The organism is Streptomyces sp. WZ.A104, from assembly GCF_002382885.1.
Classification (GTDB): Bacteria; Actinomycetota; Actinomycetes; order Streptomycetales; family Streptomycetaceae; genus Streptomyces.
Map to the genome: position 1 here is coordinate 1 of NZ_NWVL01000062.1, position 48,850 is coordinate 48,850.

The 48,850-nt window shown below is 71.2% G+C and carries 40 protein-coding genes, 1 tRNA gene and 3 pseudogenes; 23 read left to right on the top strand and 21 right to left on the bottom strand.

The window, feature by feature from the left end:
- The 3 genes from CIB93_RS27580 to CIB93_RS27590 all read right to left on the bottom strand — a co-directional run.
- On the bottom strand, positions 1-951 hold a 951-nt coding region (locus tag CIB93_RS27580), incomplete at its 3' end, for a serine/threonine-protein kinase (RefSeq protein WP_143660096.1).
- On the bottom strand, positions 948-1,505 hold the full coding sequence (locus tag CIB93_RS27585) for a hypothetical protein (protein ID WP_096630747.1): 558 nt from the start codon (positions 1,503-1,505) through the stop codon (positions 948-950). The genes CIB93_RS27585 and CIB93_RS27580, both read right to left, overlap by 4 nt.
- Positions 1,506-1,705: 200 nt before the next feature.
- The gene (locus tag CIB93_RS27590) at positions 1,706-3,949 is read right to left on the bottom strand and encodes an N-6 DNA methylase (protein WP_096630749.1); all 2,244 of its coding nucleotides are present in this window, start codon (positions 3,947-3,949) and stop codon (positions 1,706-1,708) included.
- A 221-nt stretch (positions 3,950-4,170) separates the two neighbouring features.
- Here CIB93_RS27590 and CIB93_RS27595 point away from each other — a divergent pair, with 221 nt between their 5' ends.
- A complete protein-coding gene (locus CIB93_RS27595) occupies positions 4,171-4,902 on the top strand; it encodes a hypothetical protein (RefSeq protein ID WP_096630751.1) in 732 nt (243 codons plus the stop codon).
- A 337-nt stretch (positions 4,903-5,239) separates the two neighbouring features.
- Entirely contained in the window at positions 5,240-5,731 is a 492-nt protein-coding gene (locus CIB93_RS27600; protein WP_096630752.1) for a GNAT family N-acetyltransferase, read from the top strand.
- Between the two features lie 149 nt (positions 5,732-5,880).
- Here the strand turns inward: CIB93_RS27600 and CIB93_RS27605 are convergent, their stop codons facing one another.
- Positions 5,881-6,627 carry an N-acetyltransferase gene (locus CIB93_RS27605; RefSeq protein ID WP_096630754.1) on the bottom strand — a complete coding sequence of 249 codons (747 nt, stop codon included), beginning with the start codon at positions 6,625-6,627 and terminating at the stop codon, positions 5,881-5,883.
- 165 nt (positions 6,628-6,792) lie between these two features.
- On the opposite strand from CIB93_RS27605, the gene CIB93_RS27610 reads away from it, so the two are divergent.
- A complete protein-coding gene (locus CIB93_RS27610) occupies positions 6,793-7,449 on the top strand; it encodes a hypothetical protein (RefSeq protein ID WP_096630756.1) in 657 nt (218 codons plus the stop codon).
- Between the two features lie 65 nt (positions 7,450-7,514).
- On the opposite strand, the gene CIB93_RS27615 is transcribed toward CIB93_RS27610, so the two are convergent.
- From CIB93_RS27615 to CIB93_RS27635, 5 genes and pseudogenes are all read right to left on the bottom strand, one after another.
- Complete coding sequence (locus CIB93_RS27615; RefSeq protein WP_096630758.1) at positions 7,515-8,282, bottom strand: HNH endonuclease family protein; 768 nt, start codon at positions 8,280-8,282, stop codon at positions 7,515-7,517.
- Between the two features lie 131 nt (positions 8,283-8,413).
- A pseudogene (locus tag CIB93_RS27620) lies at positions 8,414-8,654 on the bottom strand (UTRA domain-containing protein); the annotation flags it as partial.
- Between the two features lie 252 nt (positions 8,655-8,906).
- Positions 8,907-12,440, bottom strand: a complete 3,534-nt coding sequence (mfd, locus tag CIB93_RS27625) for a transcription-repair coupling factor (RefSeq protein ID WP_096630760.1) — start codon at positions 12,438-12,440, stop codon at positions 8,907-8,909.
- Between the two features lie 477 nt (positions 12,441-12,917).
- Positions 12,918-15,503, bottom strand: coding sequence for an ABC transporter permease (locus tag CIB93_RS27630; RefSeq protein ID WP_096630762.1), 2,586 nt, complete (start codon positions 15,501-15,503; stop codon positions 12,918-12,920).
- Positions 15,500-16,288 (bottom strand): ABC transporter ATP-binding protein, encoded by a 789-nt coding sequence (locus tag CIB93_RS27635; protein WP_096630763.1) that lies wholly within the window; start codon positions 16,286-16,288, stop codon positions 15,500-15,502. The genes CIB93_RS27630 and CIB93_RS27635 overlap by 4 nt, the downstream gene beginning before the upstream one ends.
- An 875-nt stretch (positions 16,289-17,163) precedes the next feature.
- On the opposite strand from CIB93_RS27635, the gene CIB93_RS27640 reads away from it, so the two are divergent.
- Genes CIB93_RS27640 through CIB93_RS27650 form a run of 3 tightly spaced genes read left to right on the top strand, consistent with a single transcriptional unit; the run spans position 17,164 to position 19,442 of the window.
- Positions 17,164-18,729 carry an MFS transporter gene (locus tag CIB93_RS27640; protein WP_257002410.1) on the top strand — a complete coding sequence of 522 codons (1,566 nt, stop codon included), beginning with the start codon at positions 17,164-17,166 and terminating at the stop codon, positions 18,727-18,729.
- 33 nt (positions 18,730-18,762) lie between these two features.
- A complete protein-coding gene (locus tag CIB93_RS27645) occupies positions 18,763-19,056 on the top strand; it encodes a helix-turn-helix transcriptional regulator (RefSeq protein WP_096630804.1) in 294 nt (97 codons plus the stop codon).
- Positions 19,053-19,442 carry a VOC family protein gene (locus CIB93_RS27650; protein WP_096630767.1) on the top strand — a complete coding sequence of 130 codons (390 nt, stop codon included), beginning with the start codon at positions 19,053-19,055 and terminating at the stop codon, positions 19,440-19,442. The genes CIB93_RS27645 and CIB93_RS27650 overlap by 4 nt, the downstream gene beginning before the upstream one ends.
- Before the next feature lie 40 nt (positions 19,443-19,482).
- Here the strand turns inward: CIB93_RS27650 and CIB93_RS37280 are convergent.
- Positions 19,483-19,692: pseudogene (locus tag CIB93_RS37280) on the bottom strand (hypothetical protein); the annotation flags it as partial.
- Between the two features lie 21 nt (positions 19,693-19,713).
- A complete protein-coding gene (locus CIB93_RS27655; protein ID WP_096630769.1) occupies positions 19,714-20,754 on the bottom strand; it encodes a terpene cyclase in 1,041 nt (346 codons plus the stop codon).
- A 247-nt stretch (positions 20,755-21,001) separates the two neighbouring features.
- On the opposite strand from CIB93_RS27655, the gene CIB93_RS27660 reads away from it, so the two are divergent.
- The 3 genes from CIB93_RS27660 to CIB93_RS27670 all read left to right on the top strand — a co-directional run bounded on the left by CIB93_RS27660 (position 21,002) and on the right by CIB93_RS27670 (position 24,411).
- The gene (locus CIB93_RS27660) at positions 21,002-21,949 is read left to right on the top strand and encodes a peptidoglycan DD-metalloendopeptidase family protein (protein ID WP_179500271.1); all 948 of its coding nucleotides are present in this window, start codon (positions 21,002-21,004) and stop codon (positions 21,947-21,949) included.
- A gap of 153 nt (positions 21,950-22,102) precedes the next feature.
- Positions 22,103-22,879 (top strand): hypothetical protein, encoded by a 777-nt coding sequence (locus CIB93_RS27665; RefSeq protein ID WP_096630772.1) that lies wholly within the window; start codon positions 22,103-22,105, stop codon positions 22,877-22,879.
- A 59-nt stretch (positions 22,880-22,938) separates the two neighbouring features.
- Positions 22,939-24,411, top strand: coding sequence for a serine/threonine-protein kinase (locus CIB93_RS27670; RefSeq protein WP_257002411.1), 1,473 nt, complete (start codon positions 22,939-22,941; stop codon positions 24,409-24,411).
- Positions 24,412-24,540: 129 nt separating this feature from the next.
- Here the strand turns inward: CIB93_RS27670 and CIB93_RS27675 are convergent, their stop codons facing one another.
- The 3 genes from CIB93_RS27675 to CIB93_RS27685 form a co-directional block, all read right to left on the bottom strand.
- On the bottom strand, positions 24,541-25,458 hold the full coding sequence (locus CIB93_RS27675) for a cellulose-binding protein (RefSeq protein WP_107470985.1): 918 nt from the start codon (positions 25,456-25,458) through the stop codon (positions 24,541-24,543).
- Positions 25,459-25,676: 218 nt separating this feature from the next.
- Positions 25,677-28,235: an SUKH-4 family immunity protein gene (locus CIB93_RS27680; RefSeq protein ID WP_096630777.1), complete on the bottom strand. Its 2,559-nt coding sequence runs from the start codon at positions 28,233-28,235 to the stop codon at positions 25,677-25,679.
- Complete coding sequence (locus tag CIB93_RS27685) at positions 28,232-29,209, bottom strand: SMI1/KNR4 family protein (RefSeq protein WP_096630778.1); 978 nt, start codon at positions 29,207-29,209, stop codon at positions 28,232-28,234. The genes CIB93_RS27680 and CIB93_RS27685 overlap by 4 nt, the downstream gene beginning before the upstream one ends.
- A gap of 235 nt (positions 29,210-29,444) precedes the next feature.
- Here CIB93_RS27685 and CIB93_RS27690 point away from each other — a divergent pair, with 235 nt between their 5' ends.
- Positions 29,445-29,969, top strand: a complete 525-nt coding sequence (locus tag CIB93_RS27690; RefSeq protein WP_096630780.1) for a YwqJ-related putative deaminase — start codon at positions 29,445-29,447, stop codon at positions 29,967-29,969.
- A gap of 10 nt (positions 29,970-29,979) precedes the next feature.
- Positions 29,980-30,510 (top strand): SUKH-3 domain-containing protein, encoded by a 531-nt coding sequence (locus tag CIB93_RS27695; RefSeq protein ID WP_096630781.1) that lies wholly within the window; start codon positions 29,980-29,982, stop codon positions 30,508-30,510.
- Positions 30,511-30,708: 198 nt separating this feature from the next.
- Here the strand turns inward: CIB93_RS27695 and CIB93_RS27700 are convergent, their stop codons facing one another.
- Positions 30,709-32,034 (bottom strand): sensor histidine kinase, encoded by a 1,326-nt coding sequence (locus CIB93_RS27700; protein WP_096630783.1) that lies wholly within the window; start codon positions 32,032-32,034, stop codon positions 30,709-30,711.
- A 156-nt stretch (positions 32,035-32,190) separates the two neighbouring features.
- Here CIB93_RS27700 and CIB93_RS27705 point away from each other — a divergent pair, with 156 nt between their 5' ends.
- The 7 genes from CIB93_RS27705 (at position 32,191) to CIB93_RS27735 (ending at position 37,993) form a co-directional block, all read left to right on the top strand.
- Positions 32,191-33,063, top strand: a complete 873-nt coding sequence (locus CIB93_RS27705; RefSeq protein ID WP_096630784.1) for a hypothetical protein — start codon at positions 32,191-32,193, stop codon at positions 33,061-33,063.
- Positions 33,064-33,069: 6 nt separating this feature from the next.
- Positions 33,070-33,140: transfer RNA gene (locus CIB93_RS27710), tRNA-Gln, on the top strand.
- Positions 33,141-33,248: 108 nt separating this feature from the next.
- Positions 33,249-34,697, top strand: coding sequence for a bifunctional UDP-N-acetylglucosamine diphosphorylase/glucosamine-1-phosphate N-acetyltransferase GlmU (gene glmU / locus CIB93_RS27715; RefSeq protein ID WP_096630786.1), 1,449 nt, complete (start codon positions 33,249-33,251; stop codon positions 34,695-34,697).
- A gap of 119 nt (positions 34,698-34,816) precedes the next feature.
- The gene (locus CIB93_RS27720) at positions 34,817-35,794 is read left to right on the top strand and encodes a ribose-phosphate diphosphokinase (RefSeq protein ID WP_096630787.1); all 978 of its coding nucleotides are present in this window, start codon (positions 34,817-34,819) and stop codon (positions 35,792-35,794) included.
- A gap of 225 nt (positions 35,795-36,019) precedes the next feature.
- Positions 36,020-36,610, top strand: coding sequence for a 50S ribosomal protein L25/general stress protein Ctc (locus CIB93_RS27725; protein ID WP_096630789.1), 591 nt, complete (start codon positions 36,020-36,022; stop codon positions 36,608-36,610).
- A gap of 112 nt (positions 36,611-36,722) precedes the next feature.
- On the top strand, positions 36,723-37,316 hold the full coding sequence (gene pth / locus CIB93_RS27730) for an aminoacyl-tRNA hydrolase (RefSeq protein ID WP_096630790.1): 594 nt from the start codon (positions 36,723-36,725) through the stop codon (positions 37,314-37,316).
- Between the two features lie 206 nt (positions 37,317-37,522).
- Entirely contained in the window at positions 37,523-37,993 is a 471-nt protein-coding gene (locus tag CIB93_RS27735) for a hypothetical protein (protein WP_096630792.1), read from the top strand.
- A gap of 42 nt (positions 37,994-38,035) precedes the next feature.
- Here CIB93_RS27735 and ppc read toward each other — a convergent pair whose 3' ends face one another.
- A complete protein-coding gene (gene ppc, locus CIB93_RS27740; RefSeq protein ID WP_096630793.1) occupies positions 38,036-40,765 on the bottom strand; it encodes a phosphoenolpyruvate carboxylase in 2,730 nt (909 codons plus the stop codon).
- A gap of 394 nt (positions 40,766-41,159) precedes the next feature.
- Here ppc and CIB93_RS27745 point away from each other — a divergent pair, with 394 nt between their 5' ends.
- The 3 genes from CIB93_RS27745 to CIB93_RS27755 all read left to right on the top strand — a co-directional run bounded on the left by CIB93_RS27745 (position 41,160) and on the right by CIB93_RS27755 (position 43,552).
- Positions 41,160-42,143, top strand: a complete 984-nt coding sequence (locus CIB93_RS27745; RefSeq protein ID WP_096630794.1) for a fatty acid desaturase — start codon at positions 41,160-41,162, stop codon at positions 42,141-42,143.
- Positions 42,140-42,826, top strand: a complete 687-nt coding sequence (locus tag CIB93_RS27750) for a TetR/AcrR family transcriptional regulator (protein WP_096630806.1) — start codon at positions 42,140-42,142, stop codon at positions 42,824-42,826. Before CIB93_RS27745 ends, CIB93_RS27750 begins: the two co-directional genes overlap by 4 nt.
- Before the next feature lie 123 nt (positions 42,827-42,949).
- Complete coding sequence (locus CIB93_RS27755) at positions 42,950-43,552, top strand: Uma2 family endonuclease (protein ID WP_096630795.1); 603 nt, start codon at positions 42,950-42,952, stop codon at positions 43,550-43,552.
- A 69-nt stretch (positions 43,553-43,621) separates the two neighbouring features.
- On the opposite strand, the gene CIB93_RS27760 is transcribed toward CIB93_RS27755, so the two are convergent.
- Positions 43,622-44,431 (bottom strand): trans-aconitate 2-methyltransferase, encoded by an 810-nt coding sequence (locus tag CIB93_RS27760; RefSeq protein WP_096630797.1) that lies wholly within the window; start codon positions 44,429-44,431, stop codon positions 43,622-43,624.
- Between the two features lie 89 nt (positions 44,432-44,520).
- On the opposite strand from CIB93_RS27760, the gene CIB93_RS27765 reads away from it, so the two are divergent.
- Positions 44,521-45,018 carry a MarR family winged helix-turn-helix transcriptional regulator gene (locus CIB93_RS27765; RefSeq protein WP_096630798.1) on the top strand — a complete coding sequence of 166 codons (498 nt, stop codon included), beginning with the start codon at positions 44,521-44,523 and terminating at the stop codon, positions 45,016-45,018.
- Here the strand turns inward: CIB93_RS27765 and CIB93_RS27770 are convergent.
- On the bottom strand, positions 44,974-45,765 hold the full coding sequence (locus CIB93_RS27770) for a response regulator transcription factor (RefSeq protein WP_096630800.1): 792 nt from the start codon (positions 45,763-45,765) through the stop codon (positions 44,974-44,976). The two genes, CIB93_RS27765 and CIB93_RS27770, sit on opposite strands and share 45 nt — an antisense overlap.
- A gap of 250 nt (positions 45,766-46,015) precedes the next feature.
- Between CIB93_RS27770 and CIB93_RS27775 the strand changes: the two genes are divergently transcribed.
- The gene (locus tag CIB93_RS27775; protein ID WP_096630801.1) at positions 46,016-46,456 is read left to right on the top strand and encodes an N-acetyltransferase; all 441 of its coding nucleotides are present in this window, start codon (positions 46,016-46,018) and stop codon (positions 46,454-46,456) included.
- An 18-nt stretch (positions 46,457-46,474) separates the two neighbouring features.
- Here CIB93_RS27775 and galK read toward each other — a convergent pair whose 3' ends face one another.
- The 3 genes and pseudogenes from galK to CIB93_RS27790 form a co-directional block, all read right to left on the bottom strand.
- Positions 46,475-47,656, bottom strand: a complete 1,182-nt coding sequence (gene galK, locus CIB93_RS27780; RefSeq protein WP_096630803.1) for a galactokinase — start codon at positions 47,654-47,656, stop codon at positions 46,475-46,477.
- On the bottom strand, positions 47,653-48,630 hold the full coding sequence (gene galE / locus CIB93_RS27785; protein ID WP_096630807.1) for a UDP-glucose 4-epimerase GalE: 978 nt from the start codon (positions 48,628-48,630) through the stop codon (positions 47,653-47,655). The genes galK and galE overlap by 4 nt, the downstream gene beginning before the upstream one ends.
- Before the next feature lie 14 nt (positions 48,631-48,644).
- Positions 48,645-48,850 (bottom strand): annotated as a pseudogene (locus CIB93_RS27790) (galactose-1-phosphate uridylyltransferase); the annotation flags it as partial.

A 48,850-nucleotide genomic window follows, 5' to 3' on the forward strand; every position in this document is an offset into this window, starting at 1 on the left:
GGCGGCAGCGGGCGCCACGGCAGCCGCCGCGGCGGCCCGGTCCGGCCACGGGGCGTGCGGCCGCAGGAACGGGCGGGTCGGGTCGAGCGGCCCGGCGGGAGCCCCGTGCTTCGGCAGCAGCGGGGCCAGCTCCTCGTACACCTCCTGCGCGGAGGCGGGCCGGGCCTGCGGGTCCTTGGCGAGCAGCCGCAGCACGAGCGCCTCCAGCGCGGCGGGGATCTCGGGGCGGGCGCGGCGGACCGGGACCGGCGGTTCGTAGAGGTGGCGGTGCAGGACACCGAGCGCGGTGGACCCGGCGAACGGCACGTCGCCGCTGAGCAGTTCGTGCAGCAGCACTCCCAGTGCGTACAGGTCGGTGTACGGGCCGACCGCGCCGCCCATCGCCTGCTCGGGGGCCATATAGGCCGGGGAGCCGATCGGTGAACCGGTGTGCGTGAGGCGGGTGGTGTCCGTGTCGAGGACGGACGCGACACCGAGGTCGAGCACGGTGACGGTGCCGTCGGGGCGGACCATCACGTTCCGGGGCTTGAGGTCGCGGTGGACGATCGGCACGGCGTGCACCGCGCAGAGGACGGCACAGAGCTGGGCGGCGACCGCGACGGCCCAGGGCCAGGGGTACGGGTCCTGTTCGGCCAGGTGGTCGGCGAGGTCGGCGCCCTCGACGTACTGCATGACGAGGTAGAGGTCCTCGCTGTCGCTGCCCGCGTCGTGCACGGTGACCAGGCCCGGGTGGTCGACCTGCGCGGTGACCCGGCACTCGCGGACGAACCGGCGGCGCAGTTCGTCGGCCGCGTCGCTGCCGGTGGGCCCGGCGACCCGGTCGGGGCGCAGCAGCTTCACGGCGACGCGGCGGTCCAGCCGCCGGTCGTACGCCGTCCACACCTGGCCCATGCCGCCCTGGCCGAGGATGGTCGCGAGCTCGTACCGGTCGGCGATGATCCGCCCGCTCACCGGCCCTCGCCCTCCTTGCGGAGGTAGTCGCTCAGCTCGTCCAGCTCGGCCCGCACCTGGTCGAGGCGCCGGGGCGCGGGGGCGGGCGGTGGGGCCTGGACGGTGTACGGGTTGGGCTGCTGGTACGCGGGTGGCACGGGGTGCACGGGCGACACGGATTGCACGGGCTGCACGGGCTGCACGGGGCCGCTGTAGGGCTGCGGAGTGCTGTAGTGGCGGATTTCCGCGTACAGGTAGTAGGCGACAACTCCGGCCAGCACGCCGACGAGCCAGAAGAAAAGGATCAGCGCCTGGGCGTCCGTCATCTCGTCGGGGTCGTCCGGGGTGGCCATGATGAAGGCGAACAGCCCGGCGTTGAGGACGACCACGACCGCCAGCAGAACCCAGTCGCGCGGCCTGCGGGTGACGATCGCGAGCCGCAGCATCGCCGCCCAGCCCAGCAGACCGCAGCTCAGGACGGTCACGACGACAAGGATCACGCGCACCGCGACGAGCGTCCCCGAGGACGGCCGGGGCGTCGGCGGCTGCTGCGGCGGATAGCCGTAGCCGTGCATGTGCTGCTCCTGGGGGCGTATGTCGGACGTGTGCAGTGAGCGTATACACCGACACCGACGGGCCGTCCCCGGATGTACCCAACCGTTGTGCACGAGCGGTGTGCACGAGCGTGTGCACGAGCTGTGTGCGCCAGCGCCGCGCACGGGCGGTGTACACGGGCGGTGTACACGAGCGCCGCGGGCACGAGCTGCGCCGGGCCTCAGCCCGGCGCGACCGTGCCGTCCGTCAGGCCGTCGTACATCCCCTGGACCAGCAGCCCGCCGAGCCGCCCCGCCGTCCGCAGTGCGTCCTCGAAGGCGGCCAGGGCGCGGAACTGCTGCCCGTACCGCTGCTGTTCGGCCAGCGGCAGCCGGGGCAGCTGGAGGCGTCGGGCGTCCAGCCGGGCGGCGGTGGAGGCATAGCTGCTGGCCTGCCGGTTGTTGGCGGTGCCGCGCAGGAACCCGGCGAGGAACCACGGGTCGAGGGCGGCCGGATCGGGCCGCAGCAGCTGGAGGTTGCGGCCCAGGGCTGCACCCGCGTCGGCCTCGTCGACGACCCGGACGACGGCCCCGCCGCCGAGCACGGGCACGACGACGTCACCGGGTTCGAGCAGGACGGGTTCGTCGGGGGCGGAGGGCGTTGCGGGGGCGCAGGGCGTTGCGGGGGCGACGGTTCCGGTTCCGGCGGGGGCGGCCGGGGTTCCGGTGAGGACGTCGTGCTCGGTGAGGACGGGCCCCCCGCCGCCGCCCGGGAAGGCATTGCCGGTGCGCAGCGACAGCGCCCCGGCGCGGGCGAGTTCGCCGACGGTGGTCAGGGGGCGGCGGGCGGGGGCCGAGGGCTCGGCGGGCGGTGGAGTGAGGCGCGCGGTCAGCCGGAGCGTCTCGGCGAGCTGCTCCCGTACCTCTCCGAGTCCGGACGCGCCGCCGCCGGGCGCGGGCCGTGGCAGATGGCGGGCCGGGGTCAGGTCCACATCGTCGTCGAGGAGGGCGACCACGGGCACGACGCGGCTGACGCCCGGAAGGTCCGCCCGGTCGCGCCAGGCGTCGAGCACGGCGGTGTGCACGGCGGGCCAGTCGAGCCGGTCGCGCCCACCGCCGCCCACCGCCTTGCCGGGCCCGGCGCCCGGGTCAGCGGCGGAGCCCGCGGGGTCGGCGGTGTCGACCAGGAGCAGGTCCGCACCGGCCCGGACGTCGGCCTCCGGCCTGCGCAGGACCCAGAGGTGGAGCGGAATGCCGTACGGGGGCGCCGCCCCGGCCGGGAGGGCGATCACCGCGCGGAGGGCTCCCCGGCGCAGGAGATCGGCGCGGATGCGGCGGCCGGAGCGCCGGGAGGCGGCGGCGGGCGGCATCAGCAGGACGGCGGTGCCGCCGTCGCGCAGGCGAGCCAGGGCGTGCTGGACCCAGGCGAGTTCGGACTCGGTGCGGGCGGGGAAGCCGTACTCCCAGCGCGGGTCGTAGGCCAGTTCGTCGTGGCCCCAGTTGCGTTCGTTGAAGGGCGGGTGGCAGAGCACCGTGTCGGCGGCGAGCCCGGGAAACGCGTCGGCGCGCAGGGTGTCGCCGGTGCGCACGACCCGGGCAGGGGCGTCCCCCCCGGGACCGTCGCCGTACAGCACCAGGCGCAGCGCGGTCAGGGCGGCGAGGGCGGGGTCGGCCTCCTGGGCGTACAAGGCCGCGGGGCCGTCGACCGCGCGGAGCAGGGCGCCGGTCCCGGCAGCCGGGTCGAGGACCGTACGGACGGACTGCCTGCCGCCGGGAGCCCGCCCCGGTTCCTTCGCGGGGGTGGCCAGGGCGGCCATCAGCGCGGCGAGATGCGGCGGAGTCAGCGTGTACTGACGGGGGTTGGCGTCGAGCTGGCGCCCGAGCAGGAACTCGAAGACCTGCCCCGCCCCGATCCCGGCGGCCAGTTCGGCGGCCGCGCGCAGGAGCGGCACGGACGGCAGGAGGGCACTCGCGGTGGGGATCTGAACAGCACGGCCTGTGTGAACAACACGGTCTGTGTGAACAACACGGTCGGTATGCACAGCACGGTCAGTGTGCACAGCACGGTCGGCCTCGGGCTCCGGAGCGGCCGGGCCGAGGCGGTCCGCGAGGACGTGCTCCAGGGCGTGCGGCAGGAGGGCGGCCATCCGCTCGTCGGGGGCGGCGGTGAGCTCCAGCCAGGCGGTGGGCCGGTCACGGACGAGCAGCAGGGCGCAGCCGGTGTGGATCAGTGCCTCGACGGCCCCCGCCGGGTGTCCGGCCGCCTGCTGCCAGACCCGCTCACGGAGGGGGACCTCAGCAAGTTTCCCCTGGTCGCGCAGCCACTGCTCGACCTCGGGCAGCGAGAAGGACGGACTGGCGCCGGTGCCACCGACGGGCTGGGGGAAATCGGCGTGACGGCGGCGCCAGTTACTGACGGCGGCACGCCCCACCCCCGCGAGCCGCGCGATCCCGGCCGCGGTGACCTCGGTCGAGTTCTCCGGCACTGGCTCTCTCCCTGGTCTGTCCACGTAGTACGTCCGCGCACTGCCTGCCCGCGAGCATAGCGACTCTCCCGCACCACACCCACAAGGACCATTACCCAACCTGTCACTCACGAATCGTGTTGACTCGGTTCACAGCTTCTGTTGTTATTGACCCGTCCTCACCGGGCCACTTCCGCTCACCCTGTTCGGCGCCCCGCGCCCCTCTCCCCGGAGCCCTGACCATGCGTCTCATCACCCGCATTTCCGTCAACACCGTCTGCGCGCTGTCGCTGTTCGGCCTCGCCGCATGCGGCGCGGGCTCCGGGCCCGAGGAGACCGGGCCGTTCGCGAACCAGTCGGGGCCGGAGGTCGCCAACAAGGCCCTCACGGCCACGAGCAAGGTGAAGTCCCTGCGGATCGGCCTCGACATGACCACCTCCGACGGCCGGATCAAGGCCGACTTCGCCACAAGCCTGGGCGGCGACTGCACGGGGACCATGAGCATGGGCGGTACGGGCACGATGGAGGTCATCAGGACCGGCGACAGGGTCTACACGAAGCTCGACGAGGCCCTTCTGCGCGAACAGGGGAAGGGCGAGCCGAAGGCCGACATCGACGCGGCGGTCAAGCTGATAGCGGGCCGCTGGATGGAGTCGAAGGCCTCGGACCCGGACGCCGAGGAAGCGACCGAGTTCTGCGATCTGAAGGCCATCCTGAAGGAGTTCGAGGCGACCGACAACGCCGCTCGCAAGGTGGGCCCCTCGGAGGTGACGGGCAAGCCGGCCCTGCGCCTCACGGAGAAGGACGGCAAGGAGACGTTCACCTTCGACGTCGCCGCCGAGGGCGAGCCGTATCTCCTGCGCGTCACGTCCAAGGGCGGCGAGGAACCGATGACGATGAACCTCTCCGACTTCGACGTGCCGGTCGTGGCGAAGAAGCCCGCCGCGAAGGACATGGTCGACCTGGAGGGCTAAGGCTCAGGTCGACCTGGAGGGCCAGGCAGTGTCCGGCGGACCATGAGGCCGTAGGGGCTCTGACCGTGAATACCGACCTCGGCGTCCTGAGGTCTGGATAAGCGTCGGGGCCGTGACGTGATCCGTCCGGGCTGGTGCGCCGGATGCCTGCGGTATCCGGCGCGCCCGGCAGTCGACCGGCGGCTGGGCGCAGGGGCGGCTCAGCGATGCGCCGCGCGCTACGCGGCAGTTCAGCGTTTGGGATCTGCGACGGTCCTCCCGCCCCGACCCGCCGCGTGCCGCGGTAGCGGCGTAAACACGTTGCGCCGACTGTGGGTGGACCGCGAGGATTGAGGGCATGCCGCCCGTGAAGATCGAGATTCGACCTTACGCCAACGATGACTGGGACGCGATCGCGCGAATTCACGATGCCGCGCGCCTTGACGAGTTGCGCGATTCCGTCGGTGTCGAGGCATTCCTGACGCTCGCGCAGACCGCTGAGCAGGAGGGGCTGTTCGACGGCCGGTTGTGGGTGGCGGAGGCCGACGGGAGCGTAGCCGCTTTCGTCGCGCTCGATGACGACGAGGTCACCTGGCTGTACGTCGACCCGCAGCGCTACCGACAGGGGATCGGCAGGGCACTGCTGCGCCACGCACTTGCCGCTGCCGGCCCGAGGGTTGAAGTCACCGTGCTCGACGGCAACCCAGCCGCCGAGGCGCTCTACGCCAGTGAGGGATTCGTCGTCACCGAGACCCGGACCGGCGCGCTGGTCGGCAATGAGGCGTTCACCGCCACCGGCCACATCATGCACCGCGACACCACGACGGCACCCACCAGCGTCACTGGCTGATTCAAGTCTTCTCACGGTCCAACCCTGCTGCGGGGACAAGAGCCCTGCTGATGACCCTTCGCCGTGATCAAGCCCGACCAGCGTCAACAACGCCCGTGATCAACGCACCCAGGGCCCGGAGCGGCCCGGAGCGGTGAAGGGCCCCGCCCTCACACCCGGTGGCGCACCCAGACGTTGGGCTCGGTGTACACCGCGTACCCGTGCGCGAGCGCGCAGTGCACCGGGACCAGCGCCCCCGGCACCTCCACCGGCCCGTCCGTGTCGAACGGGAGACCGGTCCACTCCCGCCACTGCGCGAGGGAGCCGCTCACCGTCATCGACACCGGCGCGACCGAGTCCACCACCCCGCCCGCCCGGACATGGACCCGCAGCCACGGGTCCTCGGGCAGCCCGTCCTCGGGCCGGGTGCGCCGGACGTACTCCTCCATCGGCAGTGCGGCCCGCAGATGCTTGCCGCTCGGCCGGACCGGGGCGACGACCTCCCGGAAGCCGAGCCGCTCCGCGTTGGCCCGCACAGCCGCGAGCATGCGCCCCGATATGCCCCGCCCCTGACGGCCGGTGGCCACCGTGATCTCGATCGCGCCGACGGTGTCGGGGGTCCGCCCGCGCCGCAGGTCCGAGAACGCCCACAGCAGCATCCGGTCCCAGCCGCCGACGGGCAGCTCCCCGCGCCCGGGAGCGTCCAGGGCGAAGGGGACGCTGTAGGCACGGGCGACCACCGCGCCCTCCTGGTCGGTGGCGACCAGAACGTACTGCGGGAACTCGACGGCGATCCGCGGGAAGTTGGCCCAGCCGACGATGTCCTCCAGCACGAACTCCGGCCAGGTGTCCGGCATCCGGTCCAGGGCGGCGGCGAGTTCGGGGCGCTCGGCAAGCGTGGTGATGTTCAGCTCCATGATGCCGACCTTAGAAGGCCGTCACCCGCCCGACCAGCGACTTTCCGTGCCGTCGGCGCCCGGCCGCGGGCACGGCCCGCCCGGCCGACCGGAACCGTGAGGTGCACATGCCGCGTCCCCACCCGTGACTTCGTACCCGTGCGTCACCCGACGAGGAGCAGCACCATGACCCAGCCAGGCAGTACACCGCCCCGCCCCCGGAGAGCTGCCGGGTGCCTGCAGAGCCTGGTGGTACTCGCGGTGATCCTCGGACTGGCATACGGCGCGTCCAAGGTCTTCGGCGACGACTCCTCGTCGTCCTCGTCGTCCTCGTCCTCTTCCGCCTCGGACGGCAAGGGCGGTTCGTGGGAGGTCGGCGACTGCGGAGGTCCGGACCCCGACAACAAGCCGGACGGCTACCGCGCCTTCGACTGCGACGAGTCCGGAGCGACGTTCAAGGCGCTGGAGATCAAGCCCGCGAGCATCATGCCCAACGCCATCCAGTGCCCGGCCGGAACGGACCTGATCATTCAGGTCTCCCGGGTCTTCGGCTCCGGCGACGACAAGAAGGCCGGCGGCATCCCCACCAACACTGTCTGCGGCCGGAACCTGTCCGGGGACCATCCCGGCGACGCGGGCGCCGGTGGCGGCCAGTTGGTGGAGGGCGACTGCGTGACGTCGACCGCCAAGGAGATCGCCTGCGCCTCGGCCGGGTCGGACGCCTTCAAGGTCCTCGCCCTGGTCAAGGAGAAGGAGGAGTGCCCCGCGGCGACGACGGAACCCATGCAGCTGATGATGGCGATGGGCAGGCCGTACGACGTGATCTGCGGCGGCAAGGCCTAGGAGTGATTCCGGCGGGGCCACGGGCCACGGGGCCGTGACCCCGCCGGACGAAGGCCGCGGACGGCTCAGCCCCCGCACTGGGCGAGCATGGCCTCCTTGTCCGCCGCAGTGACGGGGAGTTCGTACTTCAGCGAGACCTGGGCGAACCGCACCGCGTACGAGCAGCGGACCGGCTTGTACGGCGGCAGCCAGGAGGCGGGGCCGGAGTCGCGCTTGGCGTTGTTGGCCGGGCCGTCCACCGGGAGGAGGTTGAGCGGGTCGTTGGCGATCTGCTCCCGCTTGGTGTCGTTCCAGCGGGCGGCGCCCATCTGCCAGTTGTAGGACAGCGGCATCACATGGTCTATCTGCACCGCGGTCGCCTGCTGCTTGCGCCAGTCGATGCTCCGGCCGGTGTAGGGGTCCTTGAGCTTCATCGAGACGACGACGCAGTCGGAGCCCGACCGGTGCTCGATGTCCTTGCCGTCCCGGGCTAGCAGGTCGTTACGGGTGTCGCAGCCGTTCCGGGCGAGCGGGATGCCGTCGATCCCGTCCTTCCAGGCGGAGCCGAACTTCTTCCGCTCGTACCCGGTCTTCGGGCCTCGCCCCTTGGTGGCCACCTTCTCGATGACCTTGCGCGCGGCGGCCCGGTCCGCGTCGGTGGTGAGGGGGGCCAGGCCCGGCTTCGTACCGTCGGGGTTGTCCAGCGGGCTGGCGCCGAAGCCCTCGGCGGACTGCGCCCCGCCGCTGCCCTCCTCGGCCGCGAGGTCGCCGGGGTTGCACCCGGCCAGGGCGAGCACGACGAGGGCACTGAGGGCGGGCAGGGCCGCTGTTCGGTACGTACGGGGAGCTATCACGTGGAGCCATCCTGACGGGCCTGACGGGCCTGGCGGGGAGAAACCGGACGCGGAGAATCCTATGGGCGTCTGCCCCGCCGTGGACGCGTTCATGACTGGCCCCGGCCGGGCGGCGGCTCCGCGCCGTGGGTTCAGCCGGATTCCGGGGTGCACTCGTACAGATGCCCCGCCTTGATCATCACCGTGGCTTCGACGGGCCGGTCGTGGTCGCTGAACACCACCCGCAGGGTGCGCAGGACCGGCAGGTCTCCGGGGAGGCGGAGCAGGCGGTACCGATCCGGCGTCGCGACGCGGGCCGAGACTCGGTCCACGCTGAGCCGGGGCTGGGTAGCCGAGCGAGGCCAGGAGCGTGGGCGTGCCACCCGTGCACCGCCAGCCGACCCTGATCCGTGCGCCGTCATCCGATCCTGATCTCGTACCGCAGCCGGAGGACGACAGCTGCTCAGGGCGCGGCCTGTTCCTCGTCAGTGAACTCGCCGCGGACTTCGGCATCGACCACCACGTCGTGGGCGAGACGGTCCGGGCCGCGTTCAAGCTGCCCTCGGCGCCCTCGCGGGCCGCACCGAGCGCCTCGGGCCTTGCCGGACCGGTCCGGCAAGGCCCGATGGGGTCTGGAGCCCGGACCTACGACCCCAGGATCGTCGTCAGGAACTCCCCCGTCCACGCCAGCAGTTCGCGGCCGATGACCGGCTTGCCGCCGATCTTGCCCGTCGTCGGGCGCGGGACCAGGATCTGGTGGGCGGCCGGCTTGATGACCGACTTGGGGTGCAGGCGCTTGAGGCGGAGTTCCTGGGACTCGCGGAGTTCCACCGGGGCGAAGCGGATGTTGGGGCCCTGGAGGACGATCTCGCCGACTCCGCAGGCGCGGGCCAGCATGCGCAGGCCTGCGACCAGGAGGAGGTTCTCGACCGGTTCGGGCAGGGGGCCGTAGCGGTCGGTCAACTCCTCGCGGACCGCGCGGATGTCGTCCTCCGAGGAGGCCGAGGCGATCGCACGGTAGGCCTGGAGGCGGAGGCGCTCGCCGGGGGCGTAGTCGTGCGGGACGTGCGCGTCGACCGGGAGCTCGATCTTGACCTCCAGCGGGGGCTCCTCCTCGACGCCGCCCTCCATCTGGGCCCGGTAGTCGGCGACGGCCTCGCCGACCATGCGTACGTACAGGTCGAAGCCGACGCCCGCGATGTGGCCGGACTGCTCGCCGCCCAGGAGATTGCCCGCGCCCCGGATCTCCAGGTCCTTCATCGCCACGTACATGCCCGCGCCCATCTCCGTGTGCTGCGCGATCGTGGCGAGGCGCTCGTGGGCGGTCTCGGTGAGGGGCTTCTCCGGGGGATACAGGAAATAGGCGTAGCCGCGGTCGCGGCCTCGGCCCACCCGGCCGCGCAGCTGGTGCAGCTGGGAGAGGCCGAAGTTGTCGCCGCGCTCGACGATCAGGGTGTTGGCGTTGGAGATGTCGATGCCGGACTCGACGATCGTCGTGGAGACCAGGACGTCGAACTTCTTCTCCCAGAAGTCCACCACCACCTGTTCCAGGGCCGCTTCCGACATCTGGCCGTGGGCCGTGGCGATCCTGGCCTCGGGGACGATCTCGCGCAGGCGGGCAGCGGCCCGGTCGATGGACTCGACCCGGTTGTGGATGTAGAAGACCTGGCCCTCCCGCAGGAGTTCACGGCGGATGGACGCGCCGATCTGCTTCTCCTCGTACGGGCCGACGAAGGTGAGGACGGGGTGGCGCTCCTCCGGCGGGGTGGTGATCGTGGACATCTCGCGGATGCCGGTGACCGCCATTTCGAGCGTACGGGGGATGGGCGTAGCGGACATGGTGAGGACGTCGACGTTGGCGCGGAGCTTCTTCAACTGCTCCTTGTGCTCGACGCCGAAGCGCTGCTCCTCGTCCACGATGACCAGACCGAGGTCCTTGAACTTCGTCTCGGAGGAGAACAGGCGGTGGGTGCCGATGACCAGGTCGACCGCGCCGTCCTTGAGCCCTTCGAGCGTCGCCTTGGACTCCGTTTCGGACTGGAATCGGCTCAGCGCCCGCACGTTGACCGGGAATTGGGAGTAGCGCTCGGTGAACGTGCCGTAGTGCTGCTGGACGAGGAGGGTCGTGGGGACCAGGACCGCGACCTGCTTGCCGTCCTGGACCGCCTTGAACGCCGCGCGGACCGCGATCTCCGTCTTGCCGTAGCCGACGTCGCCGCAGATCAGGCGATCCATCGGGACCGTCTTCTCCATGTCCTCCTTGACCTCGGCGATCGTGGAGAGCTGGTCGGGCGTCTCCGCGTACGGGAAGGCGTCCTCCAGCTCGCGCTGCCAGGGCGTGTCCGCGCCGAAGGCGTGGCCGGGGGCGGCCATCCGGGCGGAGTAGAGCTTGATGAGGTCGGCGGCGATCTCCTTGACCGCCTTCTTCGCCCGCTGCTTCGTCTTCGTCCAGTCCGCGCCGCCGAGCCGGTGCAGGGTCGGGGCCTCGCCGCCGACGTACTTGGTGACCTGCTCCAGCTGGTCGGTCGGGATGTAGAGACGGTCGCCGGGCTGACCGCGCTTGGCGGGGGCGTACTCGACGAGCAGATACTCGCGGGTCGCGCCCTGGACCGTACGCTGCACCATCTCCACGTACCGGCCGACGCCGTGCTGCTCGTGGACGATGTAGTCGCCGACCTCCAGGGTCAGCGGGTCGATCGTCTTCCGGCGGCGGGCCGGCATCCGGCCCAGGTCCTTGGTGGCGGTGCGCTGGCCGGTCAGGTCCGTCTCGGTGAGCACGGCGACCTTGAGCACCGGGTCGACGAAGCCCTGGTCGATGGCCCCGCAGGAGACGTGCACGAGGGAGGGGGCGACCTCGGTGAGGTCCGGGGTCAGACGGGCAGCGATGCCCTCCCCGCTCAGCACCTCGACCGTACGGGAGGCGAGGCCCTGGCCCTCCGTCACGTACACCGTGCGCCAGCCGTCGGCCAGCCAGCCCTTGGTGTCGGCGAGCGCGCGGGCGGTGTCGCCCCGGTACGCCTCGGGGGCGTGCATGGAGAGCTGGAGGGTGTCGTCGTCGTGGTCGGCGGCGTCGGCGGCGAAGGGCGAGATGGACCACCACATCATGCCCAGCTCGCGGGCCCGGTCCCGGACGTCCGCGATGCCCCACAGCGAGGCCGCGCCCACGTCGATCGGGGCCTCGCCGCCGCCCGCGCTCGCCGCCCACGACGCCTGGAGGAACTCCTGGCTGGTGGCGACCAGGTCGGCGGCCCGAGTACGCACCCGCTCCGGGTCGCAGACCAGCGCCATCGCGTCCTTCGGCAGCACGTCGAGCAGCAGCTCCATGTCGTCGACCAGCACCGGGGCCAGCGACTCCATGCCCTCGACCGCGATGCCCTCCGCGATCTTGCCGAGCAGCTCGCCCAGCTCCGGGTGCGCCTCGGCCAGCGCCGCCGCCCGCTCCCGCACCTCGTCGGTCAGCAGCAGCTCACGGCAGGGCGGCGCCCACAGCCCGTGTGCGGCGACCTCCAGGGACCGCTGGTCGGCGATCTTGAAGTAGCGGATCTCCTCGACGTCATCGCCCCAGAACTCCACCCGAAGCGGGTGCTCCTCGGTCGGCGGGAAGACGTCAAGAATCCCGCCGCGCACGGCGAACTCGCCCCGCTTCTCGACCAGTTCGACCCGGGCGTACGCGGCGGCCGCCAGCGCGTCCACCACCTCCCCCAGGTCCGCGCTCTGCCCGCTGCTCAGGCTCACCGGCTCCAGCTCGCCGAGCCCCTTGACCTGCGGCTGGAGCACGGACCGGATCGGCGCGACGACCACGGAGACCGGGCCGGTCTCCGGGTCGTCCTCGCGCGGGTGGGCCAGGCGCCGCAGCACGGCGAGGCGGCGGCCCACGGTGTCCGAGCGGGGCGAGAGCCGCTCGTGCGGCAGGGTCTCCCAGGACGGGAACTCCGCCACCGTGTCCGGCGGCAGCAGCGTGCGCAGCGCGGCGGCCAGGTCCTCGGCCTCCCGGCCCGTCGCGGTCACGGCCAGCACCGTACGGCCGGTCTGCCGGGCCAGCGCGGCGACGGCGAACGGGCGCGCACCGGGCGGACCCACCAGGTCGACGTGCATCCGGTGCCCGTCCTCGGCGGCCTTCACCGCCTCGGCGAGCGCCGGGTCCGTAACGACGACATCCAGCAGACCGTGCAGACTCATGGGGTTTCCGTCCGGGTGATCAAGAGGTTGCTGGCAGCCGGCTGCTGCCAGGGGGCAACGCGAAGGGCCCGACACGTGGAGGGTGACCGGCTCTGATCCGCCGGACACCCCGGGAACGGGCCGGGGGTTCCAGCCTACGGCCCGGGGGTGACAGCCGCTCCCGCAACCGGCGGGGAGACCACTTCCCGGAGCCCCGGGCCTTCCCGGAGACCCCAGGCCTTCCAGGAGACCCCGTGCCTGCCACGGGGAGCCCGGGCCTGCCACGGAGAGCCCGGGCCTGCCACGGGCAGCGGGCCCGCCCCGGGACAGGCCCGGAAGAGCAGGATCGACCCGAGGACAGGCCTGGGAGAACAGGATCAGCCCGAGGCGAACCCGGAAGAACAGGATCGGCCCCGGGACGTTGGAGGAACGTCCCGGGGCCTGCCCGTCATCCTACGGTGACCCCGTAGGAGTCATCCCAAGTGTCCGTGCGCCCCCTCAGCCGTCCGTGGCGATCGCGTTCAGGACGTTCATCCGGCCCGCCCGGAAGGCCGGGACGAGAGCGGCGAACAGTCCGACGAGCGCCGAGCAGGCGAAGACCGTGAGGATCGTCGGCCACGGGATCTCCAGGACTTCGAGGCCCTCCAGAGCCAGCAGCTTCTGTGCCGCGGTGCCCCAGCCCATCCCGAGGCCCAGTCCGAGCAGGGCGCCGAAGAGGGCGATGACGACGGACTCCAGCCGGATCATCCGGCGCAGCTGGCGACGGGAGAGCCCGATGGCGCGCATCAGGCCGATCTCCCGGGTCCGCTCGACGACGGACAGGGCGAGGGTGTTCACCACACCGAGCACGGCGACGATGATCGCGAGGGCGAGCAGTCCGTACACGATGTTCAGCAGCTGGCCGATCTGGTCCTTCAGCTGTTCCTTGAAGTCGGCCTGGTTCTGCACCTTGTAGACGGGGTATTCGGCGAGCGCGCTCTTGAGGGCCGCGTACGCCTCCTTCTCCTTGCCCTCCTCCGCCTTGCCGAACATCACCACGTTCTGCGGCATCCGGTCGGCGGGGATGTGGGAGGCGGCCGTGGTGAGGTTGGTGTACATCGCACCGCGGTCGATGTTGGTGTCGTCGGAGGTGATGGCCGCGACCTTCAGCTTCGCCGTCCGGCCCGCATCGAAGGCGACGGTGAGGGTGTCGCCGACCTTCACCCCGTGCCGCTCGGCGTACTCGTCGCCGACGGACATGGCGTTCTTGCCGTACGCCTTCGCGAGGTCGCCGGAGACGGCCGTGCGGCGGACGTCCTTCTGATACGTCGGGTCGGCGGCCACGACGCCCTCGTCCTCCGTCTTGCCGTTGGGCGCGGTGATCTTGGCCTTGACGAAGGTGTAGTCGGTCATGTGCTCCAGGCCCGGCACGGCCCGCACGGCGTCGGCGGCCTGGGGCACGATCGGCCGCCCGGCGCCGCTGTCCTGGACGATGAAGTCCGCGCCGACCGACTTGTCGAGCTCCTCGGTGGCCGAGGCCACCATGGAGGACCCGACGACGGACAGACAGGCCACCAGGGCGAGCCCGATCATCAGGGCGGCGCCGGTCGCTCCCGTACGCCTGGGGTTGCGCAGCGCGTTGCGCTCGGCGAGCCGGCCGACCGGGCCGAAGAGCCGCAGGACGACGACGCTGAGGGCCCGCACCACCACACCGGCCAGCAGCGGGCCGATCACGATGAAGCCGATCAGGGTCAGCAGCACGCCCAGGGCCAGGAACATCGAGCCCTCGGTGGCCTTGTCGGCCTGCGTGGTCGCCCAGAGGGCCGCACCGCCTGCCGCCGTGAGGACCAGACCGATACCGGCCCTGACCCGGCCGGAACGGCCGTCGGCGGGGGTCCCGGCGTCGCGCAGGGCGGCCATCGGGGAGACCTTGCCGGCCCGGCGCGCCGGGATGTACGCGGCGAGGACGGTGACGACGACGCCGAGCGCCAGGCCGATCACGGGGGTCGTCCAGGCGACGGTGAGGTCCCTGGTGGACAGCTCCATGCCCACGGCGCCCATCAGCTTCATCAGCCCGACGGCGAGTCCGATGCCGGCGACGACACCGAGGACGGAGCCGACGATGCCGAGGAGGACGGCCTCCAGGAGGACGGACCGGTTGACCTGCTTGCGGCTGGAGCCGATGGCCCGCATCAGGCCGATCTCGCGGGTCCGCTGGGCGACCAGCATCGAGAAGGTGTTGACGATGAGGAAGATGCCGACGAGGAAGGCGATTCCGGCGAAGCCGAGCATCGCGTACTTCATGACGTCCAGGAAGGCTCCCATGGAGTCCTTGTTGGCGTCGGCGGCCTCCTGCTGGGTCTGGAGCTTGTACGCGGCGGAGCCGTCGAGGGCGGCGGCCACGTTCTTCTTGAGCTGGATGTCGCTGACGCCGCTCTTCGCGGTCACCAGGATCTGGGTGAAGACGTCGGGGGCGCCCAGCAGGTGCTTCTGGGCGGTGGCGGTGTCGAGGTAGACGACGGCCGCGCCCGGGTTGGTGACGGTGAAGGACGCGATGCCGCTGATCTTCGCCTTGATGTCACCGGTGACGGCGATGGTGCGCAGCTCGTCGCCGATCTTGAGCTTGTGCTTCTTCGCGGTGTCGGCGTCGACCATCACCTCGGTGGGACCGCGGGGCGCGTGTCCGGAGGTGATCTCCATCGAACGCAGGTCGTTCCGGGTCCAGTTGCTCGCGATGGTGGGGGCTCCGGTCTCGGAGCCCATGTTCTTGTTCTCGCTGTTGACGACGGTGACCGCCATGGAGAAGGCGGCGCCCTCGGCGCGCTCGACCCCTTCGGCCTTCTCGACCTGCTGGATCACGGAGGCGGGCAGCGAGGCGGGCTTGCCGTCGGCGGGCTGCTCGTCGTTCTCGCCGGCCTCCTTCGGGCTGACGGTGACGTCGGGCGAGGAGACGGCGAAGAGCTTGTCGAAGGTGGTGTTCATCGTGTCGGTGAACACGAGCGTGCCGCAGACGAACGCCACCGACAGCAGCACCGCCACCGCCGAGAGAGCCATCCGGCCCTTGTGCGCGAAGAAGTTGCGCATCGAGGTCTTCCAGACAGTCATGACGTCCGCCCACGTGCGTCGAAGTGCTTCATACGGTCGAGGACCTGGTCCGCGGTCGGGTTGTACATCTCATCGACGATGGAGCCGTCGGCGAGGTAGAGCACCCGGTCCGCGTAGGAGGCGGCGACGGGGTCGTGGGTGACCATGACGATGGTCTGGCCCAGCTCGTCGACCGACTTGCGGAGGAAGGACAGGACTTCGGCACCGGCCCGGGAGTCCAGGTTTCCGGTGGGCTCGTCACCGAAGATGATCTCCGGCCGGGCGGCGAGCGCCCGGGCGACCGCGACGCGCTGCTGCTGACCGCCGGAGAGCTGGGTGGGACGGTGCTTGAGCCGCTCGGCGAGCCCGACGGTCTCCACGACCTGCTGGAGCCAGGCGGCGTCCGGCTTGCGGCCCGCGATGTCCATCGGCAGCGTGATGTTCTCGATCGCGTTGAGCGTCGGGAGCAGGTTGAAGGCCTGGAAGATGAACCCGATCCGGTCGCGCCGGAGTTGGGTGAGCTTCTTGTCCTTGAGCCCCGTGATCTCGGTCTCGTCGAGGAAGATCTCGCCCGACGTGACCGTGTCGAGCCCGGCCAGGCAGTGCATCAGGGTGGACTTGCCGGAGCCGGACGGTCCCATGATCGCCGTGAACTGCCCGCGGGCTATGTCCACGTCCACATGGTCGAGCGCGACGACCCGGGTCTCCCCGGTGCCGTACGCCTTCACGACCTGCCGCGCTCGCGCCGCGACGGCCGTACGCCCTCCAGTGCCCCCGTGCCTGGGAATGGTCACAGCCGTTGTCACGGTATATCTCCTATGTCAGTCGATGACTGGACGTTTTTGGGTACAGCCCAAGTCTGGGTTCAGGAGGGGTTCCGGCACGATGGTGCCCAGCGCAGTCTTGAGGTGGGGTTTTCCCCACCCGCCCCCCTGCGGTACGCCGCAAGCGCGACGTAAGAACAGGCTAAGGAAGCACCCCCGCCCACCACGTCCTCCGCCGGGAGGAAGGGGCCCTGGCCACTATGAGGGGGTGCCCCCTAGGGGGCCTCGCCCCCTGGGTGGAGACGAGGTCAGGGGCATGGTTCCGGGCGACGGGGCCGCCCATCAACCGGAGCCAAAACGTCCGCCGCCGACCCGCAAGCGGAGCCGACCGTCGCCGCCACCGTGCTCGGCGTCCTGGCCGCCGAGCACGGTGGCCGCCTTCCTCCGTACGACCGTCGTCACCCCCTGCTCCCCCCTGGAACGCCGACTCGCCGCCCAGGGTTGTCCGGCTCGCCGCCCGGGGGCGTCTGTCCGTCATCCGTCTCACGGCAAAGGCTCCCCCTCCCGCACCCCGGATGAGACAGTGCCACGGGAAATACGTGCAGGGGGAAGGAAAATTGGTGAGCGGCAGAGGAGCCACAGGCAGCGCGGACGGCACCGGCGGCACGGAAGCCACACACAACACCGACGGCACCAGCGGCACGGAAGTCACAGGCAGCACCGACCGCACCAGCACCAGCACCAGCACCAGCACCAGCACCAGCACCAGCACCAGAAGCGCGCCGGAAGCCAGTGGCCCAGGAGCCCCGGTCGCCCCGGGCGCCAGCCGCGGAGCACCGGGCGGGCCGCCCGACGCTCCCGCTCCCGCCCCCTCCCTCACCACTCCCCGGGGCCGCCGCCCCGTCGTGGCGGCGCTCATGCTCGGCATGGCGCTGGCCGCGATCGACGGGACGATCGTGTCCACCGCCGTCCCCCAGATCGTCGGCGACCTCGGCGGCTTCACCGTCTTCTCCTGGCTCTTCTCCGGCTATCTCCTCGCCGTCACCGTCACACTCCCCCTCTACGGGAAGCTCTCCGACACCTTCGGCCGCAAGCCGGTCCTGATCACCGGGATCATCCTGTTCCTGGTCGGCTCGCTGCTCTGCGCCGCCGCGTGGAACATGGCCGCGCTCATCGCGTTCCGTATCGTCCAGGGGCTCGGCGGCGGCGCGCTCCAGGGCACCGTGCAGACGATCGCCGCTGACCTCTACCCCCTCAAGGAGCGGCCCCGTATCCAGGCCAAGCTGTCCACGGTCTGGGCCACCTCAGCGGTCGCCGGACCGGTGGTCGGCGGGCTGCTCGCCGGGTATGCGGACTGGCGGTGGATCTTCCTGATCAACCTCCCCGTCGGGGCGATCGCCCTCTGGCTGATCGTCCGCCACCTCCACGAACCGTCCCGCCCCCGCCCCGCCGCCCGCCCGCGCGTCGACTGGGCGGGCGCGCTCGCAGTCTTCGCTACGGGTTCCCTGCTGCTCACCGCGCTCGTGCAGGGCGGGGTGGCCTGGCCGTGGCTCTCCGCACCCTCACTCGGCCTGTTCGGGGCGAGCGCGGTGCTGGCCGCACTGACCGTGGTCATCGAGCGGCGGGCGGCGGAGCCGATCATCCCGGGCTGGGTCTGGCGGCGGCGCACCATCGCCTCGGTCAACCTGGCACTGGGCGCGATGGGCCTGCTGATGGTCGCGCCGACCGTCTTCCTGCCCACGTACGCGCAGTCGGTGCTCGGCCTCGGCCCGATAGCCGCCGGTTTCGTGCTCTCCGTGATGACCCTGAGCTGGCCGGTCTCGGCGGCGCTGTCCGACCGGGTCTACAACCGCATCGGCTTCCGGCTGACCGCGATCACCGGCATGAGCGCCGCCCTGCTGATCCTGCTGGCCTTCCCGCTGCTCCCCTACCCCGGCGAACCCTGGCAGCCCGCACTGATCATGCTGCTCCTGGGCGCGGCTCTGGGCCTGTTCCAGCTCCCTCTGATCGTGGGTGTGCAGTCGACGGTCGGCTGGTCGGAGCGCGGTACGACGACGGCGTCCGTGCTCTTCTGCCGCCAGGTCGGCCAGAGCGTCGGCGCGGCGCTCTTCGGGGCCGTCGCCAACGGCGTCCTCGCCGCCCGCCTCCTCGACGCCCCGGCCCCCGGCCTCCCCGACGACCTGGACGCGGTCGCCCGCACCCTGGAGGACCCGGGCGCCCTCTCGGCGGTCGCGACGGACTACCTGCGCCGGGCGGTGGACGCGGCGGTGGACCACGTCTACCTCGGCGCGGCGGGGGCGGCTGCCCTGGCCCTGCTCGCCCTGATCACCCTCGCCCCGCGCCGCTTCCCGGTCCTCGCCGACCCGGCCGAGGCGACCGACACCGCTCGGGCCGCCGACACCACCCAGGCGGCTCCCACCACCGGGGCGACCGACCGGCAGGACGGACGGTCGCCGCTGCGGCGATCGGACGCCCCGAGTTGATAGGCAAGTCGATACTTGCCTATCGTGATGGTCATGGCGGAAGATGTCTTCAAGGCGCTGGCCGACCCCACACGCCGGCGCATCCTCGACGAGCTGGTGGAGCGGAACGGCCAGACCCTGTTCGAGATATGCACGCGGCTGGTGACCAAACACGGCCTGGGGCTGTCCCGCCAGGCGATCAGCCAGCACCTGGCCGTCCTGGAAACGGCGGGCCTGGTCCTCACGCGACGCCAGGGCCGCTACAAGTTCCACGATCTGAACACCGAACCCCTGGAGCACATCGTCAGCCGATGGCTCAGGCCCCGAGCGCCGGAGGACACCCCATGAAGATCCACCTGACCAGCGTCTTCGTCGACGGCCAGGAAAAGGCCCTGCGCTTCTACACGGACGTCCTGGGCTTCGAGAAGAAGCACGACGTCCCGTTGGGCGGCGAGGACCGCTGGCTGACCGTGGTCTCGCCGGAGCACCCCGACGGCCCCGAACTGCTGCTGGAGCCCGACAAGCACCCCGCCGTGAAGCCGTACAAGAGCGCACTGGTCGAGGACGGCATCCCGGCCGCCTCCTTCGCCGTGGACGACGTACAGGCGGAGTTCGACCGGCTGCGCACGCTCGGCGTGCACTTCACCCAGGAGCCGCTGACGATGGGCCCTGTCACCACGGCCGTGCTGGACGACACCTGCGGCAACCTGATCCAGATCGTGCACAGCGCGTAGGCCGGACGCCCCGTACGTCCCAGTGGCACGTTCACGGCACTCACGCCTGTCGCTGTGGCCTGTCGCCGTGGCCTTTCGCCGCCTTTCGCCGGGGCGGTGCAGGCGCATGGCCGGGGCCCGGGGCGTGAGGATGACATGCCGGGACGGCCGAATCCGGTCCCGGACACAGTTCGGGCCGCCACCGCGCGGCCATGGAAGCAAGCGCGAGAGCGATCTCGGTACGGGCGAAGCTGTCGCCGACGCATTGCCGTGCGCCCCCGCCAAGGCACCCTCAGGGGCCGGTCGGCCGGGGCCCGTCGTGGTGGAGGAGGTCCTCCGCGAAGTTCGGCACCTCGGGCGGCACCGTCGCCTCCGCCGCGTAGCGGTGCGTCTCCGTTTCCCACTGGTGGTAGCCGCGCATCCACGCCTTCATCGCGTCTACGTATCGGTCGACGGCATACCGACCCTCGTCGCCGAGGGACAAGGCCGAGCAGACGTCGGGCAGTTGGCGCTCCAGCTCCACGAACACCTCGATCCGCGCCATGGCCAGATCGCGGACGCGGTAAAGGGCCCGCTCGCGACAGAGGTTCTGTTCACGTTGCACCACCAGCACCGCGTTGTCGACGTCGCCGCGGGGCTCCTCCTTGACGACGGAGTACACGTCGTTGCAGAAGATCGGGACGTCAGTGGCGACCTGCCGCATCATGCGCAGTTGCGGCGTGTGGAACACGGCGGGCGGAACGAGGAACCCGCCGATCCGTTCGCCGTAGTCCATCAGAGTGGAGGTGCCGGCCATGCCCCGCCGCACCTGAAGGAAGTGCTCCATCCCCGGGACGGCACCGCCGACCCGGTCCATGGCCTCGCCCACGTAGGCGGCCAGGTAGTACTCCCAGTTGTGGGCGGCCCGAGCGCACCACGACGGCGCCATCCCGCGCACGCTGCGCTCCCAGAGCGAACCGAAGAACGCCACCAGCGGCGACTCACCACGGCGCCGCTGCCGCAGCGGGGTGAACAGGACGTCGGTCAACTCGCCGCACACCGCAGCGACGCGTTCGGGACACCTCCCCAACGGCCCGTCGAACTGGTCGTCGAAGAGAAAGAAGAACGCCATCTGGTCCACGCCCAAGGCCAGTTCGTCACGCTCGGCGTACGGATATCCGTACCCGGCCAGCTGCGCCATGTCCCAGCTCAGATACCACTCCAGGGCCTCGTCGGTCGCGAGCATCCCGTGCGACCGCAACCGCTCCAGGTTGACCTCGCGCGCGTACACCACATGCGGGCTGCCGCGCAGCGGGAAGGGGATGTCGAACACGGGCAGGTGTACGTCAGCCATATGTGCGCCCCTCACCGGATACGCGCCCATCACCAACGGGCTGCGTTGACGTCATCGCCGACGACACCAGACCGGCCGTCGGTACCGGAAGGGCGCAGGGCGGCACGGCGGGAGCGCACGGATGCGCCCCGGCACGCCCGGCCGCTCTCCCTCGCACCTAAGAGGTTGCCGGACCGTCCGCCAGTCCCCAGCATGTGTTCCGACGCTGCCCGAGGAGGCAGGGTCGGCGCCTTCCACAGGGGGGAACATGCTTCACCGCACGCACAGGCGGACGCACAGTCGGACACACAGGCGCACGCGCCCCGGCCGACTCGGTCAGCTGCGTGCCGTCCTGGTCGCCGGATTCGCGGTTCTCGGGCTCGCGGGCACCACCGTGGCCGCCACGGCCGACGAGGGGACCGGCCGGACCGCCGACACCCGGGCGGCGGCCGCCGCCAAGCCGCTGTTCCAGATGCCGTTCGCGTGCGACACGCGGTGGCAGCTGAACACCTACGGCTCCGGTCACAGCCCCGCGCTGGACATCGTCGTGGAGAGGAACACCGGCTCCGACGCCAAGCCGGTGCTCGCCTCCGCCCCCGGCACCGTGTCCGCCGCCTACTGGGACAACGGCTCCGGCAACACCATCCAGATCAACCACGGCAACGGCTGGTTCACGGCGTACTACCACCTCAAGGACTCCCCCACCACGTACGTCCGCAAGGGGCAGTCGGTCCAGCCGTCCACCCGGATCGGACGCATCGGCACGACCGGCGCCTCCAGCTGGTCCCACCTGCACTACGAGCAGCGCTACAAGGCGTCGGGGGACTTCACCGACGAACGCCACCGCGTCCCCGTGCACTTCGACGGCGTCCAGTACACGGGCACCAACAAGGAGTGGCCGAGCGTGACCAGCCGCAACTGCTCGGGCTCCACTCCGGGCTGGCAGGACTGCCCGGCGGGATACGTCTGCTTCTACTCGGGCGCCAACGGCACCGGCTCGGTCTGCCGGTCGGCCGGCGACCAGCCCAACAGCACCTGCGGCTTCCGTAAGTCGTACTACAACAACGGCAATCCGCAGCCGGGTTACGACCATGTGCAGGTGTACTTCAAGGAAGGCGGCAGCCAGTGCCTCCACCACGGCTGGGCCGACGGGCGCGGGAACTTCGCGAGCGGCGGCAAGACGATCGACCGCTTCCACTGGCGCGGCGAATGCTGACAGCCTGACGGCCCGGCAGCGAACACTGACAGCCCGGCCGCGAATGCTGACGCCTGACAGGGGGGAGCGTGGCTCCGCCCGGCCTGCACGTCATGCAGATGTTTATCGACTCTTCCTACCCTTACGGCGCACCTTGGGGGAAGGAATCAGTCCATGTACACCATTGTCGTGGTGCCGGGACCCGGCATGAACCCCGGCGAGCAGCTCAGGCTGGCGCCGGGAGAGACCCTGCGCTTCGGCCGGAAGGCATCCACCGGCCCATCGCCCCGGCTCACCATTGCGCATGACGGTGTCTCACGTTCCGCGGGCGAGATCACCGCGACGGACACGTACTGGTCGCTCAGCAACTTCAGCCGCACGGCGACGTACGCCGTCGAGAACCCTGAGGGCGCAGGGGAACACATCAAGGTCGCGCCGAGGCGGCTGGGCGCACCCGTGGCGTTCGAGTTCTCGCGGGTCGTCCTGCCCGCGGGCACCGAGCTGCTCAGCTTCGACGTGTGGGCACCGCGGCACGACTACGCCGCCGTCACGGCGGACGGGTCGGACCGGGACGAGCCCGCCGAGGGCCGCGGAGGGGAGTCGACCGCGCTCGCCTTTCCCCTCGACCGGTCAAAGCGGTACTTCATCGTGCTGGCGGCCCTGTGCGAGTCACGCCTGAGCGGCGAGCCGTACGCGCCGGTGCCCACCGCGGAACAGGTCGTCGAGCGGCTGCGCCCGCAGTGGCCCGCGGCCAACCGGGCCGCCGTGCAGTGGAACATCGACTACCTGGCGGTGAAACTGCGGCTCAAACCCGGCCCCGAGTCCTGCGAGCCCGGCCCCCGTCTCAACGGCAAGAAGGAGGCCCTCGTCTCCCTCGCGCTCCGCTTCGACCTGGTGCACGAGGACGACCTCGCGGCGCTGGCGCCCTCCACGAGCGGCGCGACCCGATGAACGATCAGTCCGGCCCGGGAAGCGAGCGGTCCGGCCCGGGAAGCGAGCGGTCCGGCCCGGTGAGCGGGCGGCAGCAGTCGTACGCCGTCGCGTCCGTTCCGCCCGGCTACCGCGTCGGCCCCTGGATCGTCGAGGAGCCGCTCGGCGCGGGAGCTTTCGGCAACGTGTACGCGGCCCACCACGAGGACCCCGACGCGGCCCCGGCCCGCGCCGCCCTGAAGTTCCTGCCCACCGGCACGCACACACCGCGCCAGCTACGCCATCTCCGGGAACTGGCCGAGCGGGAAGTGGCCCTGCTGAGCCGCCTCCGTTCACCGCGGCTGATCCGGATGTACGACGCGCTGACGGTGGACGCCCCGGCCCACCCGGAGCTCGACGGCGCCACCGTCCTCGTACTGGAGCGGGCACGGGGCTCCCTCGACACGCTGCCGGCCGCCGGCCGTCCGCCGCGGCAGGGGCCCGCCCTGCTCGTGCAGATCTGCGAGGGCCTGCACCAACTGCACGGCGCGGGCTGGGTGCACGGCGACCTCAAACCGGGCAACGTCCTGCTGATGGAGGACGGCACGGCACGGCTCGGCGACTTCAACATGGCCGCCGAACTGGAGGGCACACACGCGTACTGCCCCGCGTTCACGACCGCCGACTACACCCCGCCCGAGCTGCTGTGGTCCGAGGTCGGCGAGCGGGGCATGCGGATCCGGCCGACCGCGGACATCTGGGCGTTCGGGGTGCTGGCCCACCTGACCCTGACCGGCTCGTTCCCGCTGCCGGGCGGCACCCCGACCGCCCGGCGGGACGCGGCGGTGCGCTACGCCCGCGGCGAGGAGGAGCTGCGCCTCTCACCCGCACTCCCCGCACCCTGGCGGGGGATCGTACGGGACTGCCTCGCCCGTACGCACGAGGAACGGGCCCGGCACGACACCGCGTCACTGCTGCGGCGAACCTCGGAGGCGGCGGTGGACCGACTGCCGCACCGCAAGCACCGGCACCGCCCTCTGCTCGCGGCGGCGGCCTGCGCGCTGGCCCTGGCGGTGACGGGCCTCGGCATGCGGATGCTCCTGGACGGGGACCCCGGCACGAAACCGGTCGCCCCGACGAACGCCGGGCCCGTCGCGGACGCGCGCCCGGACGGGAGCGGCACCGGCCCCGAGCCGACGCAGACACCGACACCGACACCGACACCGACACCGACACCGACACCGAGTCAGACGGCCACGGGCTACGACCGCTGCATCCCCGGTTCCGTCTGTTTCTTCTCGGAGACGGACGGCAGGGGTGATATGTGCGCCTGGAGTGGCGACGACTCCAACTGGTTCGACGGCGAGAACGACTGCTCCTGGGCGGACACCCGCCGCCCGGGCTCGATCTTCAACAACGGCCTGCCCGACGCCAACGGCTACATCCACGTCACGTACTTCGCCGAGCCCGGACTACGCAAGCGCCTCGGCTGCATCAAGAAGGGGCAGCGTCACGACCTCGCCCTGACGTCGAACGTGCTGTCCCACACCTGGGCCAAGACCTGCGCCTCATGACCTGCGTCGGCCCCGACCATGTCTCCTCCAACGGGACGGACCCTGCCCTCGACATGGGCCCGGTGAAAGATCTCGACATGGCCCGGTGAAAAGATCCGGTCCGCTTCGGCACTCCGTCCGCTCCAGCCCTCAGGCCTCCTCCGCCCCTGCCGCCGCCTCCGCCTCCGGTGCCACCCGGCCCGTGAGCGCCGCCAGCGAACTGCGTACGTGCACCATGTGCGCCTGGACCTCCTCGCGGCCCTCCTCGTGCTCCCGCAGAACCCGCTCCGTCTCCCGGACCACCCGCTCCTCACGGACCCGGGCCTGAGCCAGCAGCTCGGCCGCCCGGGCCTCCGCGTCCTCCTGGCCGTGGCGGGCCGCCTCCTGGGCGGCGGCCAGCTCCCGGCCCGCCTCCGCGAGCAGCGCCTCCGCCCGCTCGGTCAGCTCCGCGTGGCGCACCGCCAACTCCGCCTCGGCCGCGGCGATCTCGGCCTCGGCGGCCTTGTGCCGCTCGGCATGCTCCTGCTCCTGGTGGGCCAGCACGCTCGCCGTGCGGCGGCGCGTCTCCTCCATCCCGGAGGCAGCGGCCGCCCGCACCTCATCGGCGTCCTGCCGGGCCGCGGCGAGCAACCCCTCGGCCTCCCGGACCGCCTCGGCCACCCGCTCCTCAGCCGCCCGTACAGCAGCCTCCCGCACCGCGTCCGCCGCCTCCCGCGCCGCGTCACCGGCCGCCCGGCCCTCCGCCCCGGCCTCGTCCAGCAACGCCTGGCCCGCCGCCACCGCCTCCGCGTGCAGCGCCTCGGCCTCGCTCTCGGCCAGCGCCAGAATCCGCTGGGCCCGCTCCCCCAGCTCCGCGTAGTCCTGCGGAGGCAGCGCCGCCACAGTCTCCGCCAGCCGGGCCGCCCCGGCGAGAAGTTCCTCGACCCGGACCGTCAGCCGGGAGACCTCCGCGAGCGCAGTGTCCCGCTCGGCGACCAAGGCAGCGGTCGCACGGTCCACCTGCTCCGGACTGTAGCCACGCCCCCGCACGCCGACGGTGTCGTACGCGGACACCGGTCCAGCACTCATCCCTGAAGCCCCTCTCCGACTCACCGATTCATCGATACGCCTCACCGACATGCCAAGGATGCGGCAATTAGTGCCGGAAGTCGGAATCGATCAGATGCTTTCAGGACGGAAGCGACCGGCATCACAGCCCCGGCCGCGCGGCATCGACCCCCCATACGACGAGAGACGCCCGAACCCTCCCCGGGTCCGGGCGCCTCATCACATCGATGACGTACGGCTCAGAGCAGGCCGTCCCACATCTGCTCCAGCAGCACCGACCACCAGTTCTCCGGCGACGCCAGCGCCGCCGGGTCCAGCGCCACCAGCTGCGCCTGGAAGTCGACCGTCCAGCGCCCCGCCTGCTCCGGGTTCAGCCCGAACCGCAGCCGCCACATCCGGCCCAGCAGCGCCATCGACCGCACGAACTCCGGCAGCCCCGTGTTCACGAACTGCGGCGCCACCGACTGACCGCCGGGCCCGGCCTCCACCGGAACGGCCACGATGTTCGCCGTCCCGTACTGGACACAGAGCGCCTTGCCGAAGTCCGTGCCCATCACCAGATACGACCCCGCGTCCGGCGCGGCCTGAACCTGTCGCTGCGCCGCCAGCTCCCCCAGCGTCGGCACCACCGGCTGCCCCGGCTGCGCCCAGAAGAACGGCCCGAAATCGGCGGGCAGACCCGCCCACACCAACGTACGGGCGACGACCTCCGGCACCCCCTGACGGGACACCGCACGCTGATCGAACCGCAGAATCCCCTGCGGCCCGAACGCCTGCACCAGCTCCTCGGCCACCGCCTCCGGCGGCAGCGCGGGCGCGGGCGGCATCTGCGGCAACGGAGCCCGCACCGGCGCGGGCCGCGCCGGGCCGTCCGCCACCTGGTGCAGCTCGCCCTGGTGCGTCAGCAGATGCTGCATGCCCTGCTGACGGCTCGCGTGGTCGGTGCCGTACGGAGCGACGCTGGTGATGCGCACCTGCGGCCAGGTCTCCCGGATCATCCGGGCGCAGTAACCGCCCGGCAGCTCACAGGACTCAAGCTCCGTGTGCAGCTCGATGACCTGCTGCGGCGGCACGTTCATCGCCCGCAGCTCGTGCAGCATCTGCCACTCGGGGTGCGGGGTACCCGGCGCCGAGCGGCGGATCAGCTGCTGCTCACTGCCGTCCGGAGCCCGGAACCGCAGCACGGCCTGGTAACCGGGGCCCACGGTCGGCTGACCGGTGGGCTGCTGCGGATAGCCGTACGCCGGGGGCGGCGGGGTGTGCTGCCCGGGCGCGGGCGGCTGCGGTACGGGACCGGGGGCGCCGCCCAGCGAAGCACCCGGGGCACCCGGCGCACCGGGCATGCCGGGAGGACCGGGCGGGCCCACCTGGCCGGGCGCCGCGAACATCGTCTCCGCCTGGTGCACCCCGCCACCCGGAGGCGGCGTCGAACCCTGCGGCGGAGGCGGCGGACCAGGAGGCGGCGTCGCACCGGGCGGACCCGGAGGACCCGGAGGCTTCGGCGCACCGGGCGCGCCGGGCGGGCCCGGAGGAGCCGGGACGCCCGCACCGATGCTGCTCCCGTCGGCCAGCATCGTCGCGGCATGGTGCACCCCGCCACCCGGAGGCGGCGTCGAACCCTGCGGCGGAGGCGGCGGACCAGGAGGCGGCGTCGCACCGGGCGGACCCGGAGGACCGGGAGGCTGCGGCGCGCCGGGGGTTCCGGGGGGCGGCGTGGCACCCGGCGCACCGGGCGGGCCGGGCGGGCCGAGCTGGGAGACGAGCTGCGTCGGGACGTACCCGCCCGCCGGAGCCCCGGGCGCACCCGGACCCGACGGCGGCGGCGTCGAACCCGACGGCACCCCGGGAATCCCGGGCGCACCGGGAGGCGGCGGAGTCGACGAACCGCCCCCGCGCGGCGGCACCGCGGCCTTGCTCGTCGCCGCGTCCGCGATCTCGCCGGCCCCGCCCTGCGAGCCCTGCTCGGGCCGGAGGGCCGGAGCCACCTGCGTACGCGGCAGCTGGCTGCCCCCGGACATCAGCGCGGTGGGCGCCTCCGCCGGGACGACCGGCGGCGGGGTCCCCTCGTCGTCCGTCCCCGAAAGCGGCGGCGCGAACACGGTCGCGGGCAGCGGAACCGCCCCGTCGTCGGAGTCCGAGTTGGTGTCCGTACCCGCCCACGGGGTCGCCCCCGCGGCAACACCCTCGGACGCCGTCGGCTCGTAGGCCCCGCCACCGCCGGCCGCGGGCCAGGAGGCCCCGGAACCCCCGGAGTCCCCGGAACCCCCGGACGCGGAACCCCCGGACGCGGAACCTCCGGACTCCGCGGGCTCCTGAGCAGGAGCCGCAGCCGGAGCCGCAGCGGACGTCCCGTCCGGCGCGGGGGCCGCGTCCGGGGCCGCCCCCGACTCCCCCCGCTCCGCCCGATGATCCGGAATACCCAGCTTGTCCGCCGCCTCCTGGAGCCACTCCGGAGGAGTCAACAGGAACGACGTCTGATTCAGATCCACCCGCTGAGGCGGCTCCGGCGCAGCGGCGGGCGCATCCGCCGTAACCCCGTACTCCTCCTCGTACCGCCGGATCACCTCCCCCACCGGCAACCCCGGCCACAACGTCGCCTCGCCGCTGTCCCGGGCGATCACCAACCGCTGACGACCACCGTCCGAGACCGGGCCCTCCGCCCGGTCCTCGGCCCACACCACGAAACCCAGATCGAACTCACGGACCCGCACCTCACGGTGCTGATACGCGGGCACGTCACCGTTGACCCACTCGTCCGCCCGCTCCTGCGCCTGCGCGAAAGTCACCACCGCGCTCACCCCTCCACCGGGACGACGCGCGCGAAGCCACCGTCCACCATCAGGTTCGCCACCGTCTCCAGCTCCGGCGGATTACCCGCGAGCCGCTGAAGGAAGGCGTCGAAGTCCGCCCCACAGGGCAGCAACAACCGCTCCGAACGCTCCTGGACACTCCAGCCGTCCTGGTCACGGGCATCGTCGTACGGGCAGAACCACACCGAGCCGGGATCCTGACCGCGCACCTTCACCGCGAGAATCCCGCCCTGTACGAAAGCGACACCCAGGAAGTCCTTGGTGAAGTGGTCCCGCAGGCACTTGTTCACGTACACCAGATCGTTCACCGCCGCCTCGTCACGCACCGTGAAGAACGGCTGGTCCACCAGCAGCCCCAGCTCCGCGTCAAGCGCCGCACCCACCGGAGCCGAACCACCAGCAGCCTTCAGGAACGTGCGGTACGCACCGGGCAGCCGGTAGCCGAGATCCTCCTCGACACCCTGGATCTGCTGCTCGCTCACCGCGACAGCACCCTTCGGCAGCCGGAAATGCGCCGGACGCGTCTCCTGCAAGGGACGGGTACCCCGCCGGTTCTGGTCCACCTCGGTCCCCGCCAGACCACCGTGATGACGCAGCAGCGCCTTCACCTCGACCGGCACCAGCTCCATCCGCCGGCCACCCGCCACGTGGTGCCACGTCCAGCCGTGCGGGGTCGCCACCGCGGGAATCGTGTCCCACAGATCGTGACCACTCGCCGCCATCGCCGCATTCGCCGACACGTAGTCGGTGAGACGCAGCTCGTCGATACCGAACCCCTGCGGCGGATCCGCGATCTCCGCGGCGGCACGCGCATACGGCGAAAGAACCGGATGACCGTTCACGTCCATCCGCACACCTCTGGGGTGGCGGGACGCCCGGACCGGGTCCGGGAAGTGCACGACCTGCCCGGCATAGGCCGCGTTCGGTGGCGCGGCTTGCTGCCCGAGCCGACCTGTCGTCATGGCTGTTGCCCCCTGCTGCGTCTGGTGTTCCGCACAGCCTAAGCGGTGGGACAACAGCGGGCCCCGCCCCGCCGGTTCCGTCACGAACGGTCACATTCACGTGACAGTGAGGCGACGGTCTCGCACCTTCGGGCGACACGCAGGCACGATTCCCTGCCCCAGCTTCCCCACCACCCGGCACATTTGGCAGGCTGTCCCCGCAACTCGGGGGATTGCAGGGAGGGACGTCAGCACAATGCATTCCGCACAAACCGTCACATCAGGGGATCCGCGACTCAGCTGGAGCAGCACCGAGAACAGCACCACACCACGACTGCTCCACCGCCGCGACGGGATCCTCCCCGCCGTGGCCGCCGCCCTCTCCGTACGCGGAGAGACCCTCACCTGCACCGCGGGCAAGGGGGACCAGCCGCCCGCACTGCACCCACTCGTCCAGGACTTCCTCGACACCCTCACCACCGGCCAGCGCGAACGCTTCACCGGCCGCTGCCCCGAAGCCATACTGCTCTCCCGCCAGCTCACCGCCGCCGAGAGCGGACGCTCCAAACGCGCCCAGCGAAAACCCCTGACCAACGGGGAAGCCCGCCGCGCACTCAAACACTCCCGCCTCACCGCCCGCCGCATCCGTGAGGACGGCGACCCCCTCCACGGCAGCTACGCACCACCCTGCCGCTCCTGCTCCGCACTCCTGTCCCACTTCGGCGTACGCCCCGTCGACCTCACCACCACCGGCGCCGCGACCACCGCCGAGAAGGGCTGACCGCCCACCCATGCACGACCAGCTCCCGCACCTTCCGCAGCAGCACAACTCCACCCGCTTCCCCGTCGCCGTCGACGCCGCCCTGCGCGAAGCGGGCTGGCAGCCCGGACGCTGGGACATCCGCCAGGCCGAGGAATGGGCCGACGCCCTGCGCTCCCACGCCTCCCCCGCCGGCCACCGGCACGCCGTCTTCCCGGCTGCGGTCGAGGCCTGGGCGGAATTCGGCGGCCTCCACATCACCGCATCCGCACCCGGCCGGCACATCGCACCGGCCGCCGTCCGCGTCGACCCCCTCCACGGCCTCCACCTCGCCCGTACGCTCGGCGACCTCGGCCGCGCCCTGGAAACAGAGGTCGCCCCACTCGGGTCGGAAGGCCAGGAACAGGCAGTCCTGGCCATCGACACGGAAGGCCGGGTCTACAGCGTCGACCACACGGGGGACTGGTTCCTGGGCACGGACATCGATCAGGCGCTCGCCACGCTCATCACGGGCACGCAGCCATCCCGCCTGACGTCCTCCCCCAACCCGCCCGGCGCCTGAGGACGAACACACCACCCGGCACGAACGGGCACCATCGCTCCCCGCACACGGAGGGGCAGCCGCTCCCCACAACCAGGGCTCCGTCCTCGAACGCCGGACGGGCTGGGGCCAAGCGCCACCGTCAGACACCGCACGGGCCTGAGGGGGCCAGGCCCGTCATCAGGGTGCCTCAGGGGCGGAAGCGGCCGAACCCCGCAGTCAGGCGCTCGAACCGTCCGGAAGCACCGCTGACACCCGGAAACCCCCCGCATCCGTCGGACCCGACACGAACACGCCCCCCAGCCCCAACACCCGCTCCCGCATACCCACCAGCCCGTTCCCCCCGCTCGGCAACCCCGCATCCGCCGCCGCCGCATCCGAAGGACCGTTCTCCACCTGCATCGCGACCTCGGACTCCCGATGCGCGAGCCGCACCCACGTCTCCGCGCCCGCCGCATGCTTGTGCACGTTCGTCAACGCCTCCTGCACCACCCGGAACGCGGTCTGCTCCACCTCCGGCGGATACGGCCGCAGCTCACCGTCCACCGACAGCTCCACCACCATCCCCGCCTGCCGCGACTGCGCCACCAGCGCCTCCAGCTCACTCAGCCGAGGCCCGTCCTCCGACCCCTCAGCGGCAGCCGCGGCCACCGCCTGCCCCACCGAAGCCAACGGCACCGCACCCCCGCCCGCAGCGGCAGGCGCGGTCAGCGCATCCCCCGAACGCAGCACCCCGAGCATCTCCCGCAGCTCCGTGAGCGCCTGCCGGCCCATGTCCCCGACCAGCGCAGCATTCCGCACCGCCTTCGCCGGATCCTTCGGCGCCACCGCCTGGAGAGCGGCGGCGTGGACCACCATCAGACTCACCCGATGGGCGACCACGTCATGCATCTCCCGCGCGATCCGCGTCCGCTCCTCCGTACGCGCCCACTCGGCCCGCTCCTCGGCCCGGTCCGCGAGCAGCGACAACTCCCGCTCCAGCGAATCGGCCCGCTCCCGCAAGCTCTCCATCAACCGCCGCCGGGCCCCTATGTAGAGGCCGAGCAACACGGACGGAGCCGTGAGCCCCACCGCCATGAAGACGGACATCAGCGGTACGTACCAGTCCCCAGGCCCAAAATCCGCCTGCTCGGCCACGGTCTGCCGCAGCCGCACATACGTGACGATGAACGTCCCCACCAACGCCATCCCCGCCAGCACGACGGTGATCCGGCGCGGCACCTCGGACGCGGCCAGCGTGTACAGGCCGACCAGAGCCATCAGGAAGCCCATCTCGGCCGGCGTCATCGCGATCGACACCAGCACCACGACGATCGGCCACCGCCGCCGGACCAGCAGCACCGAACCCGACAGCAGCCCGAACACCACACCCACCGGCACCGGCAAACCGGCACTCCGGGCGAACTCCACCCCCTCCAGGCCACACTCCAGCGCCGATACCAGCGCCAGTCCCACGTCCAGGGCGACACTGCGTCGCCGCTCCCACCACCAGTAGCCGCGGGTGGTCGATCCCGCCGCCTCCTGGTCTGCCCCCGTTGCGGTCATGGCATCCAGCCTACGGGCGGACGCACCCCATTTTCCGGTGACCGGCAACAGCACGTTCCGCGTTCGAACGTGCACGAAACAGATGCCGATCGCCTGAAATGGCGAATCGACCGCGCTTTCGACCCGGACGTTCGCATTCCGGACGACGATCACCGTATGACGGAAACCACAAGCAAGTACGCCGACTTCGAGGGCTTACGCGCCCAGGCGGTGGCGCTGCGCCGGGAGGGGCTGAGCGTCCGGCAGATCAGGGACCGGCTGAAGGTCTTCAACAACGACATGCTGCATCGCCTCCTCCAGGGCGAGCCCGCCCCGGAGTGGACGAAGCGGCCGAACGCCAAGGACGAAGTACGGGCGCAGGCCCGTGAGCTGCGACTCCAGGGCATGACGTATGACCAGATCCAGATGGAGCTGGGGTGCTCGAAGAGCTCGATCTCGCTGTGGGTACGGGATCTGCCGAAGCCCGAGCGCAGGCGCACCCGAGAGGAGTCGTCCGCCATCGGGCGGCGGGGCTGGGAGGCAACGCTCCAGCGGCGGGACGCGGAGCGCCGGGCAGCGAAGCAGCAGGCCGCAGACGAGGTCGGCACCATGAGCAGCCGCGAGCTCTTCCTGCTGGGCGTCGGCCTCTACTGGGCGGAGGGCTCCAAGTCCAAGCCGTACCGCACCCAGGAGCGGGTCACTTTCGTCAACAGCGACCCCGGCATGATCGAGGTCTTCCTCGCCTGGCTCCGCCTCCTGGGAGTGACCGACGACCACCTTCGCTTCCACGTACACATCCACGAGACTGCGGACGTCACGGCAGCCGAGCAGTACTGGGCAGCTCTCACCGGCGCCGGGCCTGCGTCGTTCGGCAAAACGTCGGTCAAGAAGCACACACCGAAGACCAACCGCAAAAACGTCGGCGACAACTACAGGGGCTGCCTCGCGGTTCGCGTCCTGAAAAGTGCCGAGCTGTACCGTCGCATCGAAGGCTCTTGGTGCGGCATAGTGGGTGCTGCAAAAAGAGCCGATCAAGAGAATCGGACATAACACCCATCCCGGGTCGTCTAAGGGCAAGACGTCAGATTTTGGATCTGATCATGAGGGTTCGAGTCCTTCCCCGGGAGCAGCGCACACGGGCCCCGACCACACCGGTCGGGGCCCGCCCCCGTTCCCCGCCGAAACGCCCCCGGTATCCTGCGGATGACCACCACCCGAAGCCGAAGGGCACATCCGTGAGCGCAACCAGCCCGGCAGCCGTCGTCGTCCTCGCAGCGGGTGAGGGCACCCGCATGAAGTCGAAGACCCCCAAGGTCCTGCACGAGATCTCCGGGCGCTCGCTCGTCGGCCATGTCGTCGCCGCAGCCCGTGAGCTGGACCCGCAGCACCTCGTCGTCGTCGTCGGCCACGCGAGCGAGCAGGTCACCGCACACCTGAACGCCGGTGACGCCCCCGTGCGCACCGCCTTCCAGGCGGAGCAGAACGGGACCGGGCACGCCGTCCGGATGGGGCTCGAAGAGCTCGGCGGGGGTGTCGACGGGGCCGTGATCGTCGTCTGCGGCGACACCCCGCTGCTGTCGGGCGAGACGCTCGGCGCGCTCGCCGCCACGCATGCGGCCGACGCCAACGCGGTCACCGTGCTGACCGCCGAGGTCCCGGACTCCACGGGCTACGGGCGCATCGTGCGCGATCCCGCCACCGGTGCGGTGACCGAGATCGTCGAGCACAAGGACGCCACCGAGGCGCAGAGGGCGATCCGGGAGATCAACTCAGGGGTGTTCGCGTTCGACGGGCGGCTGCTCGGGGATGCGCTGGGCAAGGTGCGCACGGACAACAGCCAGGGCGAGGAGTACCTCACCGATGTGCTGTCGATCCTGCGCGAGGCCGGGCATCGGGTCGGGGCGTCGGTGGCGGGTGACCACCGCGAGATCCTCGGGATCAACAACCGGCTTCAGCTGGCCGAGGCGCGTCGGCTGCTGAACGAGCGGCTGCTTGAGCGGGCGATGCTCGCGGGCGTGACGGTTGTGGACCCGGCGTCCACGTTGATCGACGCGACGGTGACGTACGAGCGGGACGCGGTCGTGCATCCGGGGACGCAGCTGCTGGGGACCACTCACCTCGCGGAGGACAGTGAGGTCGGGCCGAACTCGCGGCTCAAGGACACCGCGGTGGGGGCCGGGGCCCGGGTGGACAACTCCGTGACGGACTCGGCGGAGATCGGGCCGGGGGCGTCGGTGGGGCCGTACGCGTATCTGCGGCCGGGGACGCGGCTGGGGACGAAGGCCAAGGCCGGTACGTACGTGGAGATGAAGAACGCGACCGTCGGCGAGGGGACGAAGGTCCCGCACCTGAGTTACGTCGGTGACGCGACGATCGGTGATCACACCAACATCGGTGCGGCGAGCGTCTTCGTGAACTACGACGGGGTCGCCAAGCACCACACGACGATCGGTTCCCACTGCCGTACCGGTTCGGACAATATGTTTGTGGCACCTGTCACGGTCGGGGACGGGGTGTACACGGCCGCCGGGTCGGTCATCACGAAGGATGTGCCGTCCGGTTCGCTGGCGGTGGCGCGGGGCCAGCAGCGGAATATCGAGGGTTGGGTGGCCCGGAAGCGTCCGGGCAGCGCTGCCGCTCAGGCCGCTCAGGCGTCGTCCTCGGGGGCCGAAGGACAAAGCTGACCGGAAACAGGTAGGCCGGTGACGGCGTACCGTGATAGATGCTCACCCATTTCGGCTGGCTCGTTGCACATCGGGACCTATGCGTGCAGCGCCAGATACACGTCTGAGGAGACTGTGCTGTGACCGGGATCAAGACGACCGGCGAGAAGAAACTGATGCTCTTCTCCGGCCGCGCCCACCCCGAGCTTGCCGAGGAGGTCGCCCATAAGCTGGGAGTCGGTCTCGTGCCGACGAAGGCCTTCGACTTCGCCAACGGTGAGATCTACGTGCGCTTCCAGGAGTCGGCACGTGGCGCGGACTGCTTCCTGATCCAGAGCCACACGGCTCCGATCAACAAGTGGATCATGGAGCAGCTGATCATGCTGGACGCGCTGAAGCGCGCGTCGGCCCGCTCCATCACGGTGATCGTGCCGTTCTACGGGTATGCCCGTCAGGACAAGAAGCACAAGGGCCGTGAGCCGATCTCTGCCCGGCTGGTGGCGGACCTGATGAAGACGGCGGGTGCGGACCGGATTCTCACCGTCGATCTGCACACGGACCAGATCCAGGGCTTCTTCGACGGCCCGGTGGACCACCTGTTCGCGCTGCCGATCCTGGCGGACTACGTGGGCGCGAAGGTCGATCGTACGAAGCTGACGGTCGTGTCGCCGGACGCGGGCCGGGTGCGGGTCGCCGACCGCTGGTGCGACCGGCTGGACGCGCCGCTGGCGATCGTGCACAAGCGCCGTGACAAGGACGTGCCGAACCAGGTCTCGGTGCATGAGGTCGTGGGCAACGTCGAGGGCCGGGTGTGTGTGCTGGTCGACGACATGATCGACACGGGTGGCACGATCTGTGCCGCGGCGGACGCGCTGTTCGCGCACGGTGCGGAGGACGTCATCGTGACGGCGACGCACGGTGTGCTGTCGGGTCCGGCGGCTGACCGGTTGAAGAACTCGAAGGTGAGCGAGTTCGTGTTCACGGACACCCTGCCGACGCCGGGTGAGCTGGAGCTCGACAAGATCACGGTGCTGTCGATCGCCCCGACGATCGCGCGCGCGGTGCGTGAGGTGTTCGAGGACGGTTCGGTGACGAGCCTCTTCGAGGAGCAGGGCTGAGTTCGAGGGGTGGGGCCGAGCGCTCTGACGCCGGTCCGTTATTGATCCACTTTGGGTGCGGCCTCCCGGCCGGGTAGACTCACGGAGTTGCTCGGCGAGGGAGGCCGTACCTGTGTGTACGGCGGTCCGTTATCGACGCGCTCTTCGTAGCAGGCCTGTCGTGGGCCGGGTGACCGTTCGAGTTCCGTCGCCTGACGGCTCACCCACCTGACGAGGAGTGCAATCATGGCTGAGATCAAGCTCGCCACTGAGGTCCGTACCGAGTTCGGCAAGGGCGCTGCCCGCCGTATCCGTCGTGCCAACCAGGTTCCCGGTGTTGTCTACGGCCACGGTGCCGAGCCGGTCCACGTCACGCTGCCGGGTCACGACCTGCTGCTCGCGCTGCGTACGGCGAACGTGCTGATCGGTCTGGAGATCGACGGCAAGGACGCGCTGGTCATCCCGAAGGCTGTGCAGCGTCACCCCCTCAAGGGCACCATCGAGCACGTCGACCTGCTGACCGTGAAGCGCGGCGAGAAGGTCAACGTCGAGATCGCGGTGCACGCCGAGGGCGACCTGGCGCCGGGTGCCAACCTGCTTGAGTACGTGCTGAACACGCTGCTCGTCGAGGCCGAGGCCACCCACATCCCCGAGTCCGTGACGGTCTCCGTCGCGGGCCTGGACGCCGGTGACTCGATCCTCGCCAAGGACATCGCGCTGCCGAAGGGTTCCACGCTGGCCGGTGACGAGGACGCCGTCGTGCTCCAGGTCGTCGCCGCGCAGGCCGAGGAGCCGACCGCTGAGCAGGCCGCCGCGGCCGAGGGCGCGGAGGCCTGAGCCTCGCCGCTCCCGTTCCACCTGCTTGACTGACGGGGTGGTGGTTCCCTTCCGGGGGAGCCGCCGCCCCGTTTCCCTGTGATCCCCCGGCTTGTGAGGAGACCGAGCGCTGATGTCCGACGCCAACGACCCCTGGCTCATCGTGGGCCTGGGCAATCCGGGTCCCGACTATGCGGCGAACCGGCACAACGTCGGGTTCATGGTCGCCGATCTGCTCGCGGAGCGGATCGGCGGGAAGTTCAAGCGGGCGCAGAAGGCGCAGGCGCAGGTGGTGGAGGGGCGGATCGGTCCGCCGGGGCCGGCGAGCCGTCGGGTGATTCTGGTGAAGCCGATGTCGTACATGAATCTGTCGGGTGGGCCGGTTTCGGCGTTGCGGGATTTCTACAAGGTGCCGACGGATCATGTGGTGGCGGTCCATGACGAGCTGGATGTCGATTTCGGGATGCTGCGGCTGAAGCTGGGTGGCGGTGACAACGGGCACAACGGGCTGAAGTCGATGACGAAGGCGATGGGGCCGGATTATCACCGGGTGCGGTTCGGGATCGGGCGGCCGCCGGGGCGGATGCAGGTGGCGGATTTCGTGCTGAAGGATTTTGGTTCGGTGGAGCGCAAGGAGTTGGCGTTTCTGGTGGACCGGTCGGCGGATGCGGTGGAGTGTCTGTTGGCGGAGGGGCTGGAGCGGGCGCAGAGCGCGTACAACTCCTGAGCGTCGTCGTGTGCGGCGCTGTCGTCGTGTGCGGCGCTGTCGTCGTGTGCGGCGCTGTCGTCGTGCGGTGTTCTCCCGCCATGCGCGGCTCTGTCGTCGTGTGCTGCTCTCCCACCGTGCAGATCCCCTGACATTTCCCTCGCTGCTGGGGCATTTTTCGGTCATAGGTTGACCTGGGGACGACGCCTGGCCAAGGATCTGCCCCCATGGAACGGAGCTCTTCCCGGCGTGCGGCGCTCGTGGGCCGTCGGGTCGCCATGGGGCTGGTTGCCGTGGTGCTGCTGGTCGCGGGTGCGTGGTCGTCGTGGGACACCGCGCATCACATCGTTCTGGCCAAGGGCCGTGAGCACGGCACGGTGACGGTGACGGAGTGCGGTGAGCAACTGTGCGCCGGGCGGTACGAGCCGGATGCCACGTCGTCGGCGCGGGCGCGGGTGACGGTGGAGCGGTCGGTGGCGGCGGGTGAGGGGGATCGTTTCCCCGTGGTGGTGAGGCCCGGTTCCGATGCGGTGGTCCGCACGGGGGTGCCGGGCTTTCTGCATGCCTGGATGCCGTTGGGCGGGGCGATGGTGCTGGCGGGGTTCGTGATCGGCGGCGGGTTGCGGATGGCGCGTACGGCGTGGGGGGTCGCAACGGCGGGGGCGGCCCTGCTGGTGGCGACGTTCGTCGCGCTGTAGCAGGGCCGCCCCGGTCGGCCTGTCGTTCCCGTGCGGGTGGCGTCAGCCGGTGTTGCGCAGGCCCGCCGCGACGCCGTTGACGGTGAGCAGCAGGGCGCGGGCGAGGAGCGGGTCGGGCTCGTCGCCGCGCTCGGCGGCCTGCCGCTGGCGGTCGAGCAGGGAGACCTGGAGGTAGGAGATCGGGTCCAGGTAGGCGTCGCGGATGGAGAAGGTCTGCTGGAGCACCGGGTTGGTGTCGAGCAGCTTCTCACCGCCGGTGATGCGCAGGACTTCCTGCACGGTGAGGGCGTGCTCGGCCTCGATGGCGTCGAATACGTGCTTCAGCTCGTCGGGGACGAGCGTGTCGACGTAGTGCCGGGCGATGCGCAGGTCGGTCTTGGCGAGCGTCATCTCGACGTTGGAGAGGAAGTTCTGGAAGAAGTGCCACTGCTCGTGCATCTCGTCGAGGACGGTGTCGAGTCCGGCTTCGCGCAGGGCCTTGAGGCCGGAGCCGACGCCGTACCATCCGGGGACGATCTGGCGGGACTGGGTCCAGCCGAAGACCCAGGGGATGGCCCGCAGGCCGTCGAGCGAGACGCCGGAGCCGGGGCGGCGGGAGGGCCGCGAGCCCAGGTGCAGGTCGGCGAGCTGGTCCACCGGGGTGGAGGCGAGGAAGTACGCCGGGAGGTCGGGGTCCTGGACGAGCTTGCGGTAGGCGGCGTGGGCCGCGTCGGAGACGGTGTCCATGGCCGCGTCCCAGCGGGCGAGGGCCTCGTCGGACTGGCGGGGTGCCGTGTGCAGGGCGGAGGCCTGGAGGGTGGCCGCGACGGTCAGTTCCAGGTTCTCGCGGGCGAGGGCGGGGATGAGGTACTTGTCGGAGATGACCTCGCCCTGTTCGGTGACCTTGATCTCGCCTTCCAGCGTGCCCCAGGGCTGGGCGAGGATCGCGTCGTGGGAGGGGCCGCCGCCGCGGCCGACGGTGCCGCCGCGGCCGTGGAAGAGGCGCAGGCGTACGCCGTAGCGGTGGGCGACGTCGCGCAGGCGGCGCTGGGCGCGGTGGATTTCCCACTGGGAGGTGGTGATGCCGCCGAACTTGGAGGAGTCGCTGTAGCCGAGCATGACCTCCTGGACGTCGCCGCGCAGGGATACGAGGCGGCGGTAGGAGGGGTCGGCGAGCATTTCGTCGAGGATGACGTCGGCGGCGCGGAGCTCGTCGGTGGTTTCCAGGAGCGGGACGATGCCGATCTTGGCCCAGCCGGCGTGGAGGTCGACGAGTCCGGCTTCGCGGGCGAGGACGGCGGCGGCGAAGACGTCGTCGGCGCCCTGGCACATGGAGATGATGTAGGACTCGATGACTTCGGGGCCGAAGCGCTCGAAGGCTTCCTTGATGGTGTGGAAGACGCCGAGGGTCTTCTGGCCCGCCGCGTCGAGGGGGGCGGGGGTGGGGGTCAGCGGCCGGCGGGAGCGCAGCTCCTTGGCGAGGAGCTTCTGCCGGTAGTCGCGGGGCATGTCGGCGTAGCGCCAGGATTCCTCGCCGAGCCGGTCGAAGAGCTGGCCGAGGGCGTGGTGGTGGGCGTCGGCGTGTTCGCGGACGTCCATGGTGGCGAGTTGGAGGCCGAAGGCGGCCAGCGTGCGGATGGTGCGGTCCATGTGGCCGTCGGCGAAGAGGCCGCCGCGGTGTTCGCGCAGGGAGGTCTGGATGAGTTCCAGGTCGGCGAGGAGCTCGGCGGTGCCGAGGTAGTCGCAGCCGGGGCGGTGGGGGGTGCCCTTGGCGAGGCGCTCGCGGGTGTTGACGAGCTTCTGGCGGATGCAGGTGGCCTTGAGGCGGTAGGGCTCCTCGGCGTTCAGCCGCTTGTAGCGGGGGCTGATCTCGGGGAGGCGTTCCAGGTCGGCCTGGAGGGAGGTGAGGAGTTCCTCGGTGGCTCCGGCGTAGCGGATGGAGTTGGAGAGGAGGCCGCGGAGGTGGTCGATGAGTTCGAGTGCGTCGGTGATGCCGTGCTCGTGCTGGAGGATCAGGACGTCCCAGGTGACGGCGGGCGTCACGTTGGGGTTGCCGTCGCGGTCGCCGCCGATCCAGGTGCCGAAGGTGAGGGGGCGGGTGCCGGCGGGGAGTTCGACGCCGACGCGTTCGAGCTCGGCGGCGAGGTCTTCGAGGACGTCGCCGACGGCGTTGGCGTGGAGTTCGTCGAGGTAGTAGATGGCGTTGCGGGCCTCGTCGGCGGGCTCCGGGCGGACGACGCGGAGTTCGTCGGTCTGCCAGATGAGGTCGATGTTCTCGGCGAGGCGGAGGTCCAGGCGGCGTCGGTCGGCCTCGATGGCCGGGGTCTCCAGGAGGGCCGCGATGCGGCGGAGCTTGTTGAGGACGGAGCGACGGGCGGCCTCGGTGGGGTGTGCGGTGAAGACGGGCCGGACGTTGAGGTTCTTGACCGTCTCGCGCAGGTGCTCGGGGTCGGCGTCCTTGAGCCGGTCGGCGGTGCGGGCCAGCAGGCCGCCCTCGGCCGAGCGGCGGTCGCGCATCTCGTGGGCGCGGTGGACCTGCTCGGTGACGTTGGCGAGGTGGAAGTAGGTGGAGAAGGCGCGCACGAGTTGTGCGGCGGTCTCCAGGTCCGTGTCGCCGAGGAGTGCGGCCGCTGCTTCGCCGTCGGTGCGGGTCAGGGCGCGTACCCGTTCGACGAGGTCGAGGAGTTCCTGGCCCTCCTGGCGTACGAGGGTCTCGCCGAGCAGGTCGCCGAGGCGGCGGATGTCGGCGCGCAGGGCGGTGCTGGCGGCAGGGGTCTGGTCGGCACTGCTCACAGTGTGCGGCTCCTTGCAGTGAAATGAGGAGGTGCGTTCGCTTCGCCGTCGCCCACGTGGGTGGTGGTGGGGACGGGTGGGCGGGGTCCGGGGCCCGGCGGCTGGCAGCGGTGCTGTCGCCACGCCCCGACGAGCGGGTGCGGACCGCGCTGTCCGACCCTCCCAGGATAGGTGTCGTCGCAGACGGCGTGTCCGCTGCCCTGGTGGGCGGGGGCGAACGCCGTCGGCAGGGGTGCCCTACCCCGTGGAAGGCCTGGGGTACCGCCGGCGACGGACTGGACCGGGTTCTCGTGTTGTGGGGCCCGTCACTGCCATACTTACCAAGCCGTAGGTTACGGAACCGTAGCCACGGCGGTCCGTGTACTGCTTCCTCACCCTCCGGGGGACCTCCGTTATGCCGAGCACTCCCGATGTGATCGACGAGACCGATCCGTCACTTGCCGTTTCCGCCCTTCCGCCCGCCACGCTCGGTGGGGACAAGAAGGGGTCGATCGAGCAGTTCGCGCTGCTGGTGTTCATCGTGGTGCCGTTCCTGGCTCTGGTCGCGGCGGTGCCGATGTCGTGGGGGTGGGGGGTGAGCTGGCTGGACATCGGGCTGATGGTGGCGATGTATTTCATCGGCTGTCACGGCATCACGATCGGTTTCCACCGGTATTTCACGCATGGTGCGTTCAAGGCGAAGCGGCCGTTGCGGATCGTGCTGGCGGTGGCGGGTTCGCTGGCGGTGGAGGGGCCGTTGGTGCGGTGGGTGGCCGATCACCGCAAGCATCACCGGTTCTCGGACGCGGAGGGTGACCCGCATTCGCCGTGGCGGTTCGGGGAGACCCTGCCGGCTCTGTTGAAGGGGCTGTGGTGGGCGCACATCGCCTGGATGTTCGACGAGGAGCAGACTCCGCAGCAGAAGTACGCCCCCGATCTGATCAAGGACCCGGCGATCCGGGCCGTCTCGCGCCACTTCCTGACCTTCACGATCGTCTCGCTGGCGATTCCGCCGCTGGTCGGGGGGCTGGTGACGATGTCGTGGTGGGGTGCGGCGACGGCGTTCTTCTGGGGTTCGCTGGTACGGGTCGCGCTGCTGCACCACGTGACGTGGTCGATCAACTCGATCTGCCACGCGGTCGGCAAGCGCCCCTTCAGGTCTCGTGACCGGTCGGGGAACGTGTGGTGGCTGGCGGTGCTGTCGTGCGGCGAGTCCTGGCACAACCTGCACCACGCGGACCCGACGAGTGCCCGGCACGGGGTGATGCGGGGGCAGATCGACTCCAGCGCCCGGCTGATCCGCTGGTTCGAGAAGCTGGGCTGGGCGTACGACGTGCGGTGGCCGGACGCCGCACGTATCGACTCCCGGCGCAGGTCCGTACCGGCCGACGCGGCATGATTGACGACGTGGCGACCGACGGCAGCACGAGCAGCGCGAAGAGCAGGACTTCCTCCACCCGCCGGACCCGCCGGGTCCGGATGACCGGTAAGGAGCGCCGCGAACAGCTGCTGGACATCGGGCGCGCACTCTTCGCCGACAAGGGCTTCGAGGGCACGTCGGTGGAGGAGATCGCGGCGCGCGCCGGGGTGTCCAAGCCGGTGGTGTACGAGCACTTCGGCGGCAAGGAGGGCCTGTACGCCGTGGTGGTCGACCGCGAGATGCGGCAGCTGCTGGACATGGTGACGGGGGCGCTGACGGCGGGGCACCCCCGGGAGCTGCTGGAGCAGGCGGCGTTCGCGTTGCTGGACTACATCGAGTCGTACACGGACGGTTTCCGGATTCTGGTGCGGGATTCGCCGGTGGCGCAGTCGACGGGCACGTTCGCGTCGCTGATCAGTGATATCGCCACGCAGGTGGAGGACATCCTGGGGCTGGAGTTCAAGGCCCGGGGTTTTGATCCGAAGCTGGCCCCGCTGTACGCGCAGGCGCTGGTGGGGATGGTGGCGCTGACGGGCCAGTGGTGGCTGGACGTGCGCAAGCCGAAGAAGGCGGAGGTGGCCGCGCATCTGGTGAACCTGTGCTGGCACGGGCTGGAGAACCTGGAGGCGAAACCGCGGCTGATAGGGCACCGGAAGAGCTGACCGCGTTCCGGTGCGGGCTGGTCCCGTCGCTGTTTCGCGGCTCGTCACCCGTTGTGATGACGGCTGTGGATTTCCCGCCGTAGTGTGGTCGGCAGGGCAGAGGATTCGTCCATGGGAGGAACCATGACCGCCGAGCCGACCACCGCGCACAGCTCCCGCTGGCCGGTGCCCCCGCAGGACGGATACACCGTGGACGATCTGTTCACGCTGCCCGATCTCCCGCCGCACACAGAGCTGATCGACGGGAGCCTGGTTTTCGTGAGTCCGCAGCGAGACTTTCACACCACGATGATCGATCTGCTGGTGACGGGACTGCGCAGTACGGCACCGCCGGAGGTGAAGGTCCGCCGTGAGATGACCGTGGTGCTGGACCGGCGGAACGGGCCGGAGCCGGATGTCTCCGTCGTTCGGACCGAGGCCATCACCGGACTGGACGTGACCCGGTACCAGGCCGCCGACGTCCTCCTCGCCGTGGAGGTCGTCTCCCCCGACTCCGAGGCCCGCGACCGCGAGGCCAAGCCCCACAAGTACGCGACCGCCGGCATCCCGCACTTCTGGCTGGTGGAGATGACCGGCACCGACCAGCACCCCGTCGTGCGGGTCTACGAGCTGGACCCGGTGACGAAGGCGTACGCGCTGACCGGCATCCATCATGACCGGCTGAAGACGGGTGTGCCGTTCCCCGTGGACATCGACATCTCAGGGGACGCGCTCAAGGAGCTGTAGGGCCCTTCGGTTACGCGTCGGGCTCCAGGAGCTCCAGGCGGGCGGCGGCGGGACCGGCGGACACGGGCATCACTTCTCCTTGCGGGCGACGGCGAAGATGCGGCGGAACGGGAAGACCGTGCCGTACGGGCCCGGCGGGTACGCCTCGCGGAGCAGGTCGCGGTATTCGGTGACGAACGCGTCGCGGGCCTCGGGGTCGTCGGCCAGGGCGGTGAGGACGGGGCGCAGGGCGGTGCCCTTGACCCAGTCGAGGACCGCGTCGTCGCCGTGGAGGGTCTGGAGGTAGGTGGTCTCCCAGACGTCGGCCGTGCAGCCGAGGTCCCGCAGGCGGGTGAGGTAGTCGACGGGCTCCAGGGCGGCGGCGCTGCGGTCGCCGGTGCCGTGGAGGCGGGGGCGCCAGCGGTCGGACTCGCGGAGCTGGGCCAGGAGGGCGTGGCTGGGGGCGGCGAAGTTGCCGGGGAGCTGGAAGGCGAGGGTGCCGCCGGGGGTGAGGGCGTCCAGCCAGCGCGGGAAGAGATCGGCGTGGCCGGGAATCCACTGGAGGGCGGAGGTGGAGACGATCAGGCCGTACGTCTCGGTGGGCGTCCAGGTGGTGGCGTCGGCCTCGGCGAAGTCGAGCAGGGGCGGCCGGGCGTGGGCGGCGGCCTCGGCGAGCATCTGAGGGGAGTTGTCGTAGCCGGTGATGCGGGCGCTCGGCCAGCGGTCCGCGAGGAGCGCGGTGACGTTGCCCGCGCCGCAGCCGAGGTCGGCGATGCGGGGCGCGGGGTGGCCCGGGAGGTCACCGATCCGGGCCAGCAGGTCGTGGAAGGGGCGGGTGCGGTGGTCCGCGTGGCGCAGGTACTGCTGCGGATCCCAGGTGGGGCGGTCAGGTGTGGTCATGGGCATCAGGATCAGGCCGACAATCTCTTGATGTCAAGACACTTGAATTCAAGAGACTTCATGTCGACAGACCCTCTACACTGATCGACATGGAGGACGAGGTCGACCGACTGGTCGCTGCATGGCGCCGAGAGCGCCCCGACCTCGACGTGGAACCACTCGAGGTGCTCAGTCGCGTCTCCCGTCTGGCGCGCCACCTCGACCGGGCCCGACGCATAGCCTTCGCCGAGCACAACCTGGAGCCGTGGGAGTTCGACGTGCTCACCTCGCTGCGCCGGGCGGGACCCCCGTATCAGCTCTCCCCCGGGCAGCTCCTCACCCAGACGCTGGTCACCTCGGGCACGATGACCAACCGGATCGACCGCCTCACCAAGAAGAACCTCGTCGAGCGGCTCCCCGACCCGAGCGACCGCCGTGGCGTCCTCGTCCGGCTCACCGCCGAGGGGCGCGACAAGGCCGATCAGTCGCTGGCCGGGCTGCTCGACCAGGAGCGGGCGATCCTCGGTGAGCTCTCACGCCAGCAGCGCGGCGAACTGGCCGGGCTACTGCGCCAGTTGACCGCCCCGTTCGACAACATCCCCGGCTAGCCGGGGCGTTGCCGGATCGGCGGGGCCGACCCCCGCCCGGCGGGCCAGCGCGACCGCGGCCAGCGTCGAGTGCACCCCGAGCTTGCCCAGCACGTTCTGCATATGGGTGCGGACGGTGTGCGGGGACAGGAACAGCCGCTCGGCGACCGCCTTCCTCCCGAGCCCTGCCACCATGCAGCGCAGCACCTCGCGCTCCCGGGGCGTCAGCGACTCCACCAGCCGTTCGCTCTCGGTGCGGTGCTTACGGGCGGCGGTCAGCTCCCGCAGGACGCCGGTGAGCAGGGCGGGCGGCAGATGCGTCTCGTCGCGCAGCACCCCCCGTATCACCGCGAGCAGCCGTTGCAGCGAGCAGTCCTTGGCCACCCAGCCCGAGGCCCCGGCCTGGAGCGCCCGGGCGGCGCACCGCGGGTCGTCCTTCTCGGCGAGCACCACCGACCGTACGGCGGGGCACCCCGAACGGACCCCCGCCACCAGCGAGATGCCGTCGACGAGGCCCGGCTCGCCCTGCCGGGGCACGGGCACGGCGACGGCGGGCGCGCCGTCGGGCGTCAGGGCGCCCAGCTCGGCGTCGACCAGCATCACGTCGTACGCGCGTCCCTCGGCGGCCGCTCGCTCCAGCGCGCGCAGCGCGGCCGGGCCGTTGCCCGCCGCGGACACGTCCACGTCCGGTTCGGCGGCCAGGGCCGCCGCGAGCGACTCGGCGAAGATGCGGTGGTCGTCGACCACCAGAACCCGGATTCGAGCCACAGACACCCCCATCAGCGGGGGCGGACAGCTGCGGGTACGGCGTCCGGAACCTCCGGGCCGGCCCGCGCTGCCGACGGCCGCCGCCGTCACACCGCCTGCCTGCCCCGCCCCGGGCGCCGTACCCGACTCTCTCGCCCCCTGATCTCAGCACCGGCCCCCACCGGTGCTGGGATCAGCGTACGGGCGGGGGCCCCAGGGGGAGGGCGATTCGCGGAACTGGCCGTCCCCGGTGGGTCTTAGGGTGTGCTGCATGTTCCGTCTTGAGACAGAAGTAGACAAAGAACGTCGCATTCTGCTGAGCGGGCGTCTGCACGAGGACAACGTCGCGGCCTCGGCCGGCCTGCGCGCTCTGCTCAGCACCTCGGTCGAGCACGAAGTTCCGCTGGAGGTCTGGGCGTTGGACGAGCGCGGGGGTGTCGCGGGCGGGCTGACCGGCCGGACCTGGGCGTACTGGCTCCATGTCGACCTGCTCTGGGTCGACGCCCCGCACCGGGGTTCGGGCCTCGGTGCGCGGCTGCTCGCCGAGGCCGAGCGGACGGCCCGCACCGAGCGCGCCTGCACCCGATCCCGGCTGGAGACCTGGGACTTCCAGGCCCCGGACTTCTACCGGAAGCAGGGGTACGAGGAGATCGGCCGGGTCGAGGACTACCCGCCCGGCGTCACCGAGTTCATCCTCACCAAGCGTCTATGAGCACGGGAGCACCCCGGCTCATCGCAGGCGGCGCGCGCCCGCCGAGGGGACGGCGGCGAAGACGCCGGGGGCCGCGTGTCCGGCCGCCGCGAACGCCTTCGTGACGGCCTCGGCGACCGCACCGGCCGCCGCGGCCTCCACCAGGACGACCGCCGAGCCGCCGAAACCGCCACCGGTCATCCGCGCCCCGAGCGCCCCGGCCTCGCTCGCCGCCGCGACCACGAGGTCCAACTCCGGGCAGGAGACCCGCAGATCGTCACGGAGCGAGCGGTGGCCCTCGTTCAGGACCGGGCCCGCGGCGCGGACGTCGCCCGCGTCGAGCAGTGCGATGACCCGCTCGACGCGGTGGTTGTCGCCGACGACATGGCGCACGTATCGGATGACGGACTCGTCCGCCCCGGCACCGGCGAGGGTGGTGAGCGCCGCGTCGAGCGATGCGTACGGGAGGTCCCGCAGGGCGGGTATCCCGAGGAGCCGGGCGCCCTCCTCGCAGCCGGCCCGTCGCTCCGCGTACGCCCCGTCACCGAGGGCGTGCTTGACCCGGGTGTCGACGACCAGGAGCGTCAGGCCCTGGGCGGCCGGGTCGAAGGGGACCTGGCGCAGCGAGAGGTCCCGGGTGTCCAGGTGGAGAGCGTGGCCCTCGGTGCAGCAGGCGGACGCCATCTGGTCCATGATCCCGCAGGGCACACCCACGAAGTCGTTCTCCGCGCGGCGGCCGACGACGGCGAGTTCGGGCCCGCTGAGGCCGAGCTGGAACAGGTCGTTCAGGGCGAACGCGGTGACGGTCTCCAGGGCGGCGGAGGAGGAGAGCCCGGCACCGGCGGGGACGGTGGAGGTGAGGGCGATGTCCGCACCGGTGACCGGGTGGCCCGCCGCGCGCAGCGCCCAGGCGACGCCGGCGGGGTAGGCGGCCCAGCCGTGGCCGGAGTGCGGGGCCAGCTCCTCGACGCGCAGGGAGACGACGCCGCCGGGCACGTCGCCGGAGTGCAGCCGCAGGACGTCGTCGGTGCGGGCGGAGACGGCGGCGCGGGTGGCGTGCGGGAGGGCGAGCGGCAGGACGAAGCCGTCGTTGAAGTCGGTGTACTCGCCGATGAGGTTCACCCGTCCGGGTGCCGACCAAACGCCGTGGGGTTCGTCCCCGTACAGCTCGGTGAAGATGGCGGCGGGGTCGGGGCCGGTCTGCTGGACGGTCGCGGTCATGGGGCGGTGGGCTCCTCGCGGCGGGCGAACTCCCAGGCGTCGGCGACGATTCCGGCCAGGTCGGCGCGGGAGGGCTGCCAGCCGAGCCGCTCGACGGCGGTGGCGGCGGAGGCGACGAGGACGGCCGGGTCCCCGCCGCGGCGGGGGGCCGGGGTCTCGGGGATCGGGTGGCCGGTGACCTTGCGGACAGTCTCGATGACCTCGCGGACCGAGAAGCCGTTGCCGTTGCCGAGGTTGCAGATGAGGTGCTCGCCGGGGGCCGCCGCGTCCAGGGCGAGGAGGTGGGCCTCGGCGAGGTCGGCCACGTGGATGTAGTCGCGGACGCAGGTGCCGTCGGGGGTGGGGTAGTCGTCACCGTAGACGGAGATCGACTCGCGCCGCCCCAGGGCCACTTGGAGGACGAGCGGGATGAGGTGGGTCTCGGGCGTATGGCGTTCGCCGCAACTGCCGTACGCCCCGGCGACGTTGAAGTAGCGCAGGGAGACGGCGGCCAGTCCGTGGGCGGTGGCCTCGCCGCTGATCATGTGGTCGACGGCGAGCTTGGAGGCGCCGTAGGGACTGGTGGGGGCGGTGGGGTCGGTCTCGGTGATGGGGCTGGAGACCGGTTCGCCGTAGGTGGCGGCGGTGGAGGAGAAGACGAGGGTGCGCACGCCGTGTTCGCGCATCGCGGCGAGGAGGGCGGTGGTGCCGCCGACGTTGTTGACCCAGTACTTCTCCGGATCGACGACGGACTCGCCGACCTGGGAGTACGCGGCGAAGTGGAGGACGCCGTCGTAGGAGGGGTCCAGGTGGCGGGCGGCGTCCTGGATGCGGCCCTCGATGAACGCGGCCCCGGCCGGGACGCCCGCGCGGAAGCCGGTGGAGAGGTCGTCCAGGACGGTCACGGTGTGCCCGGCCTCCAACAGGTGCTGGGCGACGACGCTGCCGACGTATCCGGCGCCGCCGGTGACCAGGTACTTCTTCGGGTCGCTCACAGTCTGGGGGTTGCTCACTTGCTCGCTACCTCTCGCAGTCGCTGGGCCGCGGCTTCCGGCGGCACGTCGTTGATGAACACACTCATGCCGGATTCGGAACCCGCGAGGAACTTCAGCTTGCCGGAGGTGCGGCGAATGGTGAAAAGCTCCAGATGCAGGGCGAAGTCCTCCCGTCCGGGGACTCCGAACGGCGCCTGGTGCCAGGCGGAGACGTACGGGG

Excerpts from the sequence above, each read along its gene's own strand:
- CIB93_RS27605 (WP_096630754.1), bottom strand. The coding sequence starts at position 6,627 with ATGGAGCTGAACATCACCACGCTTGCCGAGCGCCCCGAACTCGCCGCC.
- CIB93_RS27725 (WP_096630789.1), top strand. The coding sequence starts at position 36,020 with ATGGCTGAGATCAAGCTCGCCACTGAGGTCCGTACCGAGTTCGGCAAG.
- mfd (WP_096630760.1), bottom strand. The coding sequence starts at position 12,440 with ATGAGTCTGCACGGTCTGCTGGATGTCGTCGTTACGGACCCGGCGCTC.
- CIB93_RS27610 (WP_096630756.1), top strand. The coding sequence starts at position 6,793 with ATGACCCAGCCAGGCAGTACACCGCCCCGCCCCCGGAGAGCTGCCGGG.
- CIB93_RS27675 (WP_107470985.1), bottom strand. The coding sequence starts at position 25,458 with ATGAGTGCTGGACCGGTGTCCGCGTACGACACCGTCGGCGTGCGGGGG.
- CIB93_RS27630 (WP_096630762.1), bottom strand. The coding sequence starts at position 15,503 with ATGACTGTCTGGAAGACCTCGATGCGCAACTTCTTCGCGCACAAGGGC.
- galK (WP_096630803.1), bottom strand. The coding sequence starts at position 47,656 with ATGACCGCGACCGTCCAGCAGACCGGCCCCGACCCCGCCGCCATCTTC.
- CIB93_RS27755 (WP_096630795.1), top strand. The coding sequence starts at position 42,950 with ATGACCGCCGAGCCGACCACCGCGCACAGCTCCCGCTGGCCGGTGCCC.
- CIB93_RS27685 (WP_096630778.1), bottom strand. The coding sequence starts at position 29,209 with ATGACGACAGGTCGGCTCGGGCAGCAAGCCGCGCCACCGAACGCGGCC.
- CIB93_RS27775 (WP_096630801.1), top strand. The coding sequence starts at position 46,016 with ATGTTCCGTCTTGAGACAGAAGTAGACAAAGAACGTCGCATTCTGCTG.
- CIB93_RS27595 (WP_096630751.1), top strand. The coding sequence starts at position 4,171 with ATGCGTCTCATCACCCGCATTTCCGTCAACACCGTCTGCGCGCTGTCG.
- CIB93_RS27585 (WP_096630747.1), bottom strand. The coding sequence starts at position 1,505 with ATGCACGGCTACGGCTATCCGCCGCAGCAGCCGCCGACGCCCCGGCCG.
- CIB93_RS27735 (WP_096630792.1), top strand. The coding sequence starts at position 37,523 with ATGGAACGGAGCTCTTCCCGGCGTGCGGCGCTCGTGGGCCGTCGGGTC.
- CIB93_RS27655 (WP_096630769.1), bottom strand. The coding sequence starts at position 20,754 with ATGGCTGACGTACACCTGCCCGTGTTCGACATCCCCTTCCCGCTGCGC.
- CIB93_RS27665 (WP_096630772.1), top strand. The coding sequence starts at position 22,103 with ATGTACACCATTGTCGTGGTGCCGGGACCCGGCATGAACCCCGGCGAG.
- CIB93_RS27600 (WP_096630752.1), top strand. The coding sequence starts at position 5,240 with ATGCCGCCCGTGAAGATCGAGATTCGACCTTACGCCAACGATGACTGG.
- pth (WP_096630790.1), top strand. The coding sequence starts at position 36,723 with ATGTCCGACGCCAACGACCCCTGGCTCATCGTGGGCCTGGGCAATCCG.
- CIB93_RS27645 (WP_096630804.1), top strand. The coding sequence starts at position 18,763 with ATGGCGGAAGATGTCTTCAAGGCGCTGGCCGACCCCACACGCCGGCGC.
- CIB93_RS27750 (WP_096630806.1), top strand. The coding sequence starts at position 42,140 with ATGATTGACGACGTGGCGACCGACGGCAGCACGAGCAGCGCGAAGAGC.
- CIB93_RS27705 (WP_096630784.1), top strand. The coding sequence starts at position 32,191 with ATGACGGAAACCACAAGCAAGTACGCCGACTTCGAGGGCTTACGCGCC.
- CIB93_RS27760 (WP_096630797.1), bottom strand. The coding sequence starts at position 44,431 with ATGACCACACCTGACCGCCCCACCTGGGATCCGCAGCAGTACCTGCGC.
- CIB93_RS27650 (WP_096630767.1), top strand. The coding sequence starts at position 19,053 with ATGAAGATCCACCTGACCAGCGTCTTCGTCGACGGCCAGGAAAAGGCC.
- CIB93_RS27690 (WP_096630780.1), top strand. The coding sequence starts at position 29,445 with ATGCATTCCGCACAAACCGTCACATCAGGGGATCCGCGACTCAGCTGG.
- CIB93_RS27695 (WP_096630781.1), top strand. The coding sequence starts at position 29,980 with ATGCACGACCAGCTCCCGCACCTTCCGCAGCAGCACAACTCCACCCGC.
- CIB93_RS27765 (WP_096630798.1), top strand. The coding sequence starts at position 44,521 with ATGGAGGACGAGGTCGACCGACTGGTCGCTGCATGGCGCCGAGAGCGC.
- CIB93_RS27660 (WP_179500271.1), top strand. The coding sequence starts at position 21,002 with ATGCTTCACCGCACGCACAGGCGGACGCACAGTCGGACACACAGGCGC.
- CIB93_RS27745 (WP_096630794.1), top strand. The coding sequence starts at position 41,160 with ATGCCGAGCACTCCCGATGTGATCGACGAGACCGATCCGTCACTTGCC.
- CIB93_RS27640 (WP_257002410.1), top strand. The coding sequence starts at position 17,164 with ATGCTCGGCATGGCGCTGGCCGCGATCGACGGGACGATCGTGTCCACC.
- CIB93_RS27700 (WP_096630783.1), bottom strand. The coding sequence starts at position 32,034 with ATGACCGCAACGGGGGCAGACCAGGAGGCGGCGGGATCGACCACCCGC.